The 57671-nt window shown below is 65.4% G+C and carries 40 protein-coding genes (1 of these 40 running past the window's edge); 12 read left to right on the plus strand and 28 right to left on the minus strand.

From position 1 onward, the window contains the following. Positions 1-219: 219 nt before the first annotated feature. Both acnD and prpF read left to right on the plus strand, forming a co-directional pair. Positions 220-2817 carry a Fe/S-dependent 2-methylisocitrate dehydratase AcnD gene (acnD, locus tag AC07XB_RS02850; RefSeq protein ID WP_459373858.1) on the plus strand — a complete coding sequence of 866 codons (2598 nt, stop codon included), beginning with the start codon at positions 220-222 and terminating at the stop codon, positions 2815-2817. A gap of 80 nt (positions 2818-2897) precedes the next feature. Next, complete coding sequence (gene prpF / locus AC07XB_RS02855; protein ID WP_492826231.1) at positions 2898-4088, plus strand: 2-methylaconitate cis-trans isomerase PrpF; 1191 nt, start codon at positions 2898-2900, stop codon at positions 4086-4088. 376 nt (positions 4089-4464) lie between these two features. Here the strand turns inward: prpF and AC07XB_RS02860 are convergent, their stop codons facing one another. Both AC07XB_RS02860 and AC07XB_RS02865 read right to left on the minus strand, forming a co-directional pair. Beyond that, positions 4465-4944: a PaaI family thioesterase gene (locus AC07XB_RS02860; RefSeq protein ID WP_492826233.1), complete on the minus strand. Its 480-nt coding sequence runs from the start codon at positions 4942-4944 to the stop codon at positions 4465-4467. A gap of 37 nt (positions 4945-4981) precedes the next feature. Then, positions 4982-5407 carry a PaaI family thioesterase gene (locus AC07XB_RS02865; protein WP_492375534.1) on the minus strand — a complete coding sequence of 142 codons (426 nt, stop codon included), beginning with the start codon at positions 5405-5407 and terminating at the stop codon, positions 4982-4984. Between the two features lie 120 nt (positions 5408-5527). Between AC07XB_RS02865 and AC07XB_RS02870 the strand changes: the two genes are divergently transcribed. Beyond that, on the plus strand, positions 5528-6130 hold the full coding sequence (locus AC07XB_RS02870; RefSeq protein WP_492375533.1) for a TetR/AcrR family transcriptional regulator: 603 nt from the start codon (positions 5528-5530) through the stop codon (positions 6128-6130). Between the two features lie 268 nt (positions 6131-6398). Here AC07XB_RS02870 and AC07XB_RS02875 read toward each other — a convergent pair whose 3' ends face one another. Then, the gene (locus tag AC07XB_RS02875) at positions 6399-7106 is read right to left on the minus strand and encodes a FadR/GntR family transcriptional regulator (protein WP_492808438.1); all 708 of its coding nucleotides are present in this window, start codon (positions 7104-7106) and stop codon (positions 6399-6401) included. A 363-nt stretch (positions 7107-7469) separates the two neighbouring features. Here AC07XB_RS02875 and AC07XB_RS02880 point away from each other — a divergent pair, with 363 nt between their 5' ends. From AC07XB_RS02880 to AC07XB_RS02890, 3 genes are all read left to right on the plus strand, one after another. Continuing rightward, positions 7470-8288 carry an NAD-dependent epimerase/dehydratase family protein gene (locus tag AC07XB_RS02880; protein ID WP_492375531.1) on the plus strand — a complete coding sequence of 273 codons (819 nt, stop codon included), beginning with the start codon at positions 7470-7472 and terminating at the stop codon, positions 8286-8288. Positions 8289-8470: 182 nt separating this feature from the next. Continuing rightward, on the plus strand, positions 8471-9769 hold the full coding sequence (locus AC07XB_RS02885; RefSeq protein ID WP_492808673.1) for an MFS transporter: 1299 nt from the start codon (positions 8471-8473) through the stop codon (positions 9767-9769). A 208-nt stretch (positions 9770-9977) separates the two neighbouring features. After that, positions 9978-11066, plus strand: a complete 1089-nt coding sequence (locus AC07XB_RS02890) for a porin (RefSeq protein WP_492375530.1) — start codon at positions 9978-9980, stop codon at positions 11064-11066. A gap of 54 nt (positions 11067-11120) precedes the next feature. On the opposite strand, the gene AC07XB_RS02895 is transcribed toward AC07XB_RS02890, so the two are convergent. After that, the gene (locus AC07XB_RS02895) at positions 11121-11615 is read right to left on the minus strand and encodes a PaaI family thioesterase (RefSeq protein WP_492826495.1); all 495 of its coding nucleotides are present in this window, start codon (positions 11613-11615) and stop codon (positions 11121-11123) included. A 156-nt stretch (positions 11616-11771) separates the two neighbouring features. Between AC07XB_RS02895 and AC07XB_RS02900 the strand changes: the two genes are divergently transcribed. After that, entirely contained in the window at positions 11772-12062 is a 291-nt protein-coding gene (locus tag AC07XB_RS02900; protein WP_492375529.1) for a DUF1289 domain-containing protein, read from the plus strand. Positions 12063-12102: 40 nt separating this feature from the next. Here the strand turns inward: AC07XB_RS02900 and AC07XB_RS02905 are convergent, their stop codons facing one another. From AC07XB_RS02905 to AC07XB_RS02915, 3 genes are all read right to left on the minus strand, one after another. Continuing rightward, complete coding sequence (locus tag AC07XB_RS02905) at positions 12103-12810, minus strand: MOSC domain-containing protein (protein WP_492375528.1); 708 nt, start codon at positions 12808-12810, stop codon at positions 12103-12105. Between the two features lie 2 nt (positions 12811-12812). Further along, a complete protein-coding gene (locus AC07XB_RS02910) occupies positions 12813-15275 on the minus strand; it encodes a penicillin acylase family protein (protein ID WP_492826236.1) in 2463 nt (820 codons plus the stop codon). Between the two features lie 237 nt (positions 15276-15512). Then, a complete protein-coding gene (locus AC07XB_RS02915; RefSeq protein ID WP_183031158.1) occupies positions 15513-16946 on the minus strand; it encodes an aldehyde dehydrogenase family protein in 1434 nt (477 codons plus the stop codon). Between the two features lie 204 nt (positions 16947-17150). Here AC07XB_RS02915 and AC07XB_RS02920 point away from each other — a divergent pair, with 204 nt between their 5' ends. After that, complete coding sequence (locus AC07XB_RS02920; protein ID WP_492826238.1) at positions 17151-17765, plus strand: hypothetical protein; 615 nt, start codon at positions 17151-17153, stop codon at positions 17763-17765. Positions 17766-17878: 113 nt separating this feature from the next. Here the strand turns inward: AC07XB_RS02920 and AC07XB_RS02925 are convergent, their stop codons facing one another. The 6 genes from AC07XB_RS02925 to AC07XB_RS02950 form a co-directional block, all read right to left on the minus strand. Next, entirely contained in the window at positions 17879-19489 is a 1611-nt protein-coding gene (locus AC07XB_RS02925; protein ID WP_492375525.1) for an ABC-F family ATPase, read from the minus strand. A gap of 230 nt (positions 19490-19719) precedes the next feature. Then, positions 19720-20694 carry a muramoyltetrapeptide carboxypeptidase gene (ldcA, locus tag AC07XB_RS02930; RefSeq protein ID WP_416048709.1) on the minus strand — a complete coding sequence of 325 codons (975 nt, stop codon included), beginning with the start codon at positions 20692-20694 and terminating at the stop codon, positions 19720-19722. Beyond that, positions 20691-21371, minus strand: a complete 681-nt coding sequence (tadA, locus tag AC07XB_RS02935) for a tRNA adenosine(34) deaminase TadA (RefSeq protein ID WP_492826240.1) — start codon at positions 21369-21371, stop codon at positions 20691-20693. The genes ldcA and tadA overlap by 4 nt, the downstream gene beginning before the upstream one ends. Before the next feature lie 22 nt (positions 21372-21393). Then, positions 21394-21870 (minus strand): 6-carboxytetrahydropterin synthase QueD, encoded by a 477-nt coding sequence (gene queD, locus AC07XB_RS02940; RefSeq protein ID WP_006159634.1) that lies wholly within the window; start codon positions 21868-21870, stop codon positions 21394-21396. Between the two features lie 58 nt (positions 21871-21928). Continuing rightward, complete coding sequence (gene queE / locus AC07XB_RS02945; protein WP_492375522.1) at positions 21929-22576, minus strand: 7-carboxy-7-deazaguanine synthase; 648 nt, start codon at positions 22574-22576, stop codon at positions 21929-21931. 251 nt (positions 22577-22827) lie between these two features. Then, positions 22828-23733, minus strand: coding sequence for a LysR substrate-binding domain-containing protein (locus tag AC07XB_RS02950; protein ID WP_492826243.1), 906 nt, complete (start codon positions 23731-23733; stop codon positions 22828-22830). 105 nt (positions 23734-23838) lie between these two features. On the opposite strand from AC07XB_RS02950, the gene AC07XB_RS02955 reads away from it, so the two are divergent. Then, positions 23839-25050, plus strand: coding sequence for an MFS transporter (locus AC07XB_RS02955; RefSeq protein WP_492375521.1), 1212 nt, complete (start codon positions 23839-23841; stop codon positions 25048-25050). Between the two features lie 244 nt (positions 25051-25294). On the opposite strand, the gene AC07XB_RS02960 is transcribed toward AC07XB_RS02955, so the two are convergent. The 3 genes from AC07XB_RS02960 to AC07XB_RS02970 all read right to left on the minus strand — a co-directional run bounded on the left by AC07XB_RS02960 (position 25295) and on the right by AC07XB_RS02970 (position 27299). Further along, positions 25295-25801, minus strand: coding sequence for a DUF1993 domain-containing protein (locus tag AC07XB_RS02960; RefSeq protein ID WP_492826245.1), 507 nt, complete (start codon positions 25799-25801; stop codon positions 25295-25297). A gap of 174 nt (positions 25802-25975) precedes the next feature. Beyond that, positions 25976-26581, minus strand: a complete 606-nt coding sequence (locus tag AC07XB_RS02965) for a nitroreductase family protein (RefSeq protein ID WP_492826247.1) — start codon at positions 26579-26581, stop codon at positions 25976-25978. A 43-nt stretch (positions 26582-26624) separates the two neighbouring features. Beyond that, positions 26625-27299: a DUF2325 domain-containing protein gene (locus AC07XB_RS02970; protein WP_492826249.1), complete on the minus strand. Its 675-nt coding sequence runs from the start codon at positions 27297-27299 to the stop codon at positions 26625-26627. A 304-nt stretch (positions 27300-27603) separates the two neighbouring features. Here AC07XB_RS02970 and AC07XB_RS02975 point away from each other — a divergent pair, with 304 nt between their 5' ends. Beyond that, positions 27604-28005 carry a hypothetical protein gene (locus AC07XB_RS02975; protein WP_492375517.1) on the plus strand — a complete coding sequence of 134 codons (402 nt, stop codon included), beginning with the start codon at positions 27604-27606 and terminating at the stop codon, positions 28003-28005. Between the two features lie 18 nt (positions 28006-28023). Here AC07XB_RS02975 and AC07XB_RS02980 read toward each other — a convergent pair whose 3' ends face one another. From AC07XB_RS02980 to AC07XB_RS03035, 12 genes are all read right to left on the minus strand, one after another. Further along, on the minus strand, positions 28024-28938 hold the full coding sequence (locus AC07XB_RS02980; protein ID WP_493688047.1) for a tripartite tricarboxylate transporter substrate binding protein: 915 nt from the start codon (positions 28936-28938) through the stop codon (positions 28024-28026). Positions 28939-29111: 173 nt separating this feature from the next. Then, positions 29112-29432, minus strand: coding sequence for a DUF4387 domain-containing protein (locus AC07XB_RS02985; RefSeq protein WP_492375515.1), 321 nt, complete (start codon positions 29430-29432; stop codon positions 29112-29114). A 59-nt stretch (positions 29433-29491) separates the two neighbouring features. Further along, positions 29492-30853, minus strand: coding sequence for an acyclic terpene utilization AtuA family protein (locus AC07XB_RS02990; RefSeq protein ID WP_492826253.1), 1362 nt, complete (start codon positions 30851-30853; stop codon positions 29492-29494). A gap of 173 nt (positions 30854-31026) precedes the next feature. Continuing rightward, entirely contained in the window at positions 31027-32070 is a 1044-nt protein-coding gene (locus AC07XB_RS02995) for a sigma-54 interaction domain-containing protein (RefSeq protein WP_492826255.1), read from the minus strand. Between the two features lie 309 nt (positions 32071-32379). Beyond that, positions 32380-36966: a non-ribosomal peptide synthetase gene (locus tag AC07XB_RS03000; protein WP_492808463.1), complete on the minus strand. Its 4587-nt coding sequence runs from the start codon at positions 36964-36966 to the stop codon at positions 32380-32382. Next, a complete protein-coding gene (locus AC07XB_RS03005) occupies positions 36963-46790 on the minus strand; it encodes an amino acid adenylation domain-containing protein (protein ID WP_492826257.1) in 9828 nt (3275 codons plus the stop codon). The genes AC07XB_RS03000 and AC07XB_RS03005 overlap by 4 nt, the downstream gene beginning before the upstream one ends. Next, complete coding sequence (locus AC07XB_RS03010; protein ID WP_492808467.1) at positions 46790-47086, minus strand: phosphopantetheine-binding protein; 297 nt, start codon at positions 47084-47086, stop codon at positions 46790-46792. Before AC07XB_RS03010 ends, AC07XB_RS03005 begins: the two co-directional genes overlap by 1 nt. Further along, a complete protein-coding gene (locus AC07XB_RS03015) occupies positions 47086-50136 on the minus strand; it encodes a salicylate synthase (protein ID WP_492826259.1) in 3051 nt (1016 codons plus the stop codon). The genes AC07XB_RS03010 and AC07XB_RS03015 overlap by 1 nt, the downstream gene beginning before the upstream one ends. A 282-nt stretch (positions 50137-50418) precedes the next feature. Next, positions 50419-51225, minus strand: coding sequence for an ABC transporter ATP-binding protein (locus AC07XB_RS03020; protein ID WP_492808469.1), 807 nt, complete (start codon positions 51223-51225; stop codon positions 50419-50421). Then, positions 51222-52307 carry a FecCD family ABC transporter permease gene (locus tag AC07XB_RS03025; RefSeq protein ID WP_492387163.1) on the minus strand — a complete coding sequence of 362 codons (1086 nt, stop codon included), beginning with the start codon at positions 52305-52307 and terminating at the stop codon, positions 51222-51224. Before AC07XB_RS03025 ends, AC07XB_RS03020 begins: the two co-directional genes overlap by 4 nt. Positions 52308-52309: 2 nt before the next feature. Beyond that, positions 52310-53248 (minus strand): FecCD family ABC transporter permease, encoded by a 939-nt coding sequence (locus AC07XB_RS03030; RefSeq protein WP_492372527.1) that lies wholly within the window; start codon positions 53246-53248, stop codon positions 52310-52312. Positions 53249-53307: 59 nt separating this feature from the next. Next, complete coding sequence (locus AC07XB_RS03035) at positions 53308-54264, minus strand: ABC transporter substrate-binding protein (protein ID WP_492372526.1); 957 nt, start codon at positions 54262-54264, stop codon at positions 53308-53310. A 322-nt stretch (positions 54265-54586) separates the two neighbouring features. Between AC07XB_RS03035 and AC07XB_RS03040 the strand changes: the two genes are divergently transcribed. Together AC07XB_RS03040 and AC07XB_RS03045 are read left to right on the plus strand one after the other, a co-directional pair. Beyond that, complete coding sequence (locus AC07XB_RS03040; protein WP_492372525.1) at positions 54587-56317, plus strand: ABC transporter ATP-binding protein; 1731 nt, start codon at positions 54587-54589, stop codon at positions 56315-56317. Between the two features lies 1 nt (position 56318). After that, positions 56319-57671 carry the 5' portion of an ABC transporter ATP-binding protein gene (locus AC07XB_RS03045; RefSeq protein WP_492826263.1) on the plus strand. It continues 480 nt past the right edge of the window, so 1353 of the gene's 1833 nt are visible here — the first part of the coding sequence; its start codon is at positions 56319-56321; the stop codon falls past the right edge of the window.

Below are 57671 nucleotides of genomic sequence, written 5' to 3' on the forward strand. Positions count from 1 at the left end.
GCTGCGCATATCATCGAGCAACGCATCGACAACAAGATCATCCGCCCCAGCGCCAACTACACCGGGCCGGAAAACCTGAAGTTCGTGCCGATCAAGGATCGCAAGTAATCTAGCCGGCTGCCGGTTTGCTCCCCTTTACCGCCCGTGGGAGAAGGGGGTAGTTGGCCGCAAAGCTGGGCCACTACCCCCTGATCATTACTCTCTTTCGTCCCTAAAAAAATGAACACTGCAAACCGCAAACCGCTGCCCGGCACCCAGCTGGATTTCTTCGACACGCGTGCCGCGGTCGACGCCATCCAGCCGGGCGCTTATGACAAGCTGCCGTACACGTCGCGGGTGCTGGCCGAGAACCTCGTGCGCCGCTGCGACCCGGCTACGCTGACCGATTCCCTCAAGCAGATCATCGAACGCAAGCAGGAACTGGATTTCCCCTGGTTCCCGGCGCGCGTGGTCTGCCATGACATCCTGGGCCAGACCGCGCTGGTCGATCTCGCCGGGCTGCGCGATGCCATTGCTGCCCAGGGCGGCGACCCGGTCATGGTCAACCCGGTCGTGCCGACGCAACTGGTGGTGGACCACTCGCTGGCCGTCGAGTGCGGCGGTTTCGATCCCGATGCGTTCGCGAAGAACCGCGCCATCGAAGACCGCCGCAACGAAGACCGCTTCGACTTCATCAACTGGACCAAGAAGGCCTTCAAGAACGTCGACGTGATTCCGCCGGGCAACGGCATCCTGCACCAGATCAACCTCGAGCGCATGAGCCCGGTGGTGCAGGTGAAAGACGGCGTGGCCTTCCCCGATACGCTGGTCGGCACCGACTCCCACACCCCCATGGTGGACGCGCTGGGCGTGATCGCCATCGGCGTGGGCGGCCTGGAAGCCGAAAGCGTGATGCTGGGCCGCGCTTCCTGGATGCGCCTGCCGGACATCATCGGCGTGGAGTTGACCGGCAAGCCGCAGCCTGGCATCACCGCGACGGACACCGTGCTGGCCCTGACCGAATTCCTGCGCAAGGAAAAGGTCGTGTCGTCCTACCTTGAGTTCTTCGGCGAAGGCACCACCCACCTGACGCTGGGCGACCGCGCCACCATCTCCAACATGGCGCCGGAGTTTGGCTCCACTGCCGCGATGTTCTACATCGACGAGCAGACCATCAAGTACCTCAAGCTCACCGGCCGCGACGATGCGCTGGTCAAGCTGGTGGAAACGTATGCCAAGGAAACCGGCCTCTGGGCGGATAGCCTGAAAAATGCCGAGTACCCGCGCGTGCTCAGGTTCGACCTGTCCACCGTGGTGCGCAACATCGCCGGCCCGTCCAATCCGCACAAGCGCGTGCCCACCTCCGAGCTGGCCGCGCGCGGCATCAGCGGCAAGGTCGAGAACGAGCCCGGCCTGATGCCGGACGGCGCGGTGATCATCGCCGCCGTCACCAGCTGCACCAACACCAACAACCCGCGCAACATGGTGGCCGCCGGGCTGCTGGCGCGCAACGCCAACAAGCTCGGCCTCACCCGCAAGCCGTGGGTGAAGAGCTCGCTGGCGCCGGGTTCCAAGGCGGTGACGCTCTACCTGGAAGAAGCCAACCTGCTGCCGGAACTGGAGCAGTTGGGCTTTGGCGTGGTGGCTTATGCCTGCACCTCCTGCAACGGCATGTCCGGCGCACTGGACCCGGTGATCCAGAAGGAAGTCGTGGACCGCGACCTGTACGCCACCGCCGTGCTGTCCGGCAACCGCAACTTCGACGGCCGCATCCATCCGTATGCCAAGCAGGCCTTCCTGGCCTCGCCGCCGCTGGTGGTGGCCTACGCCATTGCCGGCACCATCCGCTTCGATATCGAGAAGGATGTGCTGGGCACCGACGCAGATGGCAAGCCGGTGACGCTGAAAGACATCTGGCCGTCCGACGAAGAGATCGACGCGGTGGTTGCCGCCAGCGTGAAGCCTGCGCAGTTCCGCAAGGTCTACGAGCCAATGTTCGCCGTGACCGCCGACACCGGCGAAAAGGCCAACCCGCTGTACGACTGGCGCGAGATGAGCACCTACATCCGCCGCCCGCCCTACTGGGAAGGCGCATTGGCTGGCGAACGCGCGCTCACCGGCATGCGGCCCCTGGCCGTGCTGGGCGACAACATCACCACCGACCACCTGTCGCCGTCCAACGCCATCATGCTCGATAGCGCAGCCGGCGAGTACCTGGCCAAGATGGGCCTGCCGGAGGAAGACTTCAACTCCTACGCGACCCACCGCGGCGACCACCTGACGGCGCAGCGCGCCACCTTTGCCAACCCCACCCTGAAGAACGAAATGGTGGTGGTGGACGGCAAGGTCAAGCCGGGCTCGCTTGCCCGCATCGAGCCGGAGGGCAAGGTCACCCGCATGTGGGAAGCCATCGAGACCTATATGGCCCGCAAGCAGCCCCTGATCGTTGTGGCCGGCGCCGACTACGGCCAGGGCTCCTCGCGCGACTGGGCCGCCAAGGGCGTGCGCCTGGCCGGCGTGGAGGCGATCGTGGCCGAAGGCTTCGAGCGCATCCACCGCACCAACCTGGTCGGCATGGGCGTGCTGCCGCTGGAATTCAAGCCTGGTGTCAACCGCACCACGCTGGGCATCGACGGCACCGAGACCTACGACGTGATCGGCGAACGCACGCCGCGCTGCGAGCTCACCCTGGTGATGCATCGCAAGAACGGCGAGCGCGTGGAAGTGCCGGTGACCTGCCGCCTCGATACCGCGGAAGAAGTGTCGATCTACGAAGCCGGCGGCGTGCTGCAGCGCTTCGCGCAGGACTTCCTCGAATCGTCGAAGGCCGCTGCGTAAGCGCGCGCAGGCGCATCGACCCGCAACGTGTTCGGGCGGTATGGCGACGTACCGCCCGCTTTCATCAGGACGAATTTTCCATGGCCCACGTACCCCAGATCAAGATCCCCGCCACCTACATCCGTGGCGGGACCAGCAAAGGTGTGTTCTTCCGCCTGCAGGATCTGCCCGAAGTCGCGCAGGTGCCAGGCGCCGCCCGCGACGCGCTGCTGATGCGCGTCATCGGCAGCCCCGATCCCTATGGCAAGCAGATCGACGGCATGGGTGCCGCTACCTCCAGCACCAGCAAGACCGTCATCCTCTCAAAAAGCAGCAAGCCCGATCACGACGTCGACTACCTGTTCGGCCAGGTCTCCATCGACCAGCCGTTTGTCGACTGGAGCGGCAACTGCGGCAACCTCTCCGCCGCCGTCGGCCCCTTCGCCATCAGTGCCGGCCTGGTCGACCCCAGCCGCATCCCGCACAACGGCGTGGCCATCGTGCGCATCTGGCAGGCCAATATCGGCAAGACCATCATCGGGCACGTACCCATCACCAATGGCGCCGTGCAGGAAACCGGTGACTTCGAGCTGGACGGCGTGACCTTCCCCGCCGCCGAAGTCCAGCTTGAGTTCATGGATCCGGCGGCCGAGGAAGATGGCGCCGGCGGTTCCATGTTCCCCACCGGTAACCTGGTCGACGACCTGGAGGTGCCAGGCGTCGGCACGCTCAAGGCCACCATGATCAATGCCGGCATCCCGACCATCTTCCTGAATGCGCAAGCCATCGGCTACAAAGGCACCGAGCTGCAGGACGCCATCAACGGCGACCCCAAGGCGCTGGCGATGTTCGAGACCATTCGCGCCCACGGCGCGGTGCGCATGGGCCTGATCAAACATATCGATGAGGCCGCCACCCGGCAGCACACGCCGAAGGTGGCCTTTGTCGCCGAGCCGGCCGACTACATAGCCTCCAGCGGCAAACAGGTTGCCGCAGGCGACGTCGACCTGCTCGTACGCGCCTTGTCCATGGGCAAGCTGCATCACGCCATGATGGGCACGGCCGCGGTCGCCATCGGCACCGCGGCGGCCATCACCGGCACGCTGGTGAACCTGGCTGCCGGCGGCGGCGAGCGCAACGCAGTGCGCTTTGGCCATCCCTCGGGCACCTTGCGGGTGGGCGCCGAAGCCAGCCAGGTCGACGGCGAATGGACCGTGACCAAGGCCATCATGAGCCGCAGCGCCCGCGTGCTGATGGAAGGATGGGTGCGCGTGCCCGGCGACGCGTTCTGAGGCACGCTGACGTGGCGGCATGGGTTTCACGCTGGAGTGCGCTTGAGCGGGTGAGCCATGTCCTTAGCTGCGTAGCTCCGTAGTGCCAGCCACGGCGCCCGCCACCGGGACTATCCCGAAGCTGCCACTATCTGCATCGATCGCCTGAGTGGATCAGCGTCTCCCGCCCCGTCCGCCCCGCTCGAATGGCAGTCCGGTCGCGTAGCGACCGGACTGCCATTTTCCATTCAAGCCGTACCTCTCGCCCTGCAGGCTTGCCTGGCCAGCCGAAGCCGCGTGTGGCCCAAATTGCGGTATCCCGTGAGGTGGCACCGGTTGGGTCGTAGGGTGCAAATACCTGGCCGTTAATTGCGCTAATGATGTCGATTCAGAGATCTCAATCGTGCTGCTCAGGTGGCTTGGCGGTCTGTGGCTCGACAGGCACGAAGATGACCTCGCCCGAGGCCACCAGCCGAAGCTCGCCACCGGCCTGTTCCGCGAACACTTCCGCCCTGGCAAACACCTGCCGCTTGCCTGCCTTGGTCACGCTGGCCCGCGCCACGAACGCCTGCCCCACGGCCGGCGCCATGCAGTTCACCGAATAGTGGGAAGCCATCACCGGCCCCCCTACCGTGGTGGCCGCGAATCCACAGGCGGTATCGACCAGGGCGCCGATCACGCCCGCATGGAGGAATCCCGCATATTGCGTGGCTTGGTCGTGCCAGGCCATGCGCAGCTCCGCCGCCCCGCCCTGCGCGCTGATCACCTCGAAGCCCAGCCATCGGTTGAAGGCGGCGCTCTGGTTGACACGCTTGACCGTGTCCAGCGAATAGGCGCCGTTGGTGGCCGCGCTGGTGCTGCTCGTATCTGCTGTCATTGCATTGCCCTGCCTGATTGAGATCCAAGGAAAAAACTCACTGCATGGCCCGAAACGTAGCGTTGGCCCTGGCGCAAGCCACGCCGTCGGCGGTGACGAAAGCCTGGGCAAAGCACAGCGTGCCGCCAACCTTGGTGAATGACGTTTCGAACATCAGCCACTGCCCGATCCTGGCAACGTTGAGGAAGTCGATCGACAGGTTCACGGTGACCAGGCTGCGCGGCTCGGCGAACTGCATGCCGCACGACAGCCCCATGGCGTTGTCCGCCAAGGCCGTGATCAGCCCGCCATGGGCAAAGCCGCGTGCGTTGGTGTGGGCCTGGGCGAGCTTCACCGCCAGCACGATGGCCTGGTCAGTGCGCATCGAGTACAGCGGCTCCCAGGGGTCGGTCAGCGGACTATGGCGAAAATGCGGCGCGAAGCCGGCGGGAAGGTCGGCATGTTCGGCCGTGGCGTTGGTCATCGTGATGTCTCCTGGTTGAATCGTTGAGGCTGTGATGGCTCAACCACTATTTTTAATGTAGACCAGTCTATATAATTCCAGCAGGATATCAACCCCTCCAACGACCGAGAACTTCATCACATGGCCGCTCAAGCCAAGCATCGGGACAAGATCGTCCGCGCCGCCGCCGTGCTCTTTCGCCGGTATGGTTACGCCGCCAGCGGCACCAATGACATCGTTGCATTGAGCGGTGCGCCAAAGGGCTCGCTCTATCACTACTTCCCGAAAGGTAAGGAGCAGATTGCCGAGGAAGTCATCGTGTACGCCGGCGAACTGGTGCGTGCGACGCTCGCGCAGCTATGCGCGGAACACGACTCGCCGGGGGCGATCGTGCGGGCCTATGGCGTCTTGATGGCCGGCTGGATGGCCCAGTCTGACTATCGTGACGGCTGCCCGATCTCCACCATCCTGCTGGAAATCGCCCCGGAGGCCGAGGGCGTGGCGGCAGCGGGCAACGCGGCCTTTGCCGCATGGGAAGCCGTGCTGGCCGATGCCTTCGCGGCGCGCGGGATCCCGCGGGTACGCGCCACCGAGCTCGCCGGCCTGGTGATCTGCGGCTGGCAAGGGGCACTGACGCTTGCCAAAGTAGCCAGGAGCGGTCAGCCAATCCGGCGCGCGGTGGATGAGCTGGCGCGACAACTCGACGCCGAGCCGCGGAACGTCGCCCAGGGCCAGCCCGGCTGACACGGCTTTCGCGAGTGGCTCGCCATCTCCCAGCCCAAGACACCTGATGTCCTACAACATGGAGCGCATCGCGAACCTCATTTGTACCAGCCTGCCAACTGAGATTGGTGCCGAAGCACCATGATTCGTGACGGCACTTGCGAAAGACAACCAAGCTGCCGGACTTAGGCAAAGTTGCCATACAACATCAAGCAAGCGAGCGCCCCGACATAGGTCAGCACGGCCCTACCGCACCTGGACAGGACGCGCGCCGGCTCACGACGATGAGTCAGGCACCCTCGAAGATTCGACGCCTGGCATTCTCGATATGCCGGCGCATCGCGATCGAGGCTTGAGTCGGCGACCGCTGCACAATAGCCTCGATGATCGCCAGATGCTCGGCCTGGACCTGCTCGAAGCGCGTGGGATTGCGCGTCTGCCCCAGGTTACGGGCCAGTTCCATGCACTGGCGAATCGGGCCGAGCGCATGCTCGACCGTGGGCACGAAGAAAGGATTGTGAGATGCCCGCGCAATGGACAGATGCAACTGCAGGTCCTCCTCCACGCCCGACGTCTCGCTTTCCTGTGTGCGGTCCAGCGCGGCGTAGGCGGCGCGAATGGCGTCGATGTCCGCATCGGTGCGCATCTGCGCTGAAATCTCAGCCACGCCGACTTCCACACAAAGGCGGAATGCATAGTAATGCTCGATATCCGCGATGCTGGAGATCTGGGGGGTGACCGGCTGCCCGCGTACCGGCATGCGCTGGATATAGCTTCCGGATCCCCGCCGCGAGACCACGATCCCTTCGGATCGCAAGCGTGACAGGGCCTCCCGCACGGTCGTCCGGGATACCGCATAACGGCTGGCCAGATCGGCTTCCGTCGGTAGCTTCTGGTCCGCGGAGAACTCTCCCCGCAGGATCGCTCCGATGATCAGCTTGCAAACCTGCTCCGAAAGACTGGTGCTGTCGGTTGCCGTCAATACCAATTCGTCCACACCTTGCTCCTGCTGCTGCGCCGGTTGGCCGGCGTATGGGTTGTTGCGCAAGCTGTCAGACTAACATACTGCATGTGAGGTCTATCAACCGTTCAGCAAGCCAATTCACTTTTGAAATATGGTCATTAAGCCATCTACGGCCGGGGGTAAACCCGATTTCCCGATCGTTGTCGTTGACAACCCTTTGAAATCCTAAGAAAGTTGTCCTACTTTAAATGCACTTGTCTGACAAATAAGTTTAAATTTAGTTGTATGACGTCCCATGAATGATCGCGAGGCCGGTTCAGCTCGCACTCTCCATGGGATCAGGGCGCGAGCGCTCCATACGCCGGGCCAGACCAAACAAGACGGAGATTTCATATCGTGACCAAGATTGCATTAAGCGGCGCCGGTGGCCAGTTGGGCACCGTCCTGCGGACCGCCCTGCTGGCGCGAGGCTATGGCCTGCGTTCGTCGGGCAACTCGCAGTCGCTCGCACCGGTCGCCGAGGGCGAAGAGGTAATGCGTGGCGACTTGCGCGACCCGGCCGTGGTCGACCGCCTGCTGGACGGTGTCGACGTGCTGATTCACATGGCGGGAACGAGTGTCGAGCGCCCCCTGCCGGAGATCATCGACAACAACCTGCGGGCGCTCGTCGAGGTTTATGAGGGCGCGCGGCGCCAGAAAGTCGGCCGCATCGTGTTCGCCAGTTCCAATCACGCGATCGGCATGTATCCGGTGGACCAGCAACTCTCGACCGACTGCGAGTTTCGCCCGGATGGCTTTTACGGCTTGAGCAAGATGTGGGGCGAAGGGCTTGCCCGTCTTTACTGGGACAAGCACGGCATCGAGAGCGTCTGTGTGCGCATCGGCAGCTGCGTGGAGAGACCGCAAGAGTTTCGGCATCTGAGTACCTGGCTGGGACACGATGATCTCGTGCATCTCATCGAGCAGGGCATCACGGTGCCTGACCTTGGCTTCCTCGTTGTGTGGGGCGTCTCCGCCAATACGCGCAGCTGCTGGAACAACGATGGCGCGGCGCGCCTGCGCTACCAGCCCAAACAGAATGCCGAAGACTTCGCCGAAGAGATTCTCGCAGCCCCGAACCCGCTCGATGCCATCGGCCGCCAGTACCAGGGCGGCAGTTTCGCGAGCATCGATTTCACGCCAGAGGCGCAGCGCCATGGCGGCGCCCACGGGTAGCCCCTAAGCCAAGAGGCTTGATTTCCAACCGATGCCCCACGCCGAGGATCAATGGCCGCTTGCTTTGGCCGCTTGCTTTGGCCACCTGACCTGCGTGGGCTGGCCCTGGGGCCAACCGGGATCGAGAACGACGTAGCGCGGCACACGGCTTTGCCGCGAATCCATAAATACAAGGAGACATGATGAAACACATAAAGGGCATGCGCTGGTGGATGGTCAGCCTGGTCACGATGGGCCTGATCGTCAACTACCTGGCGCGCAATACGCTATCCGTTGCCGCACCGACAATGATGTCGGAGTTGCATATGACGACCCAGCAGTACTCCTATGTGGTTGTGGCCTGGCAGGTCTGCTACGCCATGATGCAGCCGGTCGCCGGCCTGGTACTGGACGCCATCGGCACCAAGATCGGCTTTGGCATCTTCGCGCTGGCGTGGTCGCTGGCATGCGCCGCCGCCGCGCTGGCCTCCGGCTGGCAAGGCCTGGCGTTCTTTCGCGGCTTGCTTGGCCTGGCCGAAGCCGCCGGCATCCCCGGTGGCGTAAAGGCAACGACGGAATGGTTCCCCGCCAAGGAACGCTCGATCGCCATCGGCTGGTTCAACATTGGCTCGTCGATCGGCGCGCTATGCGCCCCGCCGCTGGTCGTGTGGACGATCCTGAACGGCGGCTGGCAACGGGCCTTCATCATCGTCGGCGCGCTGGGCGTGGCATGGACCGTACTGTGGATGCTCTGCTACAAGCACCCGAAGAATCAGCAGCGCCTGTCGGACCAGGAACGCGAGTACATCCTTGCCGGCCAGGAGGCGCAGCACAAGGATGCCAACGTGGCCAAGGCAAGCTGGCTCGAAATCATGCGCAGCCGGAATTTCTGGTCGATCGCGATTCCCCGTTTCCTGTCGGAGCCGGCCTGGCAAACCTTCAACGCCTGGATTCCGCTTTACATGGCAACCGAGCGCCATATGAACATCAAGGAGATCGCGATGTTCGCATGGCTGCCCTTCCTCGCCGCCGACATCGGCTGCGTGCTGGGGGGCTATCTCAGCCCGTGGTTCCACAAGCACCTCAAGGTGTCGCTGTTTACCTCGCGCAAGCTGGTCATGCTGGTCGGCTGCCTGGCGATGATCGGTCCGGCCTGCGTTGGCCTGGTGGACAGCCCATACAGCGCCATCGCGCTGTTGTGCGTCGGCGGCTTCGCCCACCAGACCTTGTCGGGCGCGCTCTACTCGATCACGTCCGACGCGTTCGGCAAGAACGAAGTGGCGACAGCCACCGGCCTGGCCGGCATGAGCGGCTACCTGGGCGCGACCCTGTTCACGCTGCTGTTCGGCATTGCCGTCACGCATATCGGCTACAGCCCGCTGTTCGTCCTGCTGGCAGTGTTCGACCTGATCGCCGCCGCCATCGTCTTCCTGATGGCGCGTGAACGCGCTGCGCCCAGCGCGGCGGCTGCCAACCTCGGCTCCCCCGCACTCCACTCCTGACACCTGACGAAACACAGGCCGCGACAAGCCTGCCGGGCCCGAACGCGCACGCGTTCGCGGCCTAGGCAAAGTGCTGCCCACGATTAGCGGATGCACGCCCATCGGCACGGCGCACGGCGCACTCATAGCGGCTCGCGGTTGTGCAAAAACATCGGCACGGGACCAGCCGTGCTCGAAAAAACCAAGAACCTTAGAGGAGATCGTTGAAATGAGAATGAAATTGCTTGCGGCCACAATGGCTGCCCTGGCCGCTGTCGGCGCAAATGCTCAGTCGAGCGTGACGCTGTATGGCGTGGCGGATGCCGGCCTCGAATACACAAACAAATCCTCCGCGACAGCCGCTGGCGCTCCCGGCGGCAACGCTTATCGGTTGACCTCGGGCAATCAGTCCGGCTCGCGTTGGGGCATGCGCGGCGTCGAGGATATCGGCGGCGGCCTGAAGGGCATCTTTGTACTGGAAAGCGGTGTGAACTTCGACACCGGCTCGTCGGGCCAAGGTGGCCGCCTCTTCGGGCGCGCAGCCTATGTCGGCCTGCAAAGCCCGTACGGCACGTTCACCCTGGGCCGCCACACGACCCCGTTCTTCGACTTCGGCCTGCTCTACGACCCGATGGCGATCTCGACACGCTACGGCATTACCTCGACCGCGCCGGAATTTGGCTCGCGTGCCGACAACAGCGGCAAGTACATTGGCACGTTCGGCGGCCTGACCGTGTCCGGTCTCTACAGCTTCACCAACAATGGCAACGAAGTGGCGGGAGCCTTCACCAACGGCCGCGAATACAGCTTCCTGGCCAGCTACGCGGCGGGTCCCTTCGCGGTGGGCGCGGCTTATGACCAGGCGAACAACACCGGCGCCGCCAGTGCGCAGATGATTCGTCGTGCCACCGCGGCTGGCTCGTACACGCTGGGTGCTGCCAAGGCATTCCTAGGCTACCGCTGGGCAAAGGCTTACAACGGCGCCTCGCTGCCTGGCGGCCAGTTCACCAACGGCGGGGCGAACCTGTACTGGGCAGGCCTGGCCTACCAGCTGACCCCGGCATTTTCGCTCACGGGCGCCGCGTACTATCAGGACTTCCGCAATAGCGGTGCCGACCCCTGGGACTTTGTCGCCACGGCGGATTACGCCTTGTCCAAGCGCACCGACCTTTACGCTTCCCTGTCTTACGTCAAGAACAAGGGCAACTCGAACCTGAGCGTGAACGGCTTCAACAACAACAGCCCGACCGATAGTGCGTACGTTCAGGCTGGCGCGAACCAGCTTGGCGCAACGGTCGGCATTCGCCACAAGTTCTGATCCGGTGCGAGACGCCGGCATCCTGACCGATGCCGGCGTGGCGGCGGTGCCAATTCAGGACGTCCCCTCTCTCAGGAACAAGGTGCTGCTCATCAAGGCCTTGGCCACCAGTTCAACCTGGTTCTCCCCTTGGGCATAGACCGAGACCTCCGTCACCACCTGGCGGCGCCCTCGCCGCACCACGCTGGCAACAGCGCGCAGGTTGGCCGCACTAGCCGCTTCGAGATACTGGATATTCAGCGAACTGGTAGCGCCGCCGCGCAGGTTGCCGGCATCGGCGCCCGAAGCCGCCGCTGCCGCGCCCGCCACGTCGATCAAGGTGGCGATCACACCGCCGTGCACGATCTCGCCGACCGTCACGTTGTCGGGCCGGAACGGGAGCAGCAATTCCACCTGGTCGACAGCCAGCACATCCAGCGTGATGCCCAGGGCACGGGCCACGGGCGAGCCCATCAGCACCTGCTCAACGGTATGGCGGATACGGGGGTCGACAGGCAGCGTGGCGGCGGCGCTCGCGGTGCTGGACAAGGCGGGAATCAGGGACAGCATCATGGTCTCCTTGGGAGGATCGGTACGATCAGGCTGGTTCCAGCGTAGACGCGACGGCGGCGCCGCTCAATGACCTCCCACGTCATCAACCGGCAGCCAAGGCCGGCGCAGCCAGCCGTTTATAATGAGCGCCCATCCGCCCCGCCACCCAGCCGCATGCCGTCAAACCCGCAAGACCCCAGCCAATCCGCCCAGCCAACCGACGGGCAGCCGGAGTCACAGCCGGAATCACAACCGAATGCACCACGCGGCGACGAAAGCCTGTTCGACCGCCCGGACAGCCCGTGCATCGGCATCTGCTCGACCTTGTTCGACGAGATCTGCCAGGGTTGCGGGCGCAGCGCCATGGAAGTCAGCAACTGGGTCTTCATGGACGACACGGAAAAGCAGGCCGTGTGGGAACGCATCACACGCGAGGGCAAAGGCAAGCGCTTCCGCCAGGGCTGAGCCAGGCCCGACTCTTCCGCCCACGGTGGCCGGCTTAGGCTTAGCCGCCTGCCAGCCGCCGCTCCATATCCTCCACCTCGCGCCGCTCCAGCCGCTGGCGCGCCAGCTTGCGCCAGTTCTCGGCCAGTGCCGGCAGCGTCGCCATGGCGTACAAGGCGCCCGCATCCAGGCGATCCACATAGAGCACGTGCAGCAGTCGCTGCAGGCTCCAGTCCGGATATGGCCGCTCGACCAGCACCAGGCTGTCGCCCCGCGCCAGGCCGCCCTCTTCCAGCACCCGGTAGTACCAGCCCGTGCGCAGGCTTTGCTGGACCGCGCGCGCCATGCCGGCGTGCCCGAACCGATGGTTCAGCTTCCAGCAAGGCTGGCGTGCCTGCGACACCTCGACCAACGCCCCGCCCAGGCGAAAACGATCGCCAATGCAGACATCGGCCTCGGTCAGGCCAGCGGTGCTCACGTTCTCGCCAAACGCGCCGGGCCTTGCCAGTACCTCGGCCGTCTGCGTGGAAAGCGGTGAGAGTTCCTCGCGCCAGGCCGGATAGTGATCGAAGGCGTAGTGGTGGATGGCCTTTTCCGGGCCGCCATGGTGCCTGGAGTCTCCCTGCCCGTCTCCGGCCAAACCCAGCACGGTGACGCGCACCGCCCCGTCCACCGCCTGCTTGTCGATGCCGCTAGGCACACCCTTGGGCCCAAACGGGCGCACGGTGCCCAGCAACACGCAGCCAATGGGAATGGACACCTCGGTCATCGTCATCGCCTGCCGGCCGGTTGTAGCACCAGCGTGTCGAAGGCCTCGTTGCCCGGCGCGCGGCGGCCTGGCGCCATGGTGATGTACTGCACCGCGGCCCACTTGTCGGTCCAGTCGCGGTAATGGGTCGACGTCACGTTGCCCGATTGCCCGGTCGAATCCATGAAGCGCGACTCGGCCAGGTCTGACAGGTCGTAGATGGCACGCAGGCTGGCCGCGTGCACGCTCTCGAACGGCGCCGCCTCGTCGCGCAGGTTATGGCGCCCTACGTTGACCGTATAGGTGTCGCCGCCACTGGGTACCTTGACGTTGAACAAACCCGCCAGGTAAGGCTGTTTGCCGAACGGCTTGTGCTCGGAGCGGGCCGCATGCGCCTGGCCCCAGCGCCAGCGCTCAGGCTTGTCGCCGTAGCGCCGGTCCAGGTCGGCAATGGCGAGGCGCCAGGCTTTGGCGACGGCATCGTCGCAGCTCTCCGGCGCCGGGGTCGTGCTGTCGTCGCACCAGAACGCGCCTTGCCCCCGCGGATTGCGCAATACGTTGAGCATGGGCTGCTGCACGTTACGCTGCTCCCACAGGCGGTTGAACAGCGTATCTCCGACCTTGTCCTCGAACAGCACGCGCGATAGCTCGCGCAGCCATGCGGTTGCGACCAGCGGCTCGGACAGCCTGGGCTGCATATCGCCATCCCATTTGCGCAGCGATGCGATCAGCGCGCGCTCGCGCTCCGGCAGCGCCGGGTCGCTGGCGATTGGAGATGCCAGCAGCAGCGGCAAGGCATCGCGCACGGCGAGCGAGAGCGTGTCTTTCTGGATCGCGCCAAAACTGTCCATGGTGTGCCGCTCGGTGGCGTCGATCAGCGTGCGGATGCGCTGGTAGCGATACGGCACGGTCCATTCGCTGGTCAGGAAATACGGGTAGTCGTCCTCGACGATCTTCTGGTTGGCGGTGGCGATCACGCCCTCGGGCGGATTGAAGCTGCGCGGCAATTGCTCGAAGGGGATGAAGCCGCTCCAGTCGTAGCGCGCGTCCCAGCCGGGGGCCGGCGCTAACCCCTTCAGGTCATTGTCGGCGCGGCGCAGCGGCACGCGGCCCGGCGCGATAAAGCCGATGTTGCCGTCGACATCGGCGTAGACGATGTTCTGCTGCGGCGAATGGAAATCGCGCAGCGCCGCCAGGAAGCTGGCCCAGTCGGTGGCGCGGTTCAGCGCCAGCCCGGCCTGCACGGTCCGGTCATCGGCACGCAGCGCGGTCCACTGGAAAGCCACCACGTACTGCGCCCCGAGCGGGGCCGCGGCGGTCGCCACCGGCTCGGCCGCATCCGAAATCACCGGGCCGTGGCGCGTCTCGCGCACGTTCAGCGTCACGTCGGGCGCGCCCTTGACGTGGATGATCTCGGTGCGCGTGACGAACTCAGCCCAGCCGTCCGGCGTCTGGTAACGCTGCGTGCTGCCAGGCTGCAAGCGCTCGATATAGAGATCCTGCACATCCGGCGCGGTATTGGTGAAGCCCCAGGCGATGCGCTGGTTATGCCCGAGCACCACCGCCGGCATGCCGGGCAGCGTGGCGCCCGTGACATCCAGCCCGGGAGCCTGCATCTGGGCGAAGTACCACAGCGCCGGCGCCTGCAGCCCGAGGTGCGGATCATTGGCCAGCAGCGGCTTACCCGAACGCGTATGGGCGCCAGATACCACCCAGTTGTTCGAGCCCATGCCCTCCACATAGCCTGCCGGCGCCTGCTGCTCGACACGCGCCATGGCCGTGGCCAGCGGCGCCAGGTGCCGGTAGAGATTGCCGTAGTCCATGGTGCGCAGCGGCCGTTCGCCAGGATAAGGCGCCAGCAGCTCGTTGATGCGCGACACGGGCAGCACCTGCGCGAGCCGCATGCGCAACGTCTCCTGGGTCCAGTTGCCGCCCAGGTCCCACGCCATCATGGTCTGCCAGGCCAGTGTATCGGCCGGCTCCCAGCGCTCGGGCTGGGTACGCAAGATCAGGAACTCCGGCGGCAACGGCCCCTTGCGGCCATCGATACAGGCATTCACGCCATCGGCATAGGCCTGCAACATGGCCCGGGTCTCGGCGGAGGATTGGGCCAGGATGGCTTCGGCATTGCGCCGCACGCCCAGGGTACGCAGGAAACGGTCGGTATCCAGCGCGCTCGGCCCCAGGATTTCCGCCAGCCGGCCGGATACGATGCGCTTGCTCATCTGCAACTGCCACAGCCGATCCTGCGCATGGACGAAGCCGAGCGCAAAGTAGGCATCCTGTGCATTGGCCGCCTTGATATGCGGCACGGCATGGCGGTCCCGGACGATCGATACGCTCTCGCGCAAGCCGGGCAACTTCAGCGTGCCCGCGGTCTGCGGCTGCGATGCTTGCCGATACCAGACATAAGCGCCAAACGCGCAGACCAGCAGCAACACCGCCAGCGTCAATACCAGCCAGGTCAGCCGTTTCAACCAACGCATCGATCCCTCTCCCCGCGTGGCGTGTCGCGCCCGCGCTCTTATTTATGTTTTTGGTCCCATGCCTCTTGCCCCGTCCGCAGGTCCACGCTCAACTCCGCGTTCAGTCCCGCTTGCCGGCCAATGGCACTCCGGCATTATCGCCGAATCATGCCTGCAGCCAACGTGAATCGAGCCAGCGAACCCACCCATGAAAAATGCCCGGACCAGCCGGGCATTTTTCCTCGCCAACCGCCGGCCTCAGGCAGCCGGCTTCTTCATCTGCAGCGACTTGTACTCGAGGAATTCCTCGAGCCCGTACTTGCCGGCCTCGCGCCCGTTGCCGGACTGCTTGTAGCCGCCAAACGGCGCCTGCATGTTGAACGGGCCACCGTTGATGTCAACCTGGCCGGTGCGGATCCGGCGCGCCACGCGGATGGCGCGCGCCTCGTCGCCCGACCACACGCCGCCGCCCAGCCCGTAGATGCTGTCGTTGGCGATGCGCACGGCATCTTCCTCGGTGTCATAGCAGATGATCGACAGCACCGGGCCGAAGATCTCTTCCTGCGCCACCGTGGCCTTGGGATCGACATTGCCCAGCACCGTCGGCTTGACAAAGAAGCCCTTGTCCAGCCCTTCGGGCGCCTCGGGGCCGCCTGCAACCAGCTCAGCGCCCTCGTTGATGCCGCGCTGGATATAGCCGGTCACGCGGTCTTTCTGCGCGGCTGAGATCAGCGGGCCGAGGCGGCTGGTCTCCAGCAACGGGTCGCCCACGGTATAGCCCTCGACCACCTTCTTGGCAATGGCCTTGACCTCGTCGTAGCGCGCGCGCGGCACCAGCATGCGGGTATGCGCCGAGCAGGTCTGCCCGGAGTTGAGGAAACAGGCGCCAACGGTACCCTTGACCGCGGCAGCCAGGTCCGCGTCGTCCAGGATCACCGAAGCGGACTTGCCGCCCAGCTCCAGCGCCACGCGCTTGACACTCTGCGCGCCCAGCTCCGACACCCGCTTGCCAGCGCGCGTGGAGCCCGTGAACGACACCATGTCGACTTCCGGGTGGCTGGCCAGTACCTCGCCCACCACCGGACCGTAGCCGGTGACCAGGTTGAACACCCCCGGCGGCAGCCCGGCGGCTTCAATCACCTCTGCCAGCACGAAGGCATTGAGCGGCGCCACCTCCGAAGGCTTGAGCACCACCGTGCAGCCCGCGGCTAGCGCCGGCGCCACTTTCAGCGTGATCTGGTTGAGCGGGTAGTTCCACGGCGTAATGGCCGCGACCACGCCCACCGGCTCCCGAACCACCAGGGAATTGCCGACTTCTTCCTCGAACGCGAAGGTCTCGAGCAGCTTGGCAGCCTGTGCCCAGTTGTAGACCGGGCCGCCCACCTGAATCGCGCGCGCCATCTTGATCGGCATGCCGACTTCGCCGGCGATCAGTTGCGCCAGTTCCTCGCTGCGCGCCTTCAGGCCCTCGGCAATCTTGCGGATATAGTCCGCGCGCACGCTGGGCGGCGTGGCCGACCAGCTGTCGAAGGCGGCTCGCGCTGCCTGGATAGCATCCTCGGCGTCGCGCGCGTGGCCTTCGGGGATGCGGCCCATGACGGCTTCGGTCGTGGAGTGGATGACGTTGATCAGGCCGGTACCGTGCGGGGCAACCCACTTACCGTTGATAAAGAGTTTGTCTCGTTGTTGCATGGCCACAGTTTTCAGTTGGGTGAATAGGCGGGTGCAAATTTTGTTACTTTTATGGTGCATCACATTGTAGTGCGCTTTGGCGACTCTTTTTTTTGCAGCGCGCCAGCAGCCCAAACAACGTGGCGATAATCGGCCGGCGAGCCGCATGACGCAAAGTGCGGTATGCCACACAGTGCTGCTCGGCCTATCACAATGGAGCGAGACATGACCGACCCGGTTTTTCATAAGACCGAGCAAGGCCAGGATGAAATCCGCACGCGCGCGCGCAAGCTGGACCATAAGCTGCGCGCCTTGCTGCTGATCGTCAATGGCGAGCGCCGGCGCAGCGAACTGCTGGCCCAGACCGGCGGCATGGGCGTAGGGCCGGAGAGCATTGACGCCCTGCTGGCTGCCAGTCTGATCCGCGCGGAGAATGCGCCGCAGCCTGCGGCAGTGGCTGCCAGCCCCGCAAACCCGCCCGCCAGCGGGGATCGCTATGGCGATGCCAAGGCCGACAGCCTGTTCTCCATGTACGGCATGCGTGGTGCCAATGTGCCGTCATGGGACGACGCCTTGCCTGCGCCAGCCTCCCCGCAAACCGCGGGCGGCACTTACCAGCAGCTTTATCACTTCTATACGGATGTCATCGGCCATCACCTGGGCCTGCGCGGCTACCTGCTGCAAGTCAAGGTGGAAAAGGCCGGCAGCCCGGCGGAACTGGCGGCGCTGCGCGACCCGCTATACAGCGCCCTGCACAAGGCCAAAGGGGAGATCACCGCCGGCGCCATCATCGACCAGCTCGACAGGATGGTGCGCGACGACGGGCATGCATCGGCCTGAGTTGCCTTTAGTGGCCTTTAGTGGCCTTTAGTGGCCGCAATGGATCCCGGCCACAAGAACAAGAAGGGCCGCACATGGCGGCCCTTCTTGTTGGCTCGGCTGGCGCTAGCGGCTCAGCCGTCAATACCCTGCGACTCCAGGTACTCGTCATACGTACCCAGGTAATCGGTCAGCGTGCCATCGTTGCGCACTTCGATCACGCGCGTGGCCAGGCCGCTGACGAACACGCGGTCGTGCGAGACGAAGACCAGCGTGCCGGTGAACTTGTCCAGCGCGATCTGCAGCGATTCGATGGATTCCATGTCCATGTGGTTGGTCGGCTCGTCGAGCGCCAGCACATTGTGGCGGCCCAGCATCAGCTTGCCCCAGATCATGCGGCCCTTCTCGCCGCCGGACAGCACCTTGACCGACTTCTTGATGTCGTCGGCCGAGAACAGCAGGCGGCCCATCGTGCCGCGCAGCGACTGGTCGTCGTCGCCGGCCTGGGTCCACTGGCTCATCCAGTCGATCAGGTCGCGGTCGACCGGGAATTCCTCGAAGGTGTCCTGCGGCATATAGCCGACATTGGCGTTCTCGGCCCACTTGATGGTGCCGCGATCGACTTCCACGCCGCCCTTGACGGTGCTGCCCAGCAGGCTGCGCAGCAAGGTGGTCTTGCCGGCGCCGTTTTCGCCAATGATGGCCACGCGCTCGCCGGCCTGGATCGCGATCGACAGGTTGTTGATGACCTTGCGATCGTAGGTCTTGGTCACGCCCTCGGCTTCCACGGCCAGGTTGTGCAGCTTCTTGTCGAACTCGAAGCGGATGAACGGGTTCTGGCGCGACGACGGCTTGATGTCCTCGACCTTGATCTTGTCGATCTGCTTCAGGCGCGAGGTGGCCTGGCGGGCCTTGGACTTGTTGGCCGAGAAGCGGCGCACGAAGTCCTGCAGCTCGCCGATGCGCTCCTTGGCGCGCGTATTGGCCGCCAGCTGGCGCTCGCGCGCCTGCATGGAGGCTTCCATGTAGTCGTCGTAGTTGCCCGGGTAGACCTTGAGCGTGCCGTAGTCCATGTCGGCCATGTGCGTGCACACGGAGTTCAGGAAGTGGCGATCGTGGGAGATGATGATCATGGTGGAATTGCGCTCGTTGAGCACTTGTTCCAGCCAGCGGATCGTATTGATGTCGAGGTTATTGGTCGGCTCGTCGAGCAGCAGCACGTCCGGGTTCGAGAACAGGGCCTGCGCCAGCAGCACGCGCAGCTTCCAGCCCGGCGCCACGTTGCTCATGGTGCCCTGATGCTGGTCGGTGGGGATGCCCACGCCCAGCAGCAGCTCGCCGGCGCGCGCTTCGGCCGTGTAGCCGTCGTACTCGGCATACTTGGCCTCCAGCTCGGCGGCCTTCATGTAGTCTTCGTCGGTGGCTTCCGGGTTAGCGTAGATCGCGTCGCGCTCGGCGGCGGCGGCCCACATCTCGGTGTGGCCCATCATGACCACGTCCAGCACGCGCATGTCTTCATAGGCGAACTGGTCCTGGCGCAGCTTGCCCAGGCGCACGCCCGGCTCCAGCATGACGGTGCCGGCGGACTGCTCGAGGTCCCCGCCGAGGATCTTCATGAAGGTGGACTTGCCGCAACCGTTCGCGCCGATCAAGCCGTAGCGGTTGCCCTCGCCGAACTTGACCGAGATATTCTCGAACAACGGCTTGGGGCCGAACTGCATGGTGATGTTTGCGGTAGAAAGCACGTCTGGGACCTTGTATGAATGATGAGGCGCGGGACTTGCCGCGCTTGCCTCGGGCTGCCGCCCTGCTGATGGCTGTGCAAATGGCTAATCGCTTGATTTGCTTAGCTGCGTGGACGGCGCAAAGCCAGGCATGGCGACCTGGTGGCGCGTTGGCGCGGGGCCCGGGCAGGGAATTCGGGAAACAACCCGCGATTTTACCACTGGCGGGCAAAGGAACGAAGCGATAAGCCTCAGATGTGGGCGCAAGGCGCCGCTTTCAACACCGGGTAACCCGACAGCGACAGCGAAAATCCATCCGCGCGTGCGCTCAACTGCGCCTGCCCTCCCACTGGCAGGGTCAACTTGCGCGGGCAGTGGCCGAACGGCAGGCCGGTGAGGACCGGCACCGACAGGCGCTCCTGCATGTACGCCACCACGGCAGGCAGGTCATAGCCGTTGTCGTAATCCGTCACGCGGTAATTGGAAAAGTCGCCCAGCAGGATCGCGCGCTGGGCGCCAAGCACGCCAGCCTGGTCCAGCTGCAGCAGCATGCGCTCGACCCGGTAAGGCGGCTCGTTGACGTCTTCCAGGAACAGGATGCCGCCCTGCACCGCCGGCATGAACGGCGTACCCAGCAAGCTGCACAGCATCGCCATGTTGCCGCCCCACAGCGTGCCTGACAACGCGCCCGTAAAAGGCTGCCCGCCAGCCTGCGGCGCATCCACGTCGATGGTGTACGCCGGATCTCGCAGCACGCCGTTGAAGTGCTGCCACATGAACGGGTCGACCACGTCCGCGCCAAAATCCGCCAGCAGCATCGGGCCGGCAAAGGTGACGCCACCGGTGGCCGCCAGGTACGCCAGCTGGAAAGCCGTGAAATCGCTGTGGCCGACGATGGGTGTCTGGCTCGCGCGCGCCTGCTCGGCGATGCGGGCAAAGTCCACCTGCTCCAGCAGCCGTGCAATACCGTAGCCGCCGCGCACAGCCAGCGTCAGCTCGTGCGGCGCGCCGGTGCCGATGGCATGCAGGTCGGCCAGCCGTTCGGCATCGCTGCCGCCAAAGCGCAGGTAGCGGCGCGCCAGCACATCCGGGTTGCCGACATGAAAGCCCTGCCCCTTGAGCCAGGCGCAGCCGCGCGCGGCGATGGCGACGTCGTGCGGATAGCCGGAAGACGCGATCAGGCGGACTTCGGTGGCTGGCGTGGGCGTAGGCGTGGGCTGGCTCATGCGTCAGGGTTTTGGCTTGGGTCGGTGTCGGTGGAGGCAACAGGCGCGGCAGCGGCGCAATGCGCGCAGGCGGACGCATCGCTTGCCCCCGCAACCTGCGCGGCTTCCTGTGCGGCAACTTGTTCGGCTACTTGCGCCGCTTTCTGCGCGGCCTTCTGGGCCCGGCGTCTGCCGCCGAAGAAATCCTTCAGCATGCGCGAGCACGCGTCGGCCATCACGCCACCGGCAATGGTGGTCTGGTGATTGAGCTGCGCCTGCTCGAACAGGTTCAGCACGCTGCCCGCGGCGCCCGTCTTGGGATCGGTGGCGCCAAACACCACGTGGCGAATCCGCGCATGCAGGATGGCGCCGCTGCACATCACGCAGGGTTCCAGCGTCACGTACAGCTCGCACTCCGGCATGCGGTAGTTGCCGATCACGCGGGCTGCGGCGCGCAGCGCCTGCATTTCAGCGTGCGCGGAAGGATCGACCGAGCGGATCGGCAGGTTGTGGCCGCGCGCGATGATGGTGTCGTTCCACACCACGACCGCGCCCACCGGGACTTCGCCGGCGGCTTCGGCCAGGCGCGCTTCGTCGAGCGCGGCCTGCATATAGCGGCGGTCGCGCGCAAGCGCCAGATCCATGGACAGATCCGGGCTTGCCAGGCTGGCCTCGGGCGGGAGGGTCGGCTCGGTCATCGCGGCTGCATCATGCGGCGAGTCAGTCCTGCGCCGGCAGGCTGAAGGCAGCGCTGACCTCGGCCCAGCAGTTCGGGGTCTCGAACAGCACCAGGCGGGTGAGCTGCAACTGGTGTCCGAAGCAATCCTTGAACACCGGGGCAAGCATGTCGAAGGCGATCTGGGCCAGGTTCTCCACGGTCGGGATGGCATCGAGCACCACCGTCTTGTGCCCGTCCATGGTCTGCAGGAAGTTCAGCAGCGCGGTATCGCCGCGATGGATCAGGAAGGCGTGGTCCCACTTGGACACCAGGTGTTCCGTGGCCAGCGCCTTGATATCGCTGAAGTCCAGGATCATGCCCTCATCCGAGGCGCCGGCGCGATGCAGCACCTCGCCCGACAGCGTCAGGTCCAGGCGATAGCGGTGGCCATGGATGTTGCGGCACTGGCCGCCATGGTTGGGAATGCGGTGGCCGGAGTCGAACTCCAGCCGGCGGGTAATGGAAACTTGCTTGTTCATGTGGGCCAATGGGTGCCAAGGTGTGCCGGTGCGTACCGGCGCGATTTGCGCGATTTGCCTACCGGATGCCGAGCAGCTTGTGGGTCTGCAGCGAAAGGCGCCAGAGCGGGCGGCGCTGGCAGAACTCCACCGCCAGCGCGGTATTTTGCCGTGCCAGCGGGCCATCCATGGCCTGCACCAGGAAATAGCGGAAATCAAGGTGCTCGTATGCGGCGAAATCCTGGCCATCCTGCGGGATCACCACCTTGAGTTCGTCGCCGCGCTTCACCACCAGTTCGGAACCCATCTTGGGGCTCACGCAAACCCAGTCGATGCCCTCGGGCACCGGCAATGTGCCGTTGGTCTCGATGGCGATCTCGAAGCCGCGCGCATGCAGCGCGTCGATCAGCGGCGCATCCAGCTGCAGCAGCGGCTCGCCGCCCGTGCAGACCACTAGCGGACGCCCGGCGGCGCTGCTATCCACCGCCTGCGGCCACTGGGCCGCCACCTTGTCGGCGAGCGCCTCGGCAGTGCGGTACTTGCCGCCCTCGGTGCCATCGGTGCCGACGAAGTCGGTGTCGCAGAACTGGCAGACCGCGCTGGCACGGTCTTCCTCGCGCCCGCTCCAGAGATTGCATCCGGAGAAGCGGCAGAACACGGCTGCGCGGCCCGCGTTGGCGCCTTCGCCCTGCAGTGTGTAGAAGATTTCCTTGACGGCGTAAGTCATGCTGGCTGGTAAAGCTCTGATCGCTTTTATAGGTAGTGCTGTGGGCGGTGCAGTGAGGCAGTCGGTGCACGGCGCGCGGCGAATGCCGGGCGGGCAACTGGCGACGCGTGGCGACTCTTGGCCAGACTATTGGCCAGGAAACTGCGGCGAACTCGCTATTTTCGCACAGGAGCGCAATCCGCTCCAGCCGCCTCCTTGATTTCCCCTATTGCCAAGGCCACGCTCAGGCGCTGCCCATGGCCCGCGCCGGCCTAAAGTTGCGCCCAAGCCGCCTCACGCAGCTTGCCACCGACAAAATCCAGGAAGCTGGCGATGCGCGCCGAAAGCTGGGTATTGAGGTAGTAGACCGCGTTGATCGACTGACGCTCGTCAATGGTGTGCGCCATCAGCACCTGCACCAGGTCGCCGCGGCGCCGGTCCGCGTCGGTCATGAAGTCCGACAGGCAGACCAGGCCCTCGCCCGCCAGTGCCAGCTGGCGCAGGGTTTCGCCGCTCGACGCCGACAGATGCGGCGTGATCTGCACCTCTTCACCCACGGCACCGCGCAAGGGCCAGCGATTGAGCGACTCGGGCTGGTTAAAGCCGATCAGGCTGTGGCCGGCAAGGTCCGCCACGCTTTCCGGGCGGCCCCGTGCCTTGAGATAGGCTGGGCTGGCCAGCACGCGCACACGGCTACTGGCCAGCGCACGCGCATGCAGGGTGGAGTCGCGCAGCGTGCCGATACGGATCGCCACGTCGGTACGGTGTTCGAGCAGGTCGATGATCTGGTCGTTGGTATTGAGCTCCAGCTCGATTTCCGGATACGCCCGGCGGAATTCCCCGATCAGCGGCACGATCACGTGCAGCATGAACGGGGATGCCGCGTTGACCCGCAGCCGTCCCGCCGGCCGCTGGCGGCGCACGGCCATCTGCTCCTCCGCCAGGTCCACGGAAGCCAGGATCGCGCGCGCGTGGGCCAGCAGTGCCTCACCCTCCTCGCTCAGCGCCAGCCGGCGCGTGGTCCGGTGCAGCAGGGTGGTGCCCACCTTGTCTTCCAGGCGGCTCAGCGCACGGCTGATGCCGGAGACGGTTTGCCCCAGTTGCTCGGCCGCAGCCGTGATGGAGCCGCTGTCCACGACGGTGGCAAAGGCCTGCAGTTCTTCGAGAGTGATCTTCATTGTTGAATACTAATCAAATATCTTATCCAGATCACCCACTTAATCTGCAAAGAAGACAGCGGCAAACTGCGCCCATCCTAATTCCGGACGCTCCTGGAGCCCACCATGCCCATTGCCCTGTTCGCGCTGACCATCAGCGCGTTTGCCATCGGGACCACCGAATTCGTCATCGTCGGCCTGATCCCCACCATCGCCGCCGATCTGCACATCACCCTGCCATCGGCCGGCCTGCTGGTCAGCCTCTATGCGCTCGGCGTGGCCATCGGCGCCCCGGTGCTGACCGCCCTCACCGGCCGCCTGCCGCGCAAGGCGCTGCTGCTGTCGCTGATGGCCCTGTTCACGCTGGGCAACCTGCTGGCGTGGAAGGCGCCCGGCTACGAATCACTGATCCTGGCGCGTATCCTGACCGGCCTGGCCCACGGGGTGTTCTTCTCGATCGGCTCCACCATCGCCACCAGCCTGGTGCCGAAGGAAAAGGCCGCGAGCGCCATCGCCATCATGTTCACCGGCCTGACCGTGGCGCTCGTCACCGGCGTGCCGCTGGGCACCTTCATCGGCCAGCATTTCGGCTGGCGCGAGACCTTCCTCGCGGTGTCGGCGCTCGGCCTGGTCGCCTTCGTCGGCAGCCTGATGTTCGTTCCGGCCAACATCCGCCATGGCGCCCCTGCCTCGCTGCTGCAACAGGCCAAGGTGCTGGCCGAACCGCGCCTGCTGCTGGTCTACGCCAAGACCGCGATCGGCTATGGCGGCTCGTTCATCCCCTTCACCTTCCTCGCCCCCATCCTGCAGGACGTATCGGGCTTCAGCGCCGGCGCGGTCGGGCTGGTGATGCTGGTGTACGGCGTATCGGTCGCCGCGGGCAACATCTGGGGCGGCCGCCTGGCCGACCGCCACGGCCCCATCGCCGCGCTCAAGATCGTGTTCCTGCTGCTGTCCATCGTGCTGTTTTCGCTGACCTTCACCGCGCCGCACCGCTGGCTGGTGGTGGTGACCGTGCTGGCCTGGGGCGCCGTCGCCTTCGGCAATGTGCCGGCGCTGCAGGTCTATGTGGTCAAGCAGGCGGAGCGCTATGCGCCGGGTGCCGTCGATGTGGCATCGGGCCTCAATATCGCCGCGTTCAATCTGGGCATTGCCGGCGCGGCATGGGCAGGCGGGCTGATCGTGACCCATATGGGCCTGATGCATACGCCGTGGATTGGCGCGCTGGTGGTACTGGCGGCGCTTGGCCTGACCGTGTTGAGCGGGCGGCTGGACCAGCTGGACCGGCTGGCGCAACACCCCAAGAGCGAGCGCAAGCTGGCCGCCACCAGGGCCTGACCCCGGCACATCACGCCTGTTCCAGCACGGACACGCCGCCAGCCCGATATTGATGACCAACGTATGCACGGTATTGACCAACGGACCGGGATGGGCGGCCCGCATGGCGCGGGCTCCGCGCCGAGGCTGGCGCCTTGCGCGACGGCGGCACCATGGCTGGCATCCTAGATGGTCTGATTTGTACTGCTTGGTAAAAAAAGGCCATAGGCGCAGCAGGGGCGGCCGGCAAAGGCCGCCCTCTCGATCAGGACAGGCCGAGGTAGTCGCGCTTGCCCACCGGCACGCCTTTGTGGCGCAGGATGTCGTAAGCCGTGGTCACGTGAAAATAGAAGTTCGGCAGCACAAAGCCCAGCAAGTAGGACTTGCCGTCGAACGTGACGGGCTCGGGGCGCAGCTTGAGCTCGATGGTGCGCGTTTCGCTGCCCTCTAGCTGGGCGGGCTGGATGGTGTTCAGGAAGGCCACCGTCCTGGCGATGCGCTCCTGCAGTTCCGGGAAGGTGGTTTCGGTGTCGGCAAAGGGCGGCATCTCGATGCCAGCCAGCCGCGCCGCGCAACCCTTTGCGCTGTCGCTGGCGCGCTGCACCTGTGCCGGCAGCGGGTCCATGTCCGCCACCAGGCGGGTCTGGATCAGGTCGGCCGGGTCCATGCCCTGCGCCTGCGCGAATGCGGCGCCCTTGTCCAGGATGGCCGACAAGCTGCCGAAAGCCCGGATAAAGGCCGGGATCGATACTTCATACATCGAGAGCGACATGGGGGTGTCCTTGGGTAGTGATTGCCAGACGCGGCATCCCGCCAGCGCGCAAATTGCGCCGCGGCGGGTTGCGCGACACGGCGAGGATAAACCTTCCAGCGGTTTCTCGCCGGCCGGCCGCTGGGGGCCGCGGGCGTGCACAAACCGGCGAGCGGGAATGAAGGCCGGGAAGCCTCAGGCCGGTCCCCGCCACTCGCGGACAAAGCCCTCGGGCGCCGGCCGGCTGGCCGGGCGCACCGCGTCCTTGGGCGTGCCGACATACAGGAAGCCAACCAGCGTTTCCTCCTCACCAAGGCCGAGCGCCTGCCGGACACTTTCGTCATAGCTGTTCAGGCCAGTTGCCCAGAAGCCGCCGTAACCCAGGATATGCAGGGCGTTGAGCATATTCATGGTGGCCGCGGCCGTTGCCAGCAACTGCTCGATCTCCGGCACCTTGTGCCCGCGCTCCACGTGTACGCCAAGCGCAATCAGCATCGGTGCGGCCATGGCCTTGGCCCGGAAGCGCTCGCCATCGCTCTGCGGGTCGCGGGCCCGCGCCGCCCGCACGAACACCTCGCCGAGCGCGGCGCGCGCCTCGTCGCGGATCACAATAAAGCGCCAGGGCTGGAGCTGGCCATGATCCGGCGCCCGCAAGGCCGCCTCGAACACCAGGTCCAGTTCCTTCGGCGACGGCGCGGGCGCGCCCAGCGGCCACGGCGACTGCCGCGTCAGCAGGAAGTCAAAGGCCACCTTCTGCGGGTCGGAAAGCGCCAGATCGGCCAGATCGATATCGGCAGACATTACATCCTCTCCATAGGGTTCGATGGCACGCTCGGCGCGCCAGTCATTCCTGGTGGCTCGCTTGCGCCGACGGCGCTTGCGCGCTGCGCACGAGCTGCATGGCCTGCGGCTGCTCGACCAGCACGCACTGCTTGCCCGTACGCGTGCAATGGTCCCGCACGCGCCAATAGGCGTTGTGGCTGACGCAGCCTGCCTGGCAGATCACCAGGTCGGCTGCGATCAGGCTGGCTTCCAGTGCCTCCCCGTCGTCAGGATCGGCGGCGTCGCCGCCATCGTGGTGCAGAAACTGGCCACCGGCCATCTCCACCACGCGCTGCGCGACGCTGGCACCCGATTTGTCCTGCCCCACGCAGAGCACGGACTTCGCGCGCAGACTAGCCCTCTCGCCGACCGGTTCGGTGTGCGTTGCCGACGCCCCCCCACGGCCAAAGCACGCGCTCGTCCATTCACGCAGGCGCCTCCACAGCGCAATGCCGCCGTCAAGCCATGTCATGCGTCCAAGGCGGATCGGCACGACACCATCCTCGCGCGCATAGGCCAGCGCCGTGTCGCGCACGATCACCGCGGCGCGAAGGCGCATGGCCTCAGCCTGCAAGCGCACGATCTCGGCGGCCTGCGTGACCAGCAGTTCACTGCAGCGCGCCTGCGCGTAGCCATATTGCAGCATCAGCACACCATGCTCCTGCGCCAGGCATTCGAAGTCCTGGGCTTTGGTCATGCGCTATGCACGCTGGCGGCGTCCGTTGCGGGTGTGCGGGCGAGGTGGAGTACGGGCATGGGAGGCCTCAAGTGAAAGTCGGGCATGGCGGTCACGGGCGCGGAGCCAAGATCCGGATGTTGTTGACTCCTTGAGTATAAATGAGAATCATTACTGTGATTTGTGCTTTGCGGGCGCACGTCAAGCCGCTTTCGCTCGCGCCGGCCCTGTCGGGTTCAATCCCAACAAGGGCCAGCGCCCAGTTGGCCTCTTGATTTAAGATATCCCCTCCCCCTCCGGATGAGGCGCATATCGCCTCGACGACATGAACGTCCCCTTTCCGATTCGCAAGGAGTGTCCGCCAGGCGCCTGCACGTGCGGTCGCGAAGCGCTGCTGGACGACCCGCAATCCGACATGCGGATCCTGAGGCTGACCCGGGAAGAGGAAAAGCGACTGATCGCCCGCCTGGAAAGCCTGTCGAGTCTTGCCGAGCTCAAGGACATGGAAAAGCGCATGCATGCGCAACTGGGCATCGTGCTGACGATCACGCCCAGCATCCACGAAGTGCGCACGGTGCGCGGCATCAACATCCAGGTGGAGGAGCAAACCGGGTTATGCCGCAAGACCAAGCAGGCGATTCCCGCGGCGATACGCCGTTGCCTGGAGACAAAGCCGGATATAGCGTACGCGATCCTGAACGCGCGCGACTTGCTGGGCGGCGCCTGAGGGGCCTATGCCCGCCCCTCATTCCGCCACGATCTTCCTGTCGCTGGCGATGTGCTTCCACTGCGCAAGATCCTGCCTCATGCGCGCGCCGAATTCGGACGGACTCATTGCCTTGGGCGCCGAGCCGTCCGGCTCAAGCACGACACGCACATCCTGCGACGCAGCGATCTCATTGATCTCGCGGTTCAGCCGCTGGACCAGCGGCGCGGGCGTGCCGGCAGGGGCGAGGACACCGACCCAGATCTCGATCCCGTAGCCTGGCACCGATGCCGCCAGTGAAGGCAATTCGGGAAACGCCGGGTTCGGCCGCTGCGAGGTCACCGCCAGCGCCCGTACCTTGCCGGACTTCAACTGCGTCACCAGCGAGCTGTAGTTGGACATCATGACGTCGATCTGCCCCGCGGCCAGATCGATCATCGCGTTGGAGGCCCCTTTGTACGGGACATGCATCATCTGGACTTTCGAGATGTCGCACAGCAACTCCGTCGCCAGCTGCGCCAGCGAACCGATCCCCGCCGAGCCGTAGGTCAGCGCGCCCGGCTTCGCGCGCGCTGCCGCGATCAGCTCGGCCGGCGACCTGATCTGGGTCGAGGACGAGACCGCCAGCAACAGCGGCCCCTCGGCGACCATGGACACCGGCGCGAACGCGGCGAGCGGATCGTAGGGCGAGCGCGGCTGGGTGGCGGCAGCGGTCAGGAAGGTCGATGACGTCAGAAGCAGCACGGACCCGTCCCGTGGCGCCTTGGCAACCGAATCGGCACCGACGACGCCTGCCGCACCCGGCTTGTTTTCCACGATGACCGTGGTCCCCAGGTGCTTTGCCAGCCCCGGCGCGATCGCACGCGCGATCACGTCGTTGCTCGCGCCCGCCGAAAACGGCACGACAATTCTGATCAAAGGCGGCACCTTGGCATCGGTCTGGGCCGCCACCATGGTTACCGCGGACATCGCGGCAAGCAACAGCGCAATGTGGGCTAACGTCTTTCGCATTCGGCGCTCCTGTCTCAATGGGTAGCAATGGGTAGCAATGGGGAGAGCAGCATGGATGTCAGGATCCGGGAGCCGGATGTCCACCCGGGGTCCCGTGGAATCCGGCGACGTCCTGCCTAGACGGGGATATCAAGGTCCAGCAGCGGCGCGTACTGCTGGGCGCCAAAGATGTCGCCATCGCCGGCGCTGCCGCTGGGCCGGGTGCGATAGATCGTGAACTTGATGGCGTACGCGGGATCGTATTCGACGAAATCGGAGATCCGTTCGACCGGGATCCCATATAGCGCGGCCATGCTTTCCCGGCTCAGCACGCGCGAGCGCTTGACGCGTTCGTACTCGTGCGCCTCGCGAAAGATGATGTCGAAGGTGATCTTGTTGACCCCCGCGTTCTTACTGCGGATGGTCTTGGCGAGTTGATGCAGTTTTTGCGTTGCCATCGTAGTCGTCGTAGTCATCGTAGTCGTCGTTGTCGTCGTTGTCATATGCGGCACCAGGCTCAGACGCCAACTTCAACGAGGTGGGTGGGGAACAGCGCCATGGGGTCTTGCACCTCCACCGTGTGGTTCAGCGTCCAACGATAGGCCGCGCTGGCATGCAGGACTTCATCCAGCGGGAACGACACCGAACCGGCCGTGCCTTTGACGTCAGGCAGCCGCGCATAGAACATCTGGCGCAAGCCGATCATCGTCACCTCCTCGGCCATCGCGCGGGTCGGGGCGACCCCCTGCACCAGCACGCAGAGCTCATGCCCCGGCCGGTCGCGCAGCGGCTCCAGCTCGCCCATCACGCCATCGCGGCCGTACACGCTGTAGTGCAGTTGATAACCGCTGTCGCCAAAACGCGCGCGCACCTGCTCGCGCGCCCACGCAATCACCCGGTCCACGTTGGCGATGGTGTAGGGGTCGCGGATGCCACACAGGCCGACGAAGCGCTCGCCCACCTTCCCCGCGCCTTCCAGCTTGACCCGGACCGTTTCCGCCTCGATAAAGCGCGAGCCCGTGATGCGCGTGGTGCGATCGTGCACCTGCGCGTAGCGGCAATGCGTCATGTCCAGCCTGCCCCCGGCGACGAACTCCTCGTACGGATTGGAGCGCTCGTACATCGCATGGCCGGATACCGAGGCGACGGTGCAGCGCTGCTCGGGATGCATCGCCGTGACCTGGACGTCCTCGTGGGAAATGACGCCCATCACGGTCTCCTTGCCGCCATAGGGCTCGGCACAGAACGATGCGCACTCGAGCACCTTGCCCAGGTAATAGGCATGATCGGCGGAAAAGCCGTGGTGTAGCGCCGGCGCGGCAAAGACCGCGGCATCCGAGCTGCGCCCGCCGATAATCACGTCGGCGCCCTGGCGCAGCAGCGCCACATAGGGATGGACACCGGCCATGGCAACGATACGGTCGGTTGCATCGAGTTCGCTTTCGGTCAGGTCTGCAAACCCATCGAGCCCGCTCACCGTCTTTCCGCGCCGCATTGACTCGCGAAGAAAAGCCTTGTCCACCTCGGAATAGAAGTAGCCGACCCGGAACTTCTTCAGGCCATGCTTGGCGGCCAGTTCGCCGATGATCCGCACGTACAGGTCCACGCGGCTGTTCGACCCCGTATCGCCGGCCGAGCCGATGATCATCGGCACGCCGAGACGGCGCGACGCCAGCAGCATTTGCTCCAGATCGTGGCGTTGCCAAGCTTCGGGACTCGTCGAGGTATCCGAGCCCAGCGGCACCGGGCCCACGTCGTCGCTTCCCGAATCGGCCGCGATATAGTCAGGGCCCGCCTCCACCCCCAACCCAAAGCTCTCGGTGCGCAACGGCGCAAAGCCGAGATGGCCATTAGGGCAAATGATCTTCAGGGACTGCATGCAGTGTTCTCCAGATGGTGTCTTCCCCAAGCCGGGCTTGACGATTCATCTAGAGCAGATTGCGTGCCACAGGGCGACTCATGAAAAAATCTTTATATTTCATAGATTTAGCGCCACACCCTCCGCCTTTCGCGTGATTTTCACGCAAAAACCATGCCGTAATTGCGTGAAGTTCACGCATCCCCCTCGTCGCTTCCGGCAGTCGGGGCCAGCAGTCCCAGCTTCATCATCTGGTGCCGCAAAGCGTGCCGGCTCAACCCCAGTCTCTCGGCCGCCGCACTGAGGTTCTGGCCGCACGACACCAGCGTCTGCTCAATCAGCGCACGCTGGAAGCGAGCCGTGGCCTCGTGATAGTCCTGCCCCTGCTCGGACGCCGCATGGCCGTTCATTGCAGCCGGCTGCGCCACGGCATCGTCCACCGCGCCCGCGGGCCGCGCCACGTCCCGCAGGATGCGCGCCGGCAAGTGACATGGCCGGATGCAATCGCCCTCCTCCAGCAGGCAGATGCGCTCCAGCAGGTTTTCGAGTTCACGCACATTTCCCGGCCACCGGTACGCGCGGAAAATGCGCGCCACCTCCGGTTCCAGCCGCTGGAAGTGGCTGCCGTACTGCGCGTTGTACTTCGCCAGCGCGTTGCTCGCGAGCAGGAAGATGTCGTCGCCACGCTCGCGCAGCGGCGGGATATTGATGGCAATCACCTGCAGCCGGTAATACAGATCCTCGCGAAACTTGCCGGCCTTGACCTCGCTCAGCAGGATCTTGTTGGTCGCTGCGATAAAGCGGGCGTCCACGCTGATGGGACGCACCGCGCCGACCCGCCGGAACCGCCGCGTGTCCAGCAGCGTCAGGATCTTGGACTGCATCACAGGATCGAGCTCGCGGACTTCGTCCAGGAAGACCGTGCCGCCATTCGCCGCCTCGATCAGTCCCTCCTTCCTGCTGACCGCGCCGGTAAACGAACCGCGCTCATGGCCAAACAACTCGGATTCGAGCAACTGGGCGGGAATCGCAGCGCAATTGATGTCGATGAACTCGCGCCCGGCCCGATTGGACTGCGCGTGGAGCATGCGCGCCACCAGGCTCTTCCCCGTCCCGGTCTCGCCATAGATCAGCACGGTGCTAGCCTGGCTGCGCCCGACGCGGGCGACCAGTTCACGCAGGGCGACGATGGAGGGATGCTCCCCAACGAGCTGCGGGCGAGAAGGTTCGTTCATCATGGGATACGAGAGCCGGCACCGGGACGGAGGACGCCCCGGAGGCCGGCAAGTTGAGGTCGGTCATCTGCGCGGAAGATTAACCTATTCCGAAACGGCGACGGGGGGTGAGCAGATGGGTGCATGTGCCAGGGGGACAAACACCGCGGCGGCGAGCGCTGGTCCAGCCGGGAATGATGGCGTGGGCGTTGCCATGGCACTGGCCCGGCACCCACTGTTGCCAGCAGGCCCGCCGGTGGCGATCAGCCTGCGAGACAGGCGGTCGCATTTCCTTCATGAGCGTATTCATAGGCAGATATGCCGCTCTACGCTCTAGGACTCAGGGCAATGCTTCTGCAGTATGCGCAAGTAGTCGCGGCTGACCGAAAAACCGGCAACGCCATGGGGCATCAACACTCGCCGCAAGGCGTCGCTGCCATATTGGTGATGGCCGCCGTTGCCCATGCCGTCCCTAAAGTACAGATTGACAAAGCCTTCGACAAAGCTGTCACGCAAGCGCGCTTTCCACTCGGGGAACGGCAGCGGCACCAGTTGCGCGCCCATCTGCGTGAGAATGTCGTAGACGTCGTCGACCGGCACGCTGCGCTCCGAAACCAGGTGATAGTTCTCACTCGACAACGGTTCGGAACGGACAATGCAGGCGATGCACTTGGCCACGTAATCGACAGGAACCATATTGATGCTTAGCGACGAGCGCGGATACGCCGCGATCGCCTGGCAGGCGCGATAGAACTTCAGGAACGCATCGTCATTGATGAAGACCCTGTCTGCGTCGCGCCGACCGCCATACAGGCCGCTGTCCCAGGTAATGGTTCCCGGCCGCAGGATGCTGACTGGCAGGCCGGCCGCCCTGGCACGATAAAACAGCTGCTCGGCCATCGTCTTCGACTGCTCGTAAGTCAGCGTGATATCGCGCCAGGCTTGCGTCGCCGGCGTCGACTCCGGCACAGGTTCGACTGTTTCGCTGGGCAAGGCATGATGCACAGCGATAGTTGAAATGTAGTGCACCGGCTTGACCCGGCTCGTTGCGGCCAGACTGATTATGCGGGCGGCGCCCAGCACATTGGTCGGATACAGGCGCGCAAGCGGGTCCATCAGATTAATCATCGACGCGCCGTGGATGATGCAGTCCACGTCCTCGCACAGCATCCGATAGGCGCTCTCGTCAGTCCCCAGCCGGTCTTGCACGACGTCGCCGCTGACCAGGTGGATGCGCGGATTGCGCGCGTCGAGCTGCAGCCCCTTCTGTTCGGCGGCGTGCTGCAAGCGTTGCCTGCCCTGCTCTGCATCCTGGCAACGCACCAGACAATGCACGGTGTAGTCTGTGTCCGCCAGCAAGGCCACCAGCGTGTGAATGCCCAAGTAGCCGGTGGCACCCGTCAGCAGTACGTGGCGCAGGCCGTGCCCTGAATCACAAGGCAGTGCCGTCCCCAGATCGGCGAGCGAGGCAGCGGCGATATCATCCAGGCATATGCCATCGATGAACGCGCGCTCCTGCACCTTCGAGCGCTCCAGTGCTTGCGCCATTTGATGAAACACCGGATTGCCGAAGATCAGCTCGACATCGACCGCGAAATTCTTGGCAAGCAACTTGCTCAGCAACGTGATGGCTGACAGGCTCGAGCCGCCGACCTGGAAGAAATCGTCGTTGCGCGAGACGCGCGCCAAGCCGAGCAAGTCCTGCCAAATCTCAGCCAGCGCCGGTTCCACGCCACTGTCGCGCGGCGCTTCATAGACGCTGTCTGCGGCGACCGGCGCCTGGGCCAGCAGCTGGCGCAAAGCGGCACGATCGATCTTGCCATTGATGCTCAAGGGTATGGCCGCCACCGGCTGGATCTGTGCCGGCACCATGTAGTCTGGCAGCCGCGCAGCAACTCCGGCCTTCACGCGCGCGATGGCGGTCTGCTGGTCGTCGTCTTCCTGCGGCGGCTGACGCCATACGATCGCCGCGGCCAGCGCAGGCCCGTCCCGTAGCACGGCCACAGCCTGCCTGACCCCGTCCTGGGCCAGAAACGCTGCCTCGACTTCCCCTAGTTCCACGCGATGGCCGAGCAATTTGACCTGACTATCCTCCCGCCCAAGGATTTCGATCACGCCATCTGACCGGTAGCGACAGATATCGCCGGAGCGATACAAGTGCTCGCCACTCAGTGGGTGCCGGATAAAACACTCGCGGGTGCGCGCCTCGTCGCCGACATAGCCAATCGCCAAGCCAGCGCCGCCGATGTACATTTCCCCGGCCACCCAATCCGGGCACGCTTCCAAGCGCTCGTTGAGAATGGCCAAGCGATGATTGCTCAAAGGCCTGCCATATGGAATGCTGACGCTGCCGGGCGCCACCTCACCGATCGGATGCCACACGCACCAGATGGCAGTCTCGGTCGGCCCGCCCAGGCCGACCAGTTGAATACCGGGGCAGCGCGCCCGCACCGCGTCCGGCAAAGATACGGGAATCCAGTCGCCGGACAGCATGGCCAGCCGCAGGCTTGGCAGCACAGGCCCCGACTCGCGCTCCAGGCTGCTCATCAGCATCTGCATCTGCGCGGGCACCGAGTTCCAGAGCGTCACCCCACACGCAGCAATCAGTTCGACCCAGTGCGCAGGATCATTGCGCAGCCGCGCCTGCGGCAGCACCAGCGTCGCCCCGGCTTCAAAGCTGCCGAATATGTCCCAGACCGACAAATCGAAGTGGGCATGGGCCAGTCCCAGCACTTTGTCGCCGCGCCCGACGGCGAAGCGCCGATTGATATCGCGCACCGTGTTCAGCGCGGCGCGATGGCTGATGGCCACGCCCTTGGGCTGCCCAGTGGTGCCGGAGGTGTATAAGATGTAGGCGGGTTGCTCCGCCACACCGGCCATGCAACCGGCCAGCAGGGATTCCTGTGGGGCCGCTGTAGCGCCGTCCTCCGACCGTTCGACACTGATGCATCGCAGCGTCGCAGGCCAGTCTTCTGCCATGCGCGCGGCGTCGGTCAGAACCCAGCGCACGCCGGCATCGGCGAGCATGCGGTTGCGGCGCAGCGGCGGCTGCGTGCCATCAATAGGCAGGTAGGCGACGCCGGCCAGCAACGCGGACAGGATGGCTGCGATCTGGCCGGCTCCTTTGTCCATCACGATCGCTACCGGCGGCGCACCGGCAGCGCAGCCAGCCTGCCGTAAGCGATGGCACAGCCGCGAGGCCCAGGCGGCCAGCTCACCGTAACTCAATGCCTGTCCATCGGCGATCAGCGCGACGGTCTCGGGTCGCGCCAGCGCGCTGCGGCAGAAGCCGCTATGCAGGCCATCCATTGGCAACGGTGCCGCGCCGTAATTGGTAGCAACGCGCGCCGCCAGCATCTCTCTCGGCAAGGTGATGGGATGGGGCGTATGCCAGATGTCATCGTCATCGGCCAACTGCCTTAGCAATCCACAAAACGCGTCGAACGCCGACTCGACCGTCCCAGGCTTGAAAACGCCGTTGCGGATGTCCCAATCCACCTGCAAGCTGTCGCCGCGCTCGGTCACCTGGCAATCCAGCCAGACCTGTGGCGTCTGGGTGATGCCATAACGCAGGCTCGCGCCTTGCATGAAATCGCCACCGTCCAACCCCTCGCCCTTGACGCCTACGGTGCTGGTGAACACCACCGGCACCATCACCTGGCTGCCGTGGCGCTGGCTGAGCTCACGCAGCACGTCTATCCCGGTAAAGCCCGTGTGCTCCATGTCCTGCAACAATCGCTGCTGCAACTGGGTGACTCTCTCAGCAAATGTCGCCTGCGCGTCCAGCGACACCGCCAACACATTGACTGCAATGAAGTCACCGACCACGCGGTTGACGTCGGGGTGTAACGCAGGCCGGTTCAACAAGGTCAGATTGATGCAGAACTCCCCGTGTCGCGACCAGCGCGCCACGGTTTCGGCGAAAGCCGCCAAGACCACGCCCGAGGCCGTGTGCTTACCGCGCGCGGCTTTGGTACGCAGGCTTTTCCATTGCGCTGCGGGCAAGGCGAAATGCAGGCGGCCGAAAGCCACCGCCGATATCGGTGCAGCGGCACGCTCCTCCTTGCTCAATACCGGCAGCTCAGGCGGCGGCGGAAAGCCACTCGCGATGCGCTCCAACCAGTAACGCCGGTCGTTCCCGCTAGCGGCCGTAGTCTGCGCATCGGCCTTCGCCTGTTGTTGCGCCAGCAGCAGATCGCGGTAGGTGATGGCCAGCGGTTCCAGCTTCAGTTCCGGATCGCGATAGAGCTTCCCTAATTCGTTGAGCAGAATCTGGATGCTGGCAAAGTCCGCGACCAAGAGATCCATGGAAAAATGCAGGATGGAAATCTCGCCCTGGTGGCTTAGCCGCAGCTCGTGCAACGGCCATTGATCAGGGGGATAGCAGCGTTGGCCCATGGCCTCCCGCGTTTGCGCCAACCCGGCCTGGGCCTGCGCGTCAGTTGCGCCGCGCCAATCGTCTAATCGCAACGGCGGCAGCGCCACTTGTCGCAATACCCGTTGGTGGCCGGCCGGCGAGACCACGGCGCGTAGCATATCGTGGCGCTGGATCAGTTGGTGCCAAGCCCGCTCCAGACGAGCGGCGTCCAGCTGCGGTACTTCCAGTTCGATATAGCAGTGGCAGCCTACGCCACCGAATTCATACAGATTGCCGCGACCCACTAGATAGGCCAGTTGCAGATCGGTGAGCGGAAACGGATCGAAGCGCGCCGCAGCGTGCGCGACCAGTGGCGTAGACAAGTGCTGCAGCAATGCTGCCTTATGGCGCTTAAGCCGCTGGCGCAACGCCTCGGTTAGCACCCCAGCCGGGGCCTTGAAACGCAGTTGGCCGTCTTCCTGCCACAGCTGCACGCCCTGGGACCGCAGCCCTGACAGGAGCACCGCTAGGTCTTCCTCGGCTCGCTTGTTTGCCACGCTCATAGTGCGCCCTCCTCGAATATCAGGTCACCACCCTCGGACACACCCAGGGCTTGCCACTGCCCGCGGATCTGCGCAGCCAGCGCGGCGATGCTGGGATAGGAGAACAGTAGGCGCAGCGTTACCGGCTCTGCGGCCAACCGACCTTGCTGTAGTAGCGCTACGATCCGAGTGGCGCTGAGGCTATCGCCGCCAATGGCGAAAAAATCATCGTCGCGCGAGACGCGCTCCCGCAGAAGTACCGTCGTCCAAACGGCAGCAATTTCCGCCTCCAAGGCATCGAGCGGTGGCTGATAATGGATCTCAGCGTCGGCGCCCTGCTCCAACCTCTGGCGGATCTGTCCGCGGTCGACCTTGCCGTTGGCGCTCAAGGGCAGTGTATCCAGCGTCAGCAGCAATGCCGGCACCATGTAGTCAGGCAAGGCCTGTCCCAGCTGTTGCCGCAAGGCGGCCAGGAAGGTATCAGGCTCCGCCGGCGGCAACGCCGGCACAACCGCTGCCGCTAATACCCCCGGCTGGCCCACGGTCACCGCCACCGCTTGCACCACCCCGGCCTGCGCCGTCAGCGCCGTCTCGATCTCTCCCAACTCGATGCGGTGACCGCGCACCTTCACTTGGTGATCTTCCCGGCCCAGGAACTCCAGCGTGCCGTCCGGCCAGTATCGGCCCCGATCGCCGGTCCGGTACCAGCGTTCGCCGTCATGGCTCACGAAGCGCTGCGCCGTCAGCTCGGGCTCGTTGCGATACCCTTGAGCTAATCCGGTGCCGCCTATCCACAGTTCCCCGGCCACCCAGTCCGGGCAATCCCGGCCCTGCGCGTCGACCACCCGGTACTGCTGATTGGCCAGCGGCCGGCCATAGGGGATCGAGGTCCAGTGCGCCGGCAATTCGCCCTCCACCTCGAACGCGTTCGACCAGATCGACGCTTCCGTCGCTTCGCCCAGCGCGACCAGTCTGGCCTCGTTGCCGCAGGCCGCCTGTAGCCGCCGCGGCAGATCCAGACCGATCCAGTCGCCTGACAACAGCACTTGCCGCAGCGGCAAGCTGCGCGCCTCGGGACCGGCCGCTGTCAGCAGCATGTCCAGCAGCACCGGCACCGAATTCCACAGCGTCACGCCGTACCGCATCACCTGTTCCAGCCACGCCGCCGCGTCTCGGCTGTGCACCTCGTCGACCAGCACCAGCGAGCCGCCCGCACCCAACACCCCGAACAAGTCGTAGACCGACAGGTCGAAGTCCAGCGCCGACACCGCCAGCCCGCGGCTATCGGCATCGACGCCGTAGCGCGTATTGATATCGTCTATCGTGTTGGCCGCCGCCCGGTGCGCGATCTCCACCCCTTTCGGTTCGCCGGTGGAGCCCGAGGTGAAGATGATGTACGCGGTCTGCTGCGCCGACACTCCCACCGGTGCTGCCAACGGCGTGCAATCGCCTGCCTCTACGATGTCGAGCAGCGCAACGGGATGCCCCGCATCGTTCGCCGACGGCAACAGCGGCCAATGCGCTCGGCTGCACAGCACCAGCTTTACCCCTGCCGTGCGGTACATGCGCGCCTGCCGGCTGCCTGGCTGGCCGATGCCAATCGGCACGTAGCAGCCGCCAGCTGCCAGGATGCCCAGCACAGCCACCACCTGTTCCATGCCGCGCGGCAGGCTCACCGCCACCGGCATGCCCGGCGTCACGCCCTGTGCCACCAGCCACGCGGCCACCTGCAAGGCCCGCCGCGCCAGTTCCCCGCGGCTAAGCACCGCGCCGTCGCCGGCGATCAGCGCCACCCGTTCCGGCTGGCGCTGAGCCTGGGTGAAGATGTCGTCGTGTAGCAGGCGTTCGCGCTGTTCGTGCCGTGTCGCATTGGCCGCCCGCCGCGCCGCGGCCTGGGCCGCCGGCAGCAGCGGCACGAGTGGTGCGTCCCAGTCGCTGTCGGGCAACTGCGCCAGTAATTGGACAAAAGCACCGAACAGGCTGTCCATCATTCCCGGAGGGAACAGATCCTCGACCACGTCCCAGGAAAAGAGCAGTTCGCCGCGGTGTTCGTACATTTGATGATCCAGCCAGACCTGCGGCGTTTCCGACAGACCGCCACCGGCCAGATCGGGGAAGCCCGCGGGCAAGGCCTCATCGAACAAGCTGTCGGCGATGCCGAGCGTGCTGGTGAACACGACCGGCAAGGCCGCGGCTGCGATGCCGACGCGCTTGCCGCGTTCGCGCTGCACCCAGACGGAGGAGACCTCCCGGTATTCCAAGGCCTCGGCAATCTCGCTCTGCATGGTGCGCGCCTGATGCAGCAGGCTGGCCTCGGCATGCGGATGGAAAGCCACCGGCGCTAGCGAGGTGAAGTCGCCCAACACTCTGTCGATATCAGGATGCACCGGCTGACGATCGAAACGGGTCAAGTTCAAGGTCAGCGCGGCCCCTCCGCTCCATCGACTCAGCGTATGCGCGTAGACGGTCAGCACCAGCACCGAGGGCGTGATGCCGTGCCGCCGAGCTTGTTCACGCAAGCGCTGCCAGGCCTGCGCTGCCACGCGTGCGCTGCGACGCTGGAACCGCACCTCAGGCAACGTCTGCGGATCACGCGCCAGTGGCAGGGCCGGCGCCAGCGGTAATGCCTCCAGCCGCTCGCGCCAATAGGCTTCAGCCCGCTCAAGTGCTTCCGGTTCGGGGCGCACCTGGTTGACATAGTCCCGGAACGCAATCCCCACTGGCGGCAAGGCGGTTGCCGGATCCCGATACAAGACACTCAGTTCGTTCAACAGCAATTTGACGCTGTAGCCATCCAGCGCCATATAGTTGAACATTAGCCCCAGCCGGCAACGCCGATCGCCATAGTGCACCGCATGCAAGCTGAACAGCGGCCAGTGGACAAGGTTTGTGCTTCGCAACTCCCAGACCTGCAGCAAGCGCCTTTGGGCATCGGCTTCATTGGCTGCCTCTGTCTGCTCCCGCGTGACCCTAACGCTGGGCACCTGCTCCAGCACCCTTTGCATGCCATCCTCGTCGACGACCGCGCGCAGCATCTCATGCCTCAGCACCAACTGGTCCCAAGCCCGCTCCAGCCGCGTCAGATCCATCTCGCGGCCATCCAATTCCAGCAGATAATGGGTGCCGCAGCTCAACGGTAGCCCGGTAGACTGCCCCAGCCAATAGGCGCGCTGCACTTCCGTCAACGGGAACGGTGCATGCCGCTGCTGCAGCTCGGCCACGATAACGCGCTCAGTCTCCGTAGCTATCGGCTCGAGTTGCGCCGCGAAATCGGCCAGCACCGGCCGCGCGTACAGCATGCGCAAGCCTTGCGGCGACCCCAGGCCCATCTGCTTGAGGTGCGCCATCACCTGCGTGGCCAGCAGGCTGTCGCCGCCCAGCGCGAAGAAGCTCTGTTCGCGCCCGACCCGCTCCAACTGCAGCAGGCTTTGCCACAGCGACGCGACCTGTTGCTCTCGCTCGCCTTGCGGCGGCGTCAACGGCAATGCGCCGCCGTGGCGCCGCGCCTCCAGTTGCTGACGGATCTGCTGGCGGTCGACTTTGCCGTTCGCGCTCAAGGGCAGCGCATCCAGCGTCAGCAGCAATGCCGGCATCATGTAGTCGGGTAGGGACAAGCTCAATTGCTGCCGCAAAGCGGCAAGGTACGCATCGGACCCCACTGGCAGTGACACCGGCACAACCGCTGCCGCCAATACCGCCGGCTGACCCAGCGTCACGGCCACCGCATGCGCTACCCCGGCCTGCGCCGTCAGCGCCGCCTCGATCTCTCCCAACTCGATGCGGTGACCGCCAACTTTGACTTGATGGTCTTGCCGGCCCAAGAACTCCAGCGTGCCGTCCGACCAGTAGCGGCCCCGGTCTCCGGTCCGGTACCAGCGTTCGCCGCCATGGCTTACGAAGCGTTGCGCCGTCAATTCGGGCGCTCTCCGATAGCCCGTCGCCACGCCCGACCCGCCTATCCACAATTCGCCGGCCACCCAGTCCGGGCAGTCCCGGCCCTGCGCATCGACCACCCGATACTGCTGATTGGCCAGCGGCCTGCCATAGGGGATCGAGGTCCAGTGCGCCGGCAGCTCGCCCTTCACCTCGAACGCGTTCGACCAGATCGACACTTCAGTCGCTCCGCCCAGGGCCACCAGTTGCGCCTTGCCGCGGCAAGCCGCCTGCAGCCGCCGCGGTAGATCCAGCCCGATCCAGTCGCCCGACAACAGCACCTGCCGCAAGGACAAGCTTTGCTCGGCACCTGCCGCCGTCAGCAGCATGTCCAGCAGCACCGGCACCGAATTCCACAGCGTCACGTCGTACCGTTTCACCTGTACCAGCCACGCCGCCGCATCGCGGCTGTGTGCCTCATCGACCAGCACCAGCGAACCGCCCGCTCCCAGAACTCCGAACAGGTCGTAGACCGACAGGTCGAAGTCCAGCGCCGACACCGCCAGCCCACGGCTGTCGGCATCGACGCCGTAGCGCGCATTGATGTCGTCGACCGTATTGATTGCCGCTTGGTGGGTGATTTCCACGCCCTTGGGTTCTCCGGTGGAACCCGAGGTGAAGATGATGTAGGCAGGCTGCTGAGCCGACACAACCACTGGTGCTGCCAACGGCGTGCAATCGCCTGCCTCTACGATGTCGAGCAGCGCAACGGGATGCTCCGCATCGTTCTCCGACAGCAAATGTGACCAATGCACTCGGCTGCACAGCACCAGTTTTACCCCTGCCGTGCGGTGCATGCGCGCCTGCCGGCTGCCCGGCTGTCCGATGCCAATCGGCACGTAGCAGCCGCCAGCTGCCAGGATGCCCAACACCGCCACCACCTGTTCCACGCCGCGCGGCAGGCTTACAGCCACCGGCGTGCCCGGCATCACGCCCTGTGCCACCAGCCCGGCCGCCACCTGCAAGGCCCGCCGCGCCAGTTCCCCGCGGCTAAGCACCGCGCCGTCGCCGGCGATCAGCGCCACCCGTTCCGGCTGGCGCAGAGCCTCGGTGAAGATGTCGTCGTGTAGCAGGCGTTCGCGCTGTTCGCGCCGCGTCGCATTGGCCATCTGCCGCACCGCGGCCTGGGCCGCCGGCAGCGGTAGCGCCAGCGGCCCATCCCAATCGCTATCGGGCAACTGCAGCAACGCCTCCCGATAGGCGGCGAACATCTGATCGAGCACTCCTTCCGGGAACAGCGCGTCGACGGCGTCCCAAGTCAGCACCAATTCACCCCGGTGTTCATATAGCTGGTGATCCAGCCACACCTGCGGCGTTTCTGACAGGCCGCCGCCGGCCACCAGTTCCAATTGACCGGCTTCGGCATGCTCGAACAACCTGCCCTCCGGTCCCAGCATGCTGGTGAACACGACCGGCAGCGCCGCGCTAACCAGATCCGTCTGCCGGCTGCGCTCTCGTTGTATCCACAGCGAGGAGATTTCGCGATGCTCCATAGCCGCCGCGATTTCATGCTGCGTATTGCGCGCCTGTTGCAGCAGGCTGGCGTCGGCGCGCGGGTGGAAGGCCACCGGCGCCAGGGAGGTGAAGTCACCCAACACCCGGTCAATATCGGGATGCACCGGCTGGCGGTCAAACAGAGTCAGGTTCAAGGTGTGCGCCGCGCCGCCGCTCCATCGACACAGCACATGCGCGTAGACGGTCAACAACAGTACCGAAGGCGTGATGTCTTGCGCGCGAGCTCGCTGGCGCAGGCGCCGCCAGTGCGCCGCCGGCAACACCGTCTGGCGGCGCTGGAAGCGGACCTCGGCAAGCGACTGCGGATCGCGCGCCAGCGGCAGCACCGGCGCCAGCGGCAATGCCTCCAGCCGCCCACGCCAGTAGGCTTCGGCCCGCGCTAGCGCTTCCGGTTCGGGGCGCGCCTGGTTGACGTAGTCCCGGAAAGACAGATCCGGCGCGGCGATGATGATCCGCGGATCGCGATAGAGCGCCGTCAATTGATCCAGCAGCAGTTTGATGCTGAATCCGTCCAGCATCATGTAATCGAAAAACAGGCCGATGCGACAGCGCTCGCCGTCATAGCGCACCGCATGCAGACTGAACAGCGGCCAGTCGCTCCGCTGCCGGCTCTGACTCTCCCAGCAAAGATGCAGGCACGCCTGCGCCTGCGCTGCGCCACCCTGCTCGATCTCCTGCGTCTGGATCTCAGTTTGCGGCACAGTAGCCAGGATCCGTTGCCGGCCGTCCTCGTCGACGACCGCGCGCAGCATCTCATGCCTCAGCACCAACTGGTTCCAAGCCCACTCCAGCCGCGTCAGATCGACCTCGTGGCCGTCCAGCTCCACCAGATAATGGGTGCCGCAGCTCAACGGTAGCCCGGTAGACTGCCCCAGCCAATAGGCGCGCTGCACTTCCGTCAACGGGAACGGTGCATGCCGCTGCTGCAGCTCGGCCACGATAACGCGCTCAGTCTCCGTGGCTATCGGCTTGAGTTGCGCCGCAAAATCGGCCAGCACCGGCCGCGCGTACAGCATGCGCAATCCTTGCGCCGACCCCAGGCCCATCTGCTTGAGGCGCGCTATCACCTGCGTGGCCAGCAGGCTGTCGCCGCCCAGCGCGAAGAAGCTCTGTTCGCGCCCGACCCGCTCCAACTGCAGCAGGCTTTGCCACAGCGACGCGACCTGTTGCTCTCGCTCGCCTTGCGGCGGCGTCAACGGCAATGCGCCGCCGTGGCGCCGCGCCTCCAGTTGTTGACGGATCTGCTGGCGGTCGACTTTGCCGTTGGCGCTCAAGGGCAGCGCATCCAGCATCAGCAGCAATGCCGGTATCATGAAATCGGGCAAGACCTGTCCCAGCTGCTGCCGCAAGGCGGTCAGGAAGGTCTCGGATTCGGCCGGCGACGACGCCGGCACCACGGCCGCCGCCAGTACCGCCGGTTGGCCCACCGTCACCACCACCGCTTGCGCCACCCCAGCCTGCGCCGTCATCGCCGTCTCGATCTCGCCCAACTCGATGCGGTGACCGCGTACCTTTACCTGGTGGTCTTGCCGGCCCAGGAATTCCAGCGTGCCGTCCGACCAGTAGCGGCCCCGATCGCCGGTCCGGTACCAGCGTTCGCCGTCATGGCTCACGAAGCGCTGCGCCGTCAGCGCCGGCTCGTTGCAGTACCCTTGGGCTACCCCGGTGCCGCCTATCCACAATTCGCCGGCCACCCAGTCCGGGCAATCCCGGCCCTGTGCATCGACCACCCGGTACTGCTGATTGGCCAGCGGCCTGCCATAGGGGATCGAGGTCCAGTGCGCCGGCAGCTCGCCCTTCACCTCGAACGCGTTCGACCAGATCGAGGCTTCCGTCGCCCCGCCCAGCGCGATCAGTCTGGCCTCACCACCGCAAGCGTCCCGCAGCCGCCGCGGCAGATCCAGACCGATCCAGTCGCCCGACAACAGCACCTGGCGCAAGGGCAAGCGCTGCTCGGCACCTGCCACCGTCAGCAGCATGTCGAGCAGCACCGGCACCGAATTCCACAGCGTCACGTCGTACCGTTTCACCTGTTCCAGCCACGCCGCCGCATCGCGGCTGTGTGCCTCATCGACCAGCACCAGCGAGCCGCCCGCTCCCAGCACGCCGAACAGGTCGTAGACCGACAGGTCGAAGTCCAGCGCCGACACCGCTAGCGCGCGGCTGTCGGCATCGACGCCGTAGCGCGCGTTGATGTCGACTACTGTATTGGCCGCAGCCCGGTGTGCGATTTCCACCCCTTTCGGTTCGCCGGTGGAGCCCGAGGTGAAGATGACGTACGCGGTCTGCTGCGCGGAAGCGTCGACCGGCCTCGCCAGTGGCACGCAGTCCGCCGCCGCTGCGATGTCCAGCCGCGCCACCTCACTGTCCGCCGTCAGCTGCGGCCAATGCGTCCGGCTGCAAAGCACCAGTTTCACCCCCGCCGCGCGGTGCATGCGCGCCTGCCGGCTGGCCGGCTGGCCGATGCCAATCGGCACATAGCAGCCGCCAGCTGCCAGGATGCCGAGCACCGCAACCACCTGCTCCACGCCGCGCGGCAGGCTCACCGCCACCGGCATGCCTGGAGTCAAACCCTTAGCCATCAGCCAAGCGGCCACCTGCAAGGCCCGTCGCGCCAGTTCCCCGTGACTGAGCACAGTGCCGTCGCCGGCGATCAGCGCCACCCTTTCCGGCTGGAGCGCAGCCCGGGCGAAGACCTCGGCATGCAGCACGCGCTCACCCAGTTCGCGCCGCGTCGCATTGGCCGCCTGCCGCGCCGCCGCCTGGGTCGGCGGCAGCAATGCCGGCGCAAGCTGCTCCCACGCGCCGTCCTGTTGCACCAGCCAGTCAAGCAGGCCGACATAGGCCGCGAACATGGCGTCGAGCACGCCATCGGGAAACAGTGCGTCGACCGCGTCCCAGGCCAGCAGCACGCCGCCGTCAAGATCATAGACCTGGTGATCGAGCCAAACCTGGGGCGTCTGCGAAATCATGTAGCCAAGCTGACCGAGCGTCGAACGGCATTCGGCATTGATCAGCGGCGTGCCCAGATTGCAGGCGAACACCACCGGCGCAGCCACGCCGCCGCCTTGCCCCTGCCGGGCCAGGTCGCGCTGTATCCGCACGCCGGAATAGGCCGCGTGCGCGATATCGGCATGCGCTTGCGCCTGAATTTGGCGCACCCGCGCCAGGAACGACTGCGGCGCGGAAAAATCGACTTCAAGCAACAACAGATTAGTGAAGTCGGCGACTACCTCATCAATGCCAGGCTGCCCTGCCTGCCGGTCGAACAACGGCACGTTGACCAGAAAGCGCGGCGTTGAACTCCAGCACGCCAGCACCTCCGCATAGGCGGTCAGCAACAGCATGGCCGGCGTTACCCGATGCGCGGCGGCGTGGCGGCGCAAGGCTTGCCAGCAAGCCGGTGACAGCCTATGTTCGCGACGTGAGAAGCGTGGCACGGCGAGCTTTTCCGTGCGCAAAGGCAAGCCCGGCGCGCCCGGCAAAGTGGCGAGCCGGCGCTGCCAATAGGTGCCGGCGTCTTGTCCTTCCGCCTGCCGGCATGCGTTCTCCTGAGCCAGATACGGCCCGAAACGCCAATCCGGATTTGCGGCCGGGCGCGCCTCGCGTGCATAGGCGGCAGCCAGATCGCGCAGAATGATCTGCAAGCTCTGCACATCCGCAACCAGCAAGTCGATATCGAAATGCAGGCGGGTTCGACCCGCGTCCAGCAGGCTCAGGGTCATGCCCATTACCTCACCGCGCTCGACAGCTAGCCTCCGATGCGACAAGTGCTGGCGGATATCTGCCAGCGCGGCCTCGACCGCCGCTGGGCTTTGCCCGCGCAAATTGTGTACCGGCAGCGTCGGGCGACTGACGAACCCTTCTGTGCGCTGCTGTCCATCCTCGGTGAAACAGGTGCGCAGCATTGCGTGATGCGCCAGCAACCGATGCCAGGCTACCTCCAGCCGGTGCGCATCGACGCCGTCGCCGTCTAGTTCCAGATAAGCGTGGCAGCCGACACCGCCCAGTGCCTGGCCGTCTTGCCGGCCGATCCAGTATGCGTGCTGCACATCGGTCAATGCGAACGGCTGACCGTCGGTGCCGCTACCGGTGACCACGGCCGCGCTGGCGGCAGGTGCTTCGACAACGCCAGGTGCCGCCACCGGTAGCAGCAATCGCCACCACGCATTGAGCGTCGGTTCCGTGATCAAGTCGGCGAAGGTCACGGCAGCGCCCGCCCGTCGCCAGCCGCTGGCCAGGCGCATGACACTGAGCGAATCCAGTCCAAGCGAAATCAGGTTGTCATCGCCGGCTAGTCGCACATCGGGATCGGGCAGCAAAGCCCGCACTTGGGCGCCGAGTGCAGCCTTGCGCCACTGCGCTTGACCGCCGTCATTCTTCTGCTGTGTATTCACTAGCGCCGCTCCTCGGAAAGGCAAACCGACTGTTGCAAGCTACCGCTTGGCGCCAGCAGCGCTGACCAGCCCGCGATGGTGGGGCACTCGATCAATTGCGCGTATGTCAATGCCGCGCCTGAGCGTCGCCAACGGTTGAGTAACTGCATGATGTGCAAGGATGCCAACCCATGCCCGAGTAGATCGTCGTCGTCCGCTACCGGCGTCTGCGCCTGCCCAAGCAAATCCAACACCTGCTTGCGCACTGCCGCCCGGGTCGCCTGCGCCGCTGGCGCCAAAAGATTCGGGTCGGACATCAGCAGCCCTCCTGCAGCGTCGCGTCGCGGCGAGCCTCCGCTGGCAGCTGGGCCGGCAGAGCTGCGGCTATCAGGTACTGCGCGACGCTGTTTAGCTTCTCTATCGTCTCCTCCAACTCGCGCTCCGGCGTGGAGTGAGCGACGATGCCGGCCCCGGCCTGCAGCCAGGTCTCTTGGCGCCGCTGGTACAGCGAACGCAACACCAGCGCCGCATCCAGACTGCCGTCGCAGTCCGCGATCAGGATGCAGCCGCTATAGGGACCGCGCCCATCCGCCTCCAGCCGGTGGATGGCGTCGATGGCTTCCCGCTTCGGAATACCCGAAGCCGTCACCGCCGGGAACAGCGCCTGCATGGCGCTCCAGGCGCTGCAGCCGGCCGGAAGCTGCGCCTTTACGCGAGAGGCCAAATGCTGCACCGTGCCGCGCGCGCGCACTGTCATGAACTCACTCACGACCACGGAGCCAGGTAGGCAGACCGACGCCAGTTCCTGCGCCGCCAGCCTGACCGATACTGCATGTTCGGCAATCTCCTTGATGTCGTTTTCCAGTTCATGCCGCAAGCGGCATTCGTCGTCCGGCCCCGTGCCCCGCGATCGGGTGCCGGCCAGCGGTTGGGTGCTGACCTCGCCGGCAGCGTTGACTTCCACGACCGTTTCTGGACTGAAGCCCACCACCGTCAACGCCGTGCGCTGCAACACGAAGGACCGCGCTGGCGTGTTATGGCGGCGCCCGAACAGGTAACTGGCGATCAGATCGACGTCGCCCCACACCGGCACCTTTCGCGACAGGATGACCTTTTGATAGCGGCCGGCGCGAATCTCGGCCAGCGCATCGCTGACCTGGCCCAGATAGCGCTGCGCATCATGGCTGGCGACAGGCGCAGCGAGCCTGCTCCGTCCAGCACCGGATACCGGTGGCGCGTGGATGCATTGGCGATCCAGCGCGGCCAGCTTGTCGGCCAAGTCCGGCAAGCGAGCGCCGTCCAGGCTTCTGAGCAAGGCTGTCCCCTGACGCAAGCGGATTTCCTGGCGTGGGATGAACAACTGCAATAGCGGCGCGTCCAGCGACGGGGCGCCGATGCCATAGATCGCGTCGGCCAACTCGAAATCAGCGCAACCATATGCCCGCCAGCCTTCGATGCCGATAGCAGCAAGCGCCGTTCCCATGTTCTCGCACGGCTGTGCGCCAGGCCAGGTGCGCTGCAGATCGCCATGCCGGACGTGCACGCCGGCCGCATCGGCGTGCACGGTAGCGGCGACGCCCAGCCCCAACGACCACTCACCGTGACGTTCATAAATTGCATAGTCATCGGCCCAGCCGGCCTGCGCGATGGCGGCGGCCAGGACCAGCGGTTCCGTGCTGATCGCCACTTCACGCTGCATGTAGCGGGCGGCCTCAAACAGCGCGCCGGAAGCGCCTTCGACCGTTTCCTCGGCCGGCCGCTGCGCCAGGACGCGCAGCCGCTGTTTGTCGACTTTGCCGATCGGGGTCAGCGGCCAGGCGGCGATGTGCGCGATCTGGTCCGGGCATTTGTACTGCGGCAGCCCCTCGCGCAGCAGGAAGGCGCTGATCTCGCAGACACTGAAATGCCGTTCGCCGGCAAGCAGAAAGGCGCAGCTGCGTTCACCCATGCGTTCGTCCGGAACGGCGACCAGGACCGCGCCGCGGATCTCGGGATGGCGGCACAGCGCTTGCTCGACTTCCGGGACGGCGATCTTTTCGCCGCCGCGTTGAATCTGCTCCTTGATCCGCCCGGCGACTACCAGATTGCCTTGCGGCGTCATGCGAGCCAGATCGCCTGACCGGTAGAAGCCGTCAGCGGTGAAAGCACCGGCATTGTGCTCGGGCGCGCGATAGTAGCCGCGCAAGGTATAGGGTCCGCGAGTCAGCAACTCACCCACCTCACCAGGCCCGGCGTCTTGCCCGCGCGCATCGACAATGCGAATCTCATCGTCCGGCGACAAGGGCCGCCCCTGGGTATGCAGTGCCACCTCGTCGCTGTCGTCGAGCCTGGTATAGCACAGCAACCCTTCCGCCATGCCGAACACCTGCTGCGTACGGCAGCCGAAGCCCGGCGCTACCTGAGCCGCCAGCGCCGGCTCACAGCGCGCGCCGCCCACCTGCAGGAACGCGAGGCTGGACAGGTCGGCGCTATCCCACTCGCGCGCCTCCAGCCAGGCCTGCAGCAATGGCGGCACCAGCGCCGTGAAACTGACGCGCTCGCGCGCAATCAGCGCGAAGCACTCGTCCGGCCCCGGCGTATGCGCCAGCACTACGGTGCCGCCGACCGACAAGGTGCCGAACACGCCCGGGCAGGCCAGCGGAAAATTATGCGCCACCGGCAAAGCCGCCAGGTAGACGCTGGCCGGCGTCAGCCTGCACAAGGCGGCAGAGGCGCGAGCGCTATAGCTATAGTCGGCATGCGTGCGCGGGATCAGCTTGGGCGTTCCGGTGGTGCCGCCCGACAGCAGCAAAAGCGCGACATCGCGGTGCGACGGTAGCGGCGGCAACAAGCTCGGCGCGCAAGCGCCGTCCGCTTCGATGGCGCTCAGTGCGGTGTCGGCGCCGCCCTCGCCGTCGACGATGAGGTGGGCCAGCGTCGGCTGGCTGGCGGCCACTTCGCGCGCCAGCGCCGAATAGTCAAAGCCGAGGAAATGATCCTTGAAGATGTAGGCGAACGGCTCGGCCAGCGTGCACAGGGCCGCGATGTCGTTTTTTCTGTGCGCCGGCATGGCGAGGATCGGTATCGCGCCAAGGCGAAACAAGGCAAAGCAGACCGCAACGAAAGCAACGCCGTTCGGCAGTTGCACCAGCACCCTGTCGCCGCTGCCTATCCCCAACTGGTGCAAGCCGGCAGCCAGGTGCGTAACCTTGAGCGCCAACTGCCGATACGACAAGCGGTGGTCGCCCTCGACCAGGGCGGTGCAGTCGCCGTATTTGTCCACCCAGTGCTGCGGCCATTCGCCCAATGTCTGCGGCTGCCAGTAGCCAGCCTGTTCAAAACGACGGCATTCGACTTCGGGCCAAGGCGTGAAATCCCTGATCATCATTACTACTCTCCTTTCGCCGCCGCGCCGAGCACCGCCGTGCCTTGCCTGCGGGTCTGTGCCGCGACCGTTAAGTCACCGTTGGCCGATCGCGGCCGATGGCGTGCATTCGCCATGCGCAAATAGTAATGATTCTCGCTACCAGCAAATACTCGAAACGGGATTGAAATGGCCGCATCGGGATTTTGAATCGGCGCCGCAATGTTCGATCGACGTCGAAGGGATGGCGGCGCGCGCGTTGCCCCAACGGGAAATGCGTGATGGAAGGAAAACTGCGCCGCGACGCTAAGCCCCTGCCGGCACGCGCGCGGCGGAATGCGCCGGCAGGCAATAGGGATAGATTTCGTCGCCATCCTGGCGCCGCACGATTTCGACCTCGATGCCGAACAATTGGCGCACCAGCTCGGGCGACACCATCGCGTCCGGCGCACCGTCGGCGACAAGGCGGCCGGCCTGCATCGCCAGCAGGCGATCTGCGAACTGACTGGCTTGGTTCAGGTCGTGCAAGACCATGACAATGGTCAGGCCGTAGGCGCGATTGAGCGCGCGCAACAGGCTCAGTATTTCGATCTGATGGCCGATGTCCAGAAACGTGGTCGGCTCGTCCAGGAGCAGCCAGGCGGATTGCTGCGCCAGCGCCATGGCGATCCAAGCGCGCTGACGTTCTCCGCCGGATAGTGTCCGGATATCGCGCTCACGCAAGCGACGTAGGCCGGTGGCCTCGAGCGCCCAATCCAGTGCTGTCTGATCGTCCCGCGACCAGCCGCCGAGCAAGCCATGATGTGGATAGCGACCATATCGCACCAGTTGCTGCAAGGACAACCCGTCCGGCGCGGAGGGCGACTGCGGCAGTGTTGCCATGGCCCGCGCCAGCGCTGCGGCCGGCCAGGCGGACAACGCCCGCCCGTCCAGTGAGACCTGCCCTGCCTGCGGCGCAAGCATCCCGGCCAGACCGCGCAGCAGCGTGGATTTGCCGCAGCCATTGGGCCCGATCAGACAGGTGATCCGGCCCGGCTCCAACGTCAGCGAAGTGGGCCGCACCACCACGTGCCGGCCATAGCCCAATTGCAATGCCGTGGCTTGCAGAATCATGGACACCTCCCACTCTGTCGCTGCAACAGTGTCAAGAACACCGGCACGCCGATCAAGGTGGTGAGCGCGCCGGCCGGCAGCTCCAGCGGCGCAAACAAGACGCGCCCCATCAGGTCGGCCGCGAGCATCAGGCCGGCCCCGCACACGGCACTGGCCGGTGCGAGGAAGCGCAGTTCGCCACCGACCAACTGCCGCGCTAAATGCGGCACCACCAGGCCGACAAAGCCTACCGGCCCGGCTACCGCCACCGCGCTGGCGGCGAATACAACCGCCACAAGCACCGCCGCCAGCCGCCAGCGGCGCACCGCCAAGCCTAGCGACCTTGCCATGTCGTCGTCAAAGCGCAGCACGGCCAGCGGCCGCAGCACCACGACCACGCCCAGCACGCCGACGCCCAGCCAGGGCAACAGCACCGCGATATGTTCGACATCGCGCCCATAAAGGCTGCCGCTCAGCCACAGCAGGGTGATTTCCGTGCGCCCGCCGCCCCAGCCCACCACCACCCACATCACCGCCGCGTTCAACATGGCGCCCAACGCCACCCCGTACAAAGCCATGCGTAGTGGATGAAGCCGGTGGCGCCAGCTCAAACCCAGCAATAACAGCGCGGTCGACACCGCGCCGGCTATGGCGACAAAGGGCAGCATGCCGATGGACAATTCGAAATGCGCCTGGGCGCTTGCCACCAGCTTCAAGGCATCCAGCCACAAAATGAAACCCACCACGAACAGGCTGGCGCCGGCCGAGACGCCCATCACGCCCGGGTCGGCCAGCGGATTGCGGATCACGGTCTGCAACAACAACCCGGACAATGCAAACTGCGCACCCACCATCAGCGCCAGCAAGCTGCGCGGCAAACGCAAGCGCCAGACCAAGTGGTGGGCCAGCGGCGCCTCAGCAGCCGGCCGGGTCAGGCCGGCCCAAATTTGCTCGATGGGCAGGGCCACTGAACCAAAAGCGAGCGCCGCCAGCAACAGCGCCGTCAGTCCCAATAGCAGCGCCGCCATCAACGGCCAGAAGGGGTAGCGGCCAGCCGACCAGGCTGGTGGCCGAGACAAAGCCTTTACGCGGATCTCCGTCATCGTCAACGCACCCGTCGACCGATCAGATACAGAAACAGCGGCCCGCCCAGCACCACCATCAGAATGCCGACTGGTATGTCCTGCCTCGTTGCCACGACATCGGCCGACGCCAGCAACGCCGCGCCGACCAGCGCGGCCAATGGCAACAGCACCCGGTGGTCGCTGGCTGCATGGCCGACCGAGAGGCGCACGATATGCGGCACCATCAGGCCGATGAAGCCGATCGGCCCGGCCACGGCCACACTGGCCGCCGTCAGGATTACCGCCGCCAGTCCGGCCAGCACGCGCCAAGTCAACACCTTGACGCCCAATGCCTGGCAGACGGCGTCATCCAGCATCAGGACATTGAGAGGCCGGGAAAACAGCAAGCCCAGCACCAGACCCAGCGCCACCCAGGGAAACAGCTGCGCCAGATGCGCGGAGGTGCGGTCCGCCAAGCCGCCGATCAACCAGAAATACAGGCCATTGGCTTCATTGGCCGCCACCACCAGAACCACCATGATCGCCGCCGAGCAAAGGATCGCCACGCTCATGCCTGCCAAGGTCAACTGGATCGGATCGAGCCGAGCGCGCCAGGCGATCAGCATAGTCATGAGCGCCGCCAGCAGGCCACCGCCGATGCCCGCCAGCACCATGCCCGCCACCGACAGCGGCAGCCATATGGTGGCAACAACGATAGTCAATGCGGCGCCAGCGCTGACGCCGAGCAGATCCGGCGAGGCCAGCGGATTACGCGTGACTGACTGCGCGATCGCGCCGGCCATCCCAAGCGCCGCGCCGACCAGAATGCCGGCCAGCAGGCGTGGCAAGCGCAACTCCCACAACACGAAGCCAGCGGCAGAGTCGTCCGGCCGCCACAACAACGCAGCCAATTGCGGCAGCGACACGACGGCGTCGCCGTGGGTCAACGACAGCACGGCAGCGCCGACGGTCAGCGCCACCGCCGTTGCCGCCATCAACGCGACTCTGGCGAGGCCCTCCGAAAATACAGCCATCCCGCTCAATCCCTGAAGCTCAGCGGCCGCGCCCGAGCCGCATCCGGAATGTCTTGCACCGGGGGAAAGACGCCTGGATACAACAAGTGCGCCATTTCCCGCAGCACCATGTCGCGCGCCAGCGGACCGTGTACCTCGGCATATTGATTGCCAACGCGATACGCCTGCCTTCGCTGCACCGCCCGCAAGCGCGGCCAGACCGGATGGGCGCGGATCGGCGCATCGCCGGCCTGGAATGAGAAGATAAAATCCGGATTGAGCCGCAGCAGTTGCTCCATGCTGATCGCCTTGCCATGTGGGTTCATCTGCCGTGGATGCGGACTCGGCCCCAGCGCGTTGCGGACCTTCAGCGCCCGCATCAGCGTGGCGGTCATATGGTGATCGTAGTGTGCCCACAGGGTATCCGCCCAGTGCCAGATGAAGATGGCGGACGCCCCACCAGGAGCGCGCCGTCCGACTTCGCTCAGCCGCTGCGCGAAGTCGGCGTTCAAGCGGCGCCCCTGCTCGGCGAAGCCGGCCGCCGTTGCGGCCGAGGCGATGGCATAACGGGACTGCTCGTAGGTCACAAGGTCATAGGCCAGGAAGCCGCCGATCTCCTCGAACTGCTTTTCGAACATCTCCGTGTAGGTGCGAATGCCGATGGTCAGATCCGGCGCCAGTTGCGCCAGCATTTCCATATTGGTCTCGTTGGCTGTGCCCAGATCGACCGCCTTGGCGACATGGCGGCCAAGAAAGGCCGGCTTCTGATTGCCCATTGAGGACACGCCCACTACATCGCGGCCCAAGGCGCCCATCAGGTCGGCACCGAAGGCCGAGACCGAGGCTACCCTCGCCGGCTGCTTGACGATAGTTACGGCCTTGCCGCGGCCGTCCTGCACGCGCACAGGAAACGTGTCGGCCAGCACCGGCCCGACAGCCAGCAGCGCGACCAACAGCGCAGCACATTGCAGCATTCGCTTCATCGACGACGTCCTTCTCTCAGCGTAAGGAAGGTCATCCTAGTCGTCGCGGCCGTCGGTCGGCTACCCGAAAGCGGAGCGAATCCCCCGAAAACACAGTTGCGCGGCCGGACAAATCGACGTGCGGATGCAACAAATATTCCTGATCCGGCCATTAGCACTACCGTTGCGGGGAGCGGGCCTGTAGCGGCTGGCCCAGAGTGGTCGGCATCAATCCTGCAAGCCCATCAGGCCTGCCTGCGCCTATCGCGAGAACCCAAAGATGCCGACCTCCGCCGCTCTCCTCCGCCGGTTACTTTGCCTGGCGAGCACGGAAAAGAAACGATTGCTCGCCGCCCTGCCGCTCACGGTGGCCGCTGCGGCCCTGGAGCTACTACCCTACTGGATACTGTACCGCGCCATCGCACTGACGCTGCTGGCCGACGACGCACTTGCGGCCAGCGCGCTGTACCAGTTGGCTGCCTGGCTGGCGCTGGCGCTGCTCGGCAAATATCTGTGCTACACCGCCGCCTACGCCCTCAGCCACCAAGCCGCCTACCAGTTGCTAGCCTACCTGCGGCAGCAACTGGCGCGGCGCCTGTCGTGGTTGCCGCTGCGCGACTTGCAGAGCTTTCGCTCTGGCGAGCTCAAGCGCATTCTGCTGCAGGACGTCGAACAACTGGAATCCTTCATTGCCCACCATACGGTGGAACTGCTGGCCGCCCTGGTCACTCCGCTGTGCGTCGCGCTGCTGCTGTTCTGGACCGACTGGCGGCTAGCGCTGGCCACCCTGGCCACGGTGCCGCTAGCGGCGCTGGCCTCGGCGCTGCCGCTGCGCCGGATGAACGCACACTTCGAGCGCTACACCCGTGCCGAAGCAGCGCTCAATGCCACCCTGGTCGAATATGTGCGCAATATGCCGGTAATGAAGGCCTTTAATCAGGACGTCACGCGCTTCGAGCAGCTGCGTCAACAGTTGCACGACTATTACGCCTTGATCCGCGAGGTGACCCACAAAACCGTACCCGGCTGGTCGCTGTTTACGGTCCTGTTGAGCGCCAGTGCTTTTCTGATTCTGCCGCTGGGCGCCTGGTTGCACCGAGAGGGTCATATCGATCTGGCCGGCGTGATGCTAGCGATGATGCTCGGCGCCGGCATGCTCAAGCCGCTGCTCAAGCTGACCCAGTTTTTCTCGGACTTCCAAGCGGCGCGAACCAGCCTGGGGCGCATCCTGCCGCTGCTGGACGCGGCAACCGCGGCCCCCGGGCCCGAGCAGGCGCTGCCGGCGCCGCTGAACGTCGAACTGCGCGCCGTGTCCTGCGCCTATGGCACGCGCCAGGTGCTGCACACGGTCGACCTGCAGTTGCCGGCGGGTAGCGTCACGGCGCTGGTCGGCCCCTCGGGCGCCGGCAAATCCACGCTGGTGCATTTGCTGGGCGGACTTCTGCAGCCGTCGCAGGGCACGATCACGCTCAATGGCATCGCGCTCGACACGCTGTCCGATGCGCAGCGCTGCCTCTTGATCGGTGTCGCCACCCAGGAGGCCTTTCTGTTCCAGGGCACCTTGCTGGAAAACCTGCGCCTGGCGCGCACCGACGCCAGCGACGAGGAAGTGCGGCAGGCAGCGCGGGTCGCCCAAGCCGACGCCTTCATCCAGGCGCTGCCAAGCGGCTACGATACAGAGTTGGGCGAACGCGGTCTGACGCTGTCCGGCGGCGAACGCCAACGTCTCGCCGTCGCCCGCGCGCTACTGGCCGCCACCCCCATCCTGCTGCTGGACGAAGCCACCGCCTTTGCCGACAACCTGACCGAGCACCGTTTCTACCAGGCCTTGCGCCAAACCTATCCTGACAAGACCATTCTCATCGTCGCCCACCGCATGCACGCTGTGGCGCAGGCCGATCAAATCGTGGTGCTGGCGGACGGCCGGGTCCAGGACTGCGGCCGCCACCAGGTGCTCTTGCACCGCAATCTGCTGTACCGCGGCATGTGGCGGCGCCATCTGGATAGCGAAGACTGGCGGCTGCTCCCGCAAGATGCCGGCAACCTGGCCGCGCCGGCCACGGCGGGAGGCTGAGATGCACGACCCCAACTCCTCCACCCGCCAGTCCGAGCCCGGCCTGTTGCGCATGCTGCAGCGAGTCGTTGCGCTCAGTGGCGCCTCGCCGCGCACCTTCTATCTCGGTCTTGGCTTGCGCGGGCTGGAACGCGCGCTGGCGCTGACGCCGTTCCTGATCGGCTACGCCTGGTTCCGCGACGCCGTCGCCGGCGGCGCGCCCACGGCGCAGCCGGCCAGCATCGGCGCGCTGGCCCTGGCGTTGCTGCTGGCGCTCGCCGCGCAATGTTTGTGCGGCTACGTCGGCCAGTTATGCTGCTTTCTGGGCGCTTACCGGCTAATGGGTGGCTATCGCGAGCATGTGCTCGCCACCGTACAGCGCCTGCCCTTGCACACCCTGCGGCAGCAGCGCGCCGGGCAATTGGCGGAAGTGCTGTCGGCTGACATCAAGAACGTGGAAAGCATCTTCACCCACGTCACCGCCGATCTGGTCACGGCATTCGTCGTGCCCCTGCTCGGTCTGGCGGCGCTGGCCTGGCTGGACTGGCGCCTGGCCACTTGCCTGCTGCTGGCGCTGCCCTTGGCGCTGTGGCTGCTCAATGCCGCGCGCGCGCTGTTCCTGCGCGCCGGACGGCTCAAACAGGAGCAATTCCGCGAAGCGTCCGGGCTGCTGGTCGAGTACGTCACCGGCATCGTCACCTTGCGGCTGTTCAATCAGTTCCGCCCGTGGCTCGCCCGGCTCGACCGCCATTTCGAACGCATGCGCCAGAGCAGCATTGACGCCGAGGCCTGGGGCGCAGGCCCAGTCCAGCTCTATCGCCTCTGCCTGGAGTGCGGACTGGTGGCGCTCCTGCTGACCGGCGGTTACCTGGCCGGTGCCAGCGCGTTGCCGACGCTGCACTGGTTCCTGTCCCTCGTCGTCGCCTACAAGCTACTGGACCCGCTGCTCGATGCTGCCGTCTACTTGACCGTGCTGCGCATCGCTGCGCAAAGCGAAGCCCGCATCCAGGCCGTGCTCGAACAGCCGCCGCTGCCGCAGGCCGTGCCCGACCACACAACGCCGCTGGCCTTGCCGGCGGGCTATGACATTACCTTCGATGCAGTCGAGTTCGCCTACCAAGATGCCCAGCCGGCCAGGGCGTCGCGTTGGCACTTGCAAACCCTTTCGTTTCATGTGCCCGAGCGTAGCTTCACCGCAATCGTCGGCCCGTCCGGCGCGGGAAAAAGCTCACTGGCCCACCTGATCGCGCGTTTCTTCGATCCGCAACAAGGCCGCATCCTGCTCGGTGGCGTCGATCTGCGCCAACTCGACAGTGCGGCGCTTTACCGGCGCATCGGCATGGTGTTCCAGGACGTACAGTTGTTCGACGGCAGC

It is taken from the genome of Cupriavidus sp. GW821-FHT02F09, from assembly GCF_059421605.1.

What these genes read in the sequence shown, in the direction of transcription:
- AC07XB_RS02885 (WP_492808673.1), top strand. Translation starts at nt 8,471, where the DNA reads ATGAAACACATAAAGGGCATGCGCTGGTGGATGGTCAGCCTGGTCACG.
- AC07XB_RS02950 (WP_492826243.1), bottom strand. Translation starts at nt 23,733, where the DNA reads ATGAAGATCACTCTCGAAGAACTGCAGGCCTTTGCCACCGTCGTGGAC.
- tadA (WP_492826240.1), bottom strand. Translation starts at nt 21,371, where the DNA reads ATGACCGAGCCGACCCTCCCGCCCGAGGCCAGCCTGGCAAGCCCGGAT.
- AC07XB_RS02975 (WP_492375517.1), top strand. Translation starts at nt 27,604, where the DNA reads ATGAACGTCCCCTTTCCGATTCGCAAGGAGTGTCCGCCAGGCGCCTGC.
- queE (WP_492375522.1), bottom strand. Translation starts at nt 22,576, where the DNA reads ATGACTTACGCCGTCAAGGAAATCTTCTACACACTGCAGGGCGAAGGC.
- AC07XB_RS02960 (WP_492826245.1), bottom strand. Translation starts at nt 25,801, where the DNA reads ATGTCGCTCTCGATGTATGAAGTATCGATCCCGGCCTTTATCCGGGCT.
- AC07XB_RS02900 (WP_492375529.1), top strand. Translation starts at nt 11,772, where the DNA reads ATGCCGTCAAACCCGCAAGACCCCAGCCAATCCGCCCAGCCAACCGAC.
- AC07XB_RS03025 (WP_492387163.1), bottom strand. Translation starts at nt 52,307, where the DNA reads ATGACGGAGATCCGCGTAAAGGCTTTGTCTCGGCCACCAGCCTGGTCG.
- ldcA (WP_416048709.1), bottom strand. Translation starts at nt 20,694, where the DNA reads ATGAGCCAGCCCACGCCTACGCCCACGCCAGCCACCGAAGTCCGCCTG.
- AC07XB_RS02915 (WP_183031158.1), bottom strand. Translation starts at nt 16,946, where the DNA reads ATGCAACAACGAGACAAACTCTTTATCAACGGTAAGTGGGTTGCCCCG.
- AC07XB_RS02920 (WP_492826238.1), top strand. Translation starts at nt 17,151, where the DNA reads ATGACCGACCCGGTTTTTCATAAGACCGAGCAAGGCCAGGATGAAATC.
- AC07XB_RS02905 (WP_492375528.1), bottom strand. Translation starts at nt 12,810, where the DNA reads ATGACCGAGGTGTCCATTCCCATTGGCTGCGTGTTGCTGGGCACCGTG.
- AC07XB_RS02985 (WP_492375515.1), bottom strand. Translation starts at nt 29,432, where the DNA reads ATGGCAACGCAAAAACTGCATCAACTCGCCAAGACCATCCGCAGTAAG.
- AC07XB_RS02990 (WP_492826253.1), bottom strand. Translation starts at nt 30,853, where the DNA reads ATGCAGTCCCTGAAGATCATTTGCCCTAATGGCCATCTCGGCTTTGCG.
- AC07XB_RS02890 (WP_492375530.1), top strand. Translation starts at nt 9,978, where the DNA reads ATGAGAATGAAATTGCTTGCGGCCACAATGGCTGCCCTGGCCGCTGTC.
- queD (WP_006159634.1), bottom strand. Translation starts at nt 21,870, where the DNA reads ATGAACAAGCAAGTTTCCATTACCCGCCGGCTGGAGTTCGACTCCGGC.
- AC07XB_RS02970 (WP_492826249.1), bottom strand. Translation starts at nt 27,299, where the DNA reads ATGACCAAAGCCCAGGACTTCGAATGCCTGGCGCAGGAGCATGGTGTG.
- AC07XB_RS03010 (WP_492808467.1), bottom strand. Translation starts at nt 47,086, where the DNA reads ATGTCCGACCCGAATCTTTTGGCGCCAGCGGCGCAGGCGACCCGGGCG.
- AC07XB_RS03000 (WP_492808463.1), bottom strand. Translation starts at nt 36,966, where the DNA reads ATGAGCGTGGCAAACAAGCGAGCCGAGGAAGACCTAGCGGTGCTCCTG.
- AC07XB_RS02895 (WP_492826495.1), bottom strand. Translation starts at nt 11,615, where the DNA reads ATGCTGTCCCTGATTCCCGCCTTGTCCAGCACCGCGAGCGCCGCCGCC.
- AC07XB_RS03020 (WP_492808469.1), bottom strand. Translation starts at nt 51,225, where the DNA reads ATGATTCTGCAAGCCACGGCATTGCAATTGGGCTATGGCCGGCACGTG.
- AC07XB_RS03015 (WP_492826259.1), bottom strand. Translation starts at nt 50,136, where the DNA reads ATGATGATCAGGGATTTCACGCCTTGGCCCGAAGTCGAATGCCGTCGT.
- AC07XB_RS03035 (WP_492372526.1), bottom strand. Translation starts at nt 54,264, where the DNA reads ATGAAGCGAATGCTGCAATGTGCTGCGCTGTTGGTCGCGCTGCTGGCT.
- AC07XB_RS02910 (WP_492826236.1), bottom strand. Translation starts at nt 15,275, where the DNA reads ATGCGTTGGTTGAAACGGCTGACCTGGCTGGTATTGACGCTGGCGGTG.
- AC07XB_RS02965 (WP_492826247.1), bottom strand. Translation starts at nt 26,581, where the DNA reads ATGTCTGCCGATATCGATCTGGCCGATCTGGCGCTTTCCGACCCGCAG.
- AC07XB_RS02870 (WP_492375533.1), top strand. Translation starts at nt 5,528, where the DNA reads ATGGCCGCTCAAGCCAAGCATCGGGACAAGATCGTCCGCGCCGCCGCC.
- AC07XB_RS02955 (WP_492375521.1), top strand. Translation starts at nt 23,839, where the DNA reads ATGCCCATTGCCCTGTTCGCGCTGACCATCAGCGCGTTTGCCATCGGG.
- prpF (WP_492826231.1), top strand. Translation starts at nt 2,898, where the DNA reads ATGGCCCACGTACCCCAGATCAAGATCCCCGCCACCTACATCCGTGGC.
- acnD (WP_459373858.1), top strand. Translation starts at nt 220, where the DNA reads ATGAACACTGCAAACCGCAAACCGCTGCCCGGCACCCAGCTGGATTTC.
- AC07XB_RS02980 (WP_493688047.1), bottom strand. Translation starts at nt 28,938, where the DNA reads ATGGTGGCGGCCCAGACCGATGCCAAGGTGCCGCCTTTGATCAGAATT.
- AC07XB_RS02860 (WP_492826233.1), bottom strand. Translation starts at nt 4,944, where the DNA reads ATGACAGCAGATACGAGCAGCACCAGCGCGGCCACCAACGGCGCCTAT.
- AC07XB_RS02865 (WP_492375534.1), bottom strand. Translation starts at nt 5,407, where the DNA reads ATGACCAACGCCACGGCCGAACATGCCGACCTTCCCGCCGGCTTCGCG.
- AC07XB_RS02995 (WP_492826255.1), bottom strand. Translation starts at nt 32,070, where the DNA reads ATGATGAACGAACCTTCTCGCCCGCAGCTCGTTGGGGAGCATCCCTCC.